Origin of the sequence: Marisediminicola senii, assembly GCF_011057645.1 — a bacterium.
In the GTDB taxonomy this organism is placed as follows: domain Bacteria; phylum Actinomycetota; class Actinomycetes; order Actinomycetales; family Microbacteriaceae; genus Marisediminicola; species Marisediminicola senii.
Window position 1 is genome coordinate 1 of sequence record NZ_JAALGE010000002.1, and the last position, 55,557, is coordinate 55,557.

At 70.1% G+C, this 55,557-nt stretch carries 55 protein-coding genes and 1 pseudogene (1 of these 56 only partly in view); 35 read left to right on the forward strand and 21 right to left on the reverse strand.

The window, feature by feature from the left end; genetic code table 11:
- A pseudogene (locus G5S38_RS01625) lies at positions 1-112 on the forward strand (IS982 family transposase); the annotation flags it as partial.
- Positions 113-123: 11 nt separating this feature from the next.
- Here G5S38_RS01625 and G5S38_RS01630 read toward each other — a convergent pair.
- Positions 124-1,782: an alpha-amylase family glycosyl hydrolase gene (locus tag G5S38_RS01630; protein ID WP_165063531.1), complete on the reverse strand. Its 1,659-nt coding sequence runs from the start codon at positions 1,780-1,782 to the stop codon at positions 124-126.
- A 238-nt stretch (positions 1,783-2,020) separates the two neighbouring features.
- On the opposite strand from G5S38_RS01630, the gene G5S38_RS01635 reads away from it, so the two are divergent.
- The 6 genes from G5S38_RS01635 to G5S38_RS01660 all read left to right on the forward strand — a co-directional run bounded on the left by G5S38_RS01635 (position 2,021) and on the right by G5S38_RS01660 (position 7,316).
- A complete protein-coding gene (locus tag G5S38_RS01635) occupies positions 2,021-2,695 on the forward strand; it encodes a histone (RefSeq protein ID WP_165063533.1) in 675 nt (224 codons plus the stop codon).
- Positions 2,692-3,453, forward strand: coding sequence for a ParA family protein (locus G5S38_RS01640; RefSeq protein WP_165063535.1), 762 nt, complete (start codon positions 2,692-2,694; stop codon positions 3,451-3,453). The genes G5S38_RS01635 and G5S38_RS01640 overlap by 4 nt, the downstream gene beginning before the upstream one ends.
- A 22-nt stretch (positions 3,454-3,475) precedes the next feature.
- Positions 3,476-4,597, forward strand: coding sequence for an epoxide hydrolase family protein (locus tag G5S38_RS01645; protein WP_201276551.1), 1,122 nt, complete (start codon positions 3,476-3,478; stop codon positions 4,595-4,597).
- A gap of 78 nt (positions 4,598-4,675) precedes the next feature.
- Positions 4,676-5,674 carry an LLM class flavin-dependent oxidoreductase gene (locus tag G5S38_RS01650; RefSeq protein WP_165063537.1) on the forward strand — a complete coding sequence of 333 codons (999 nt, stop codon included), beginning with the start codon at positions 4,676-4,678 and terminating at the stop codon, positions 5,672-5,674.
- A gap of 46 nt (positions 5,675-5,720) precedes the next feature.
- Positions 5,721-6,248 carry a GNAT family N-acetyltransferase gene (locus G5S38_RS01655; RefSeq protein WP_165063539.1) on the forward strand — a complete coding sequence of 176 codons (528 nt, stop codon included), beginning with the start codon at positions 5,721-5,723 and terminating at the stop codon, positions 6,246-6,248.
- Positions 6,249-6,410: 162 nt separating this feature from the next.
- Complete coding sequence (locus G5S38_RS01660; protein ID WP_165063541.1) at positions 6,411-7,316, forward strand: metalloregulator ArsR/SmtB family transcription factor; 906 nt, start codon at positions 6,411-6,413, stop codon at positions 7,314-7,316.
- A 5-nt stretch (positions 7,317-7,321) separates the two neighbouring features.
- Here the strand turns inward: G5S38_RS01660 and G5S38_RS01665 are convergent, their stop codons facing one another.
- Both G5S38_RS01665 and G5S38_RS01670 read right to left on the reverse strand, forming a co-directional pair.
- Entirely contained in the window at positions 7,322-8,338 is a 1,017-nt protein-coding gene (locus G5S38_RS01665; RefSeq protein WP_165063543.1) for an NAD-dependent epimerase/dehydratase family protein, read from the reverse strand.
- Between the two features lie 94 nt (positions 8,339-8,432).
- Positions 8,433-9,332, reverse strand: coding sequence for an EamA family transporter (locus tag G5S38_RS01670; protein WP_165063546.1), 900 nt, complete (start codon positions 9,330-9,332; stop codon positions 8,433-8,435).
- A gap of 317 nt (positions 9,333-9,649) precedes the next feature.
- Here G5S38_RS01670 and G5S38_RS01675 point away from each other — a divergent pair, with 317 nt between their 5' ends.
- The 10 genes from G5S38_RS01675 to G5S38_RS01720 all read left to right on the forward strand — a co-directional run bounded on the left by G5S38_RS01675 (position 9,650) and on the right by G5S38_RS01720 (position 20,361).
- Positions 9,650-10,060: a hypothetical protein gene (locus tag G5S38_RS01675; protein ID WP_165063548.1), complete on the forward strand. Its 411-nt coding sequence runs from the start codon at positions 9,650-9,652 to the stop codon at positions 10,058-10,060.
- Complete coding sequence (locus G5S38_RS01680) at positions 10,057-11,199, forward strand: glycerate kinase (protein WP_165063550.1); 1,143 nt, start codon at positions 10,057-10,059, stop codon at positions 11,197-11,199. Before G5S38_RS01675 ends, G5S38_RS01680 begins: the two co-directional genes overlap by 4 nt.
- Positions 11,200-11,292: 93 nt before the next feature.
- A complete protein-coding gene (locus G5S38_RS01685) occupies positions 11,293-11,916 on the forward strand; it encodes an RNA polymerase sigma factor (protein ID WP_165063552.1) in 624 nt (207 codons plus the stop codon).
- On the forward strand, positions 11,900-12,739 hold the full coding sequence (locus G5S38_RS01690) for a hypothetical protein (protein ID WP_165063562.1): 840 nt from the start codon (positions 11,900-11,902) through the stop codon (positions 12,737-12,739). Before G5S38_RS01685 ends, G5S38_RS01690 begins: the two co-directional genes overlap by 17 nt.
- 218 nt (positions 12,740-12,957) lie before the next feature.
- Complete coding sequence (locus tag G5S38_RS01695) at positions 12,958-15,039, forward strand: TPM domain-containing protein (protein ID WP_165063564.1); 2,082 nt, start codon at positions 12,958-12,960, stop codon at positions 15,037-15,039.
- A gap of 103 nt (positions 15,040-15,142) precedes the next feature.
- Positions 15,143-15,886 (forward strand): PspA/IM30 family protein, encoded by a 744-nt coding sequence (locus tag G5S38_RS01700; protein WP_165063567.1) that lies wholly within the window; start codon positions 15,143-15,145, stop codon positions 15,884-15,886.
- 5 nt (positions 15,887-15,891) lie between these two features.
- Entirely contained in the window at positions 15,892-16,926 is a 1,035-nt protein-coding gene (locus tag G5S38_RS01705; RefSeq protein ID WP_165063569.1) for a DUF418 domain-containing protein, read from the forward strand.
- Between the two features lie 116 nt (positions 16,927-17,042).
- Complete coding sequence (locus G5S38_RS01710; protein ID WP_235928847.1) at positions 17,043-17,879, forward strand: arginase family protein; 837 nt, start codon at positions 17,043-17,045, stop codon at positions 17,877-17,879.
- 90 nt (positions 17,880-17,969) lie between these two features.
- Entirely contained in the window at positions 17,970-18,794 is an 825-nt protein-coding gene (locus tag G5S38_RS01715) for a crotonase/enoyl-CoA hydratase family protein (RefSeq protein WP_165063571.1), read from the forward strand.
- Positions 18,795-18,918: 124 nt separating this feature from the next.
- On the forward strand, positions 18,919-20,361 hold the full coding sequence (locus G5S38_RS01720) for a dihydrolipoyl dehydrogenase family protein (RefSeq protein ID WP_165063573.1): 1,443 nt from the start codon (positions 18,919-18,921) through the stop codon (positions 20,359-20,361).
- A 49-nt stretch (positions 20,362-20,410) separates the two neighbouring features.
- On the opposite strand, the gene G5S38_RS01725 is transcribed toward G5S38_RS01720, so the two are convergent.
- Positions 20,411-21,655, reverse strand: a complete 1,245-nt coding sequence (locus G5S38_RS01725; RefSeq protein ID WP_165063575.1) for a glycosyltransferase — start codon at positions 21,653-21,655, stop codon at positions 20,411-20,413.
- A gap of 117 nt (positions 21,656-21,772) precedes the next feature.
- On the opposite strand from G5S38_RS01725, the gene G5S38_RS01730 reads away from it, so the two are divergent.
- Entirely contained in the window at positions 21,773-22,183 is a 411-nt protein-coding gene (locus G5S38_RS01730; RefSeq protein WP_235928848.1) for a Fe-S oxidoreductase, read from the forward strand.
- Between the two features lie 98 nt (positions 22,184-22,281).
- Here G5S38_RS01730 and G5S38_RS01735 read toward each other — a convergent pair whose 3' ends face one another.
- Positions 22,282-23,250 (reverse strand): siderophore-interacting protein, encoded by a 969-nt coding sequence (locus G5S38_RS01735; RefSeq protein ID WP_165063577.1) that lies wholly within the window; start codon positions 23,248-23,250, stop codon positions 22,282-22,284.
- Positions 23,251-23,423: 173 nt separating this feature from the next.
- Here G5S38_RS01735 and G5S38_RS01740 point away from each other — a divergent pair, with 173 nt between their 5' ends.
- Positions 23,424-24,095, forward strand: coding sequence for a hypothetical protein (locus tag G5S38_RS01740; protein WP_165063579.1), 672 nt, complete (start codon positions 23,424-23,426; stop codon positions 24,093-24,095).
- A gap of 13 nt (positions 24,096-24,108) precedes the next feature.
- On the opposite strand, the gene G5S38_RS01745 is transcribed toward G5S38_RS01740, so the two are convergent.
- On the reverse strand, positions 24,109-25,524 hold the full coding sequence (locus tag G5S38_RS01745) for an amidase (RefSeq protein ID WP_165063581.1): 1,416 nt from the start codon (positions 25,522-25,524) through the stop codon (positions 24,109-24,111).
- A gap of 125 nt (positions 25,525-25,649) precedes the next feature.
- Here G5S38_RS01745 and G5S38_RS01750 point away from each other — a divergent pair, with 125 nt between their 5' ends.
- The 3 genes from G5S38_RS01750 to G5S38_RS01760 are packed head-to-tail and all read left to right on the forward strand — an operon-like array spanning position 25,650 to position 27,648.
- Positions 25,650-26,006 carry a GntR family transcriptional regulator gene (locus tag G5S38_RS01750; protein ID WP_165063583.1) on the forward strand — a complete coding sequence of 119 codons (357 nt, stop codon included), beginning with the start codon at positions 25,650-25,652 and terminating at the stop codon, positions 26,004-26,006.
- Positions 26,003-26,893, forward strand: a complete 891-nt coding sequence (locus G5S38_RS01755) for an ABC transporter ATP-binding protein (RefSeq protein WP_165063585.1) — start codon at positions 26,003-26,005, stop codon at positions 26,891-26,893. Before G5S38_RS01750 ends, G5S38_RS01755 begins: the two co-directional genes overlap by 4 nt.
- Positions 26,890-27,648, forward strand: coding sequence for a hypothetical protein (locus tag G5S38_RS01760; protein WP_165063587.1), 759 nt, complete (start codon positions 26,890-26,892; stop codon positions 27,646-27,648). Before G5S38_RS01755 ends, G5S38_RS01760 begins: the two co-directional genes overlap by 4 nt.
- Positions 27,649-27,724: 76 nt before the next feature.
- On the opposite strand, the gene G5S38_RS01765 is transcribed toward G5S38_RS01760, so the two are convergent.
- Together G5S38_RS01765 and G5S38_RS01770 are read right to left on the reverse strand one after the other, a co-directional pair.
- Positions 27,725-27,973: a hypothetical protein gene (locus G5S38_RS01765; protein ID WP_165063589.1), complete on the reverse strand. Its 249-nt coding sequence runs from the start codon at positions 27,971-27,973 to the stop codon at positions 27,725-27,727.
- A 101-nt stretch (positions 27,974-28,074) separates the two neighbouring features.
- On the reverse strand, positions 28,075-28,452 hold the full coding sequence (locus tag G5S38_RS01770; protein ID WP_165063591.1) for a hypothetical protein: 378 nt from the start codon (positions 28,450-28,452) through the stop codon (positions 28,075-28,077).
- 38 nt (positions 28,453-28,490) lie between these two features.
- On the opposite strand from G5S38_RS01770, the gene G5S38_RS01775 reads away from it, so the two are divergent.
- The 3 genes from G5S38_RS01775 (at position 28,491) to G5S38_RS01785 (ending at position 30,344) form a co-directional block, all read left to right on the forward strand.
- Positions 28,491-29,285 (forward strand): SDR family NAD(P)-dependent oxidoreductase, encoded by a 795-nt coding sequence (locus G5S38_RS01775; protein ID WP_165063593.1) that lies wholly within the window; start codon positions 28,491-28,493, stop codon positions 29,283-29,285.
- Positions 29,286-29,347: 62 nt separating this feature from the next.
- Positions 29,348-29,698 (forward strand): DMT family transporter, encoded by a 351-nt coding sequence (locus G5S38_RS01780; RefSeq protein ID WP_235928849.1) that lies wholly within the window; start codon positions 29,348-29,350, stop codon positions 29,696-29,698.
- 58 nt (positions 29,699-29,756) lie between these two features.
- On the forward strand, positions 29,757-30,344 hold the full coding sequence (locus tag G5S38_RS01785; RefSeq protein WP_165063595.1) for a TetR/AcrR family transcriptional regulator: 588 nt from the start codon (positions 29,757-29,759) through the stop codon (positions 30,342-30,344).
- Between the two features lie 37 nt (positions 30,345-30,381).
- Here G5S38_RS01785 and G5S38_RS01790 read toward each other — a convergent pair whose 3' ends face one another.
- The 4 genes from G5S38_RS01790 to G5S38_RS01805 form a co-directional block, all read right to left on the reverse strand.
- Positions 30,382-30,960, reverse strand: coding sequence for a GNAT family N-acetyltransferase (locus G5S38_RS01790; protein WP_165063597.1), 579 nt, complete (start codon positions 30,958-30,960; stop codon positions 30,382-30,384).
- A 70-nt stretch (positions 30,961-31,030) separates the two neighbouring features.
- The gene (locus G5S38_RS01795; RefSeq protein ID WP_165063599.1) at positions 31,031-31,708 is read right to left on the reverse strand and encodes a uracil-DNA glycosylase; all 678 of its coding nucleotides are present in this window, start codon (positions 31,706-31,708) and stop codon (positions 31,031-31,033) included.
- A 12-nt stretch (positions 31,709-31,720) separates the two neighbouring features.
- A complete protein-coding gene (locus tag G5S38_RS01800; protein WP_165063602.1) occupies positions 31,721-32,242 on the reverse strand; it encodes a phosphoribosyltransferase in 522 nt (173 codons plus the stop codon).
- Between the two features lie 50 nt (positions 32,243-32,292).
- Positions 32,293-33,078, reverse strand: a complete 786-nt coding sequence (locus G5S38_RS01805) for an SDR family NAD(P)-dependent oxidoreductase (RefSeq protein WP_165063604.1) — start codon at positions 33,076-33,078, stop codon at positions 32,293-32,295.
- 80 nt (positions 33,079-33,158) lie between these two features.
- On the opposite strand from G5S38_RS01805, the gene G5S38_RS01810 reads away from it, so the two are divergent.
- On the forward strand, positions 33,159-34,256 hold the full coding sequence (locus G5S38_RS01810) for an acyltransferase family protein (protein ID WP_165063606.1): 1,098 nt from the start codon (positions 33,159-33,161) through the stop codon (positions 34,254-34,256).
- 2 nt (positions 34,257-34,258) lie between these two features.
- On the opposite strand, the gene G5S38_RS01815 is transcribed toward G5S38_RS01810, so the two are convergent.
- Entirely contained in the window at positions 34,259-35,719 is a 1,461-nt protein-coding gene (locus G5S38_RS01815) for an MFS transporter (protein WP_165063608.1), read from the reverse strand.
- A gap of 206 nt (positions 35,720-35,925) precedes the next feature.
- On the opposite strand from G5S38_RS01815, the gene G5S38_RS01820 reads away from it, so the two are divergent.
- The 6 genes from G5S38_RS01820 to G5S38_RS01845 all read left to right on the forward strand — a co-directional run bounded on the left by G5S38_RS01820 (position 35,926) and on the right by G5S38_RS01845 (position 42,666).
- A complete protein-coding gene (locus G5S38_RS01820; RefSeq protein WP_165063610.1) occupies positions 35,926-37,254 on the forward strand; it encodes a bifunctional o-acetylhomoserine/o-acetylserine sulfhydrylase in 1,329 nt (442 codons plus the stop codon).
- Between the two features lie 80 nt (positions 37,255-37,334).
- Positions 37,335-38,540 (forward strand): homoserine O-acetyltransferase MetX, encoded by a 1,206-nt coding sequence (gene metX / locus G5S38_RS01825; protein ID WP_165063612.1) that lies wholly within the window; start codon positions 37,335-37,337, stop codon positions 38,538-38,540.
- Between the two features lie 122 nt (positions 38,541-38,662).
- Complete coding sequence (locus G5S38_RS01830) at positions 38,663-39,319, forward strand: sigma factor-like helix-turn-helix DNA-binding protein (protein WP_165063614.1); 657 nt, start codon at positions 38,663-38,665, stop codon at positions 39,317-39,319.
- A gap of 224 nt (positions 39,320-39,543) precedes the next feature.
- Positions 39,544-40,707, forward strand: a complete 1,164-nt coding sequence (locus G5S38_RS01835; RefSeq protein WP_165063616.1) for a sensor histidine kinase — start codon at positions 39,544-39,546, stop codon at positions 40,705-40,707.
- On the forward strand, positions 40,704-41,966 hold the full coding sequence (locus tag G5S38_RS01840) for a hypothetical protein (RefSeq protein WP_165063618.1): 1,263 nt from the start codon (positions 40,704-40,706) through the stop codon (positions 41,964-41,966). The genes G5S38_RS01835 and G5S38_RS01840 overlap by 4 nt, the downstream gene beginning before the upstream one ends.
- Positions 41,967-41,994: 28 nt before the next feature.
- Positions 41,995-42,666 carry a response regulator transcription factor gene (locus G5S38_RS01845; protein ID WP_165063620.1) on the forward strand — a complete coding sequence of 224 codons (672 nt, stop codon included), beginning with the start codon at positions 41,995-41,997 and terminating at the stop codon, positions 42,664-42,666.
- 13 nt (positions 42,667-42,679) lie between these two features.
- Here the strand turns inward: G5S38_RS01845 and G5S38_RS01850 are convergent, their stop codons facing one another.
- Genes G5S38_RS01850 through G5S38_RS01860 form a run of 3 tightly spaced genes read right to left on the reverse strand, consistent with a single transcriptional unit; the run spans position 42,680 to position 45,225 of the window.
- On the reverse strand, positions 42,680-43,009 hold the full coding sequence (locus tag G5S38_RS01850) for a thiamine-binding protein (RefSeq protein WP_165063622.1): 330 nt from the start codon (positions 43,007-43,009) through the stop codon (positions 42,680-42,682).
- The gene (locus G5S38_RS01855) at positions 43,000-44,385 is read right to left on the reverse strand and encodes a glycosyltransferase 87 family protein (protein WP_165063624.1); all 1,386 of its coding nucleotides are present in this window, start codon (positions 44,383-44,385) and stop codon (positions 43,000-43,002) included. The genes G5S38_RS01850 and G5S38_RS01855 overlap by 10 nt, the downstream gene beginning before the upstream one ends.
- A 21-nt stretch (positions 44,386-44,406) precedes the next feature.
- The gene (locus tag G5S38_RS01860; RefSeq protein WP_235928850.1) at positions 44,407-45,225 is read right to left on the reverse strand and encodes an ADP-dependent NAD(P)H-hydrate dehydratase; all 819 of its coding nucleotides are present in this window, start codon (positions 45,223-45,225) and stop codon (positions 44,407-44,409) included.
- 112 nt (positions 45,226-45,337) lie between these two features.
- Here G5S38_RS01860 and G5S38_RS01865 point away from each other — a divergent pair, with 112 nt between their 5' ends.
- Positions 45,338-46,423 (forward strand): NADH:flavin oxidoreductase/NADH oxidase, encoded by a 1,086-nt coding sequence (locus tag G5S38_RS01865; RefSeq protein WP_165063629.1) that lies wholly within the window; start codon positions 45,338-45,340, stop codon positions 46,421-46,423.
- Between the two features lie 27 nt (positions 46,424-46,450).
- Here G5S38_RS01865 and G5S38_RS01870 read toward each other — a convergent pair whose 3' ends face one another.
- The 3 genes from G5S38_RS01870 to guaB1 all read right to left on the reverse strand — a co-directional run bounded on the left by G5S38_RS01870 (position 46,451) and on the right by guaB1 (position 50,390).
- Entirely contained in the window at positions 46,451-47,479 is a 1,029-nt protein-coding gene (locus G5S38_RS01870) for a hemolysin family protein (RefSeq protein ID WP_165063922.1), read from the reverse strand.
- Between the two features lie 8 nt (positions 47,480-47,487).
- Positions 47,488-48,816, reverse strand: a complete 1,329-nt coding sequence (locus G5S38_RS01875; RefSeq protein ID WP_165063631.1) for a hemolysin family protein — start codon at positions 48,814-48,816, stop codon at positions 47,488-47,490.
- A 134-nt stretch (positions 48,817-48,950) separates the two neighbouring features.
- Positions 48,951-50,390 (reverse strand): GMP reductase, encoded by a 1,440-nt coding sequence (gene guaB1, locus G5S38_RS01880; RefSeq protein WP_165063633.1) that lies wholly within the window; start codon positions 50,388-50,390, stop codon positions 48,951-48,953.
- Positions 50,391-50,519: 129 nt separating this feature from the next.
- Between guaB1 and G5S38_RS01885 the strand changes: the two genes are divergently transcribed.
- Positions 50,520-54,404 carry a multifunctional oxoglutarate decarboxylase/oxoglutarate dehydrogenase thiamine pyrophosphate-binding subunit/dihydrolipoyllysine-residue succinyltransferase subunit gene (locus G5S38_RS01885; RefSeq protein ID WP_165063635.1) on the forward strand — a complete coding sequence of 1,295 codons (3,885 nt, stop codon included), beginning with the start codon at positions 50,520-50,522 and terminating at the stop codon, positions 54,402-54,404.
- Positions 54,405-54,510: 106 nt separating this feature from the next.
- Here G5S38_RS01885 and G5S38_RS01890 read toward each other — a convergent pair whose 3' ends face one another.
- Both G5S38_RS01890 and G5S38_RS01895 read right to left on the reverse strand, forming a co-directional pair.
- A complete protein-coding gene (locus tag G5S38_RS01890; protein ID WP_165063637.1) occupies positions 54,511-54,750 on the reverse strand; it encodes a zf-HC2 domain-containing protein in 240 nt (79 codons plus the stop codon).
- Complete coding sequence (locus tag G5S38_RS01895) at positions 54,747-55,415, reverse strand: sigma-70 family RNA polymerase sigma factor (protein ID WP_165063639.1); 669 nt, start codon at positions 55,413-55,415, stop codon at positions 54,747-54,749. Before G5S38_RS01895 ends, G5S38_RS01890 begins: the two co-directional genes overlap by 4 nt.
- A gap of 115 nt (positions 55,416-55,530) precedes the next feature.
- Between G5S38_RS01895 and aroA the strand changes: the two genes are divergently transcribed.
- On the forward strand, positions 55,531-55,557 hold the beginning of the coding sequence (aroA, locus tag G5S38_RS01900) for a 3-phosphoshikimate 1-carboxyvinyltransferase (protein WP_165063641.1). Its footprint extends 1,380 nt past the window's final position; the window shows 27 of its 1,407 coding nt (coding positions 1-27); its start codon is at positions 55,531-55,533; its stop codon lies beyond the right edge, outside the window.

Here is a 55,557-nt window from a genome sequence, read left to right on the forward strand (position 1 = left end):
CGGCGTCTACTCCCGAATCGCAGGCCGACTACTCGCCCTCGCCGCAGGAATCTGGCACAACTGGCTCATCGGAGCACCCAACAAACGCTCCCTCATCGCCTACGACCATTAGGACTCACTCATCTAGGAGCGCTGCACCCACGCCGCCGCATTCGGGGGCAGCAGCCCGGCGACCAGGGGTGCCGAAGTGAGCAGCGGACGTCCGGGCGGCAGGGGCACCGCGGCATCCCCCATCGCGACCACCACCGTGACGCCGCCCTGCCGCTCGCACATCACCCGCCCGTCGGGGGTGCCGCTCCACCGCGCGGCGGCCCCGGCGCGGAACACGCCAGACGCCACCAGTTCGGCGCGCGAACGCATCGCCCCTGTGAAGACCGAGAGGGTGGATGCCGCGTCGCCGAGTTGCTTCGAGACCGCCCAGTCACCCCACCCCTCCGGTTGCGGAAGCCACGGCCGCGCAGGCCCCACCCCAGACCCGACCTCGTATCCCACCCCAGATCCCACCGTTGGCCCCACGGGCGAGAACCCGAACGCCCCGGCAGGGTCGGGGTCCCACGGCAGCGGCACGCGGGCACCGTCGCGGCTCACGCCGCCGCGGGTCCACATCGGGTCTGCGCGGTCGGCGAGCGGCACGTCGATCTCGGGCAGGCCGAGTTCCTGCCCCTGGAACACGTACGCCGACCCGGGCAAGCCGAGCAGCGCGACGATGGCGGCGCGGGCCCGTGCGGCACCGAGCTCTCCCCCGCCGAAGCGCGTCACCGTGCGCACGAGGTCGTGGTTCTCGAGCGCCCAGCTCGGGTCGGCACCGGTCTCGACGCGCACCCGCTCGAGCTCGCTGCCGACCGAGACCCACGCCTCCTGGTCCCACCCGAGCCGCGCGAAGGCGAACGCGAACGTCTGGTGCAGCTCATCGGGGCGCGTGTAGCGGCCCGCGCGCTGCGGCTCGAGATTGACCTCGCCGACCAGCAACCGCTCGCGGTCGTACGACTGGGCGAGGCGCCGCCAGCGGCGGTAGATGGCGTGCACCGGTTCCTGGTCCATCGCGAGCGGGTTCGAGCGCAGCCCGTCGATCACCACGGGAACGCTGTCGGCGTCGGGCAGGCCTGGCGCCTTGAACAGCCCGTGAGCGACGTCGATGCGAATGCCGTCCACCCCGCGGTCGAACCAGAACCGCAGCACCCGGTCGAAGTAGTCGACGACGGCCGGGTTGTTCCAGTTCCAGTCCGGCTGCGCCGATGAGAACAGGTGCAGGTACCACTGCAGGTCGGTGGTCGATGCGGGGTGCGCTCGGTGCCAGGCCGATCCGCCGAAGACACTGATCCAGTTGTTGGGTGGCACCAGCCCCGCGGCATCCATCGAATCGACGAAGTGGAACATCGCCCGCTCCGGCGACCCCGGCTGCGCCGCCAGCGCTTTCTGGAACAGCTCGTTCTCGGTCGACGTGTGGTTCGGCACGATGTCGACGAGCACGTGGATGCCTCGGGCATGCGCATCGGCCAGCAGCGCGTCGAACTCCGCGAGGGTGCCGAACAGCGGGTCGACCGCGCAGTAGTCGCTGATGTCGTAGCCCTGGTCGACCTGCGGGGAGCGCTGGAACGGCGTGAGCCAGATGCCATGCACGCCGAGCGACTCGAGGTACGGCAGGCGCTGGCGAATGCCGGCGAGGTCGCCGACACCATCGCCATCGGAATCGGCGAACGATCTCGGGTAGACCTCGTAGATGACCGCGGTGCTCCACCAGGGTGCGGGTGCGTCGAGTGGGCGCGTTCTGTTCTCGGTCATCTCCACCGGCTCAAGGGTAGGCAGCAGAGATGGAGCGCGCGAACCAGTCGCGGGGCCGGTCGCGTTCGCGTTCGTGTTCGTGTTCGTGTTCGTGTTCGTGTTCGTGTTCGTGTTCGTGTTCGTGTTCGTGCACGGACTTCGGCTGACGACCAGTGCAGCGAGAGTTCACCTCCCCCGGCGCCGCAGTCACTACGGTTAACTCACAACCCGTCACGGCTACCCCCAGGAGGTGCGCACCATGGCGCAGAAGAAGAATTCGACCAAGTCCGACAGCACGGCGAGCGCGAAGAAGAGCTCGAGCAAGGCTGCCGACAAGAAGGCGACCGAGAAGAAGGCCGCAGACAAGAAGACTGCAGACAAGAAGGCAGTCGAGAAGAAGGCCGAGAAGGCACTGTCGGCGGCGCAGAGCGCGGTGCAGACCGCGCAGAAGGCGGTCGTCGACTCGAACAAGAAGCTGCGCAAGCGCGCGCTGGCGCTCTCGGAGCAGACCGAGAAGCTGGCCGCCAAGCACGCGAAGGCCGCCGAGAAGCTCGCCGCCGCGACGAAGGAGTCGGAGGCTCAGGCAGCCGCGGCGAAGAAGGCCGATGCCACAGCCGCGTCCGACGCGAAGAAGGCCGCGAAGGCTGCGGCACCCAAGAAAGCCGTCACGACAGCGGCACCCAGGAAGGCTGCAGCAGCCACCGAGGCACCGGTCGACTCCGCGGCAGCCGACACTGCACCGAACGAGACTGAAGCAGCCGCCACCGCAGCAGCCGTGACCCCCACCCGCGCGGCACGCCCCGGGCGCCCCCGCTCGACCGGGCCCACGCTGGTCGAACTGCGCCAGCAGGCGAAGGCGAAGAAGATCGTCGGCTACTCGCGCATGAGCAAGGCCACCCTCGTCTCGGCACTCGAGTCGTCGCCTTCGGCATGAAGGTCGTCGCGGTCTACAGCACCAAGGGCGGGGTAGGAAAGACCACCACGGCCGTCAACCTGGCCTGGGAGGCCGCGCGCGAGTTCCGGGTGCTGTTGTGGGATCTCGACCCCCAGGGCGCCGCCACCTTTCTGCTGCAGGTCAAGCCGAAGGTGAAGGGCGGGGTGGGCGCCCTCGTGTCGGGTGACACGAAGGTGGGCGACGTGATCCGATCGACGTCAAACGACGCCCTCGACGTGATTCCGGGTGACGCGAGCTACCGCGACCTCGACCTCGTGTTCGACAGCGCGAAGAAATCGGAACGCAGGGTCGCCCGCATCCTGGAGAAAGTCGCCGACGACTACGACCTGGTCATCCTCGACTGCCCGCCCGGTGCGTCGCTCGTCGCGGAGAACGCGCTGTTCTCCGCCGATGCCGTCGTGGTGCCCCTGGTGCCGTCCCCGCTGTCGATGCGCTCGCTCGAGCAGGTGACCGAGTTCGTCGCGGCATCCATCTCGACAGCGCCCATCGTGGCCTTCCTGTCGATGGTCGACCGGCGCAAGACCATGCATCGCGACGCCATCGAGAACCTGCCCCGCGACAACAAGGCGGTCACCGACGTGGTCATTCCGGCGACCGTGCAGGTCGAGAGGATGGGAACCATGCGCGCCCCGATCGCGAGCTACGCCCCGGGAGCCGAAGCTGCCGTCGCCTTCGCCGACCTGTGGTCGCGCGTGCGGGCGACCGTCAAGCCGAAGGCGCGTAAGCGCAAGCGCTGACAGGCGCCGCGCGGAGCATCCGATGCCAGAACCCCTGATAGAGGTCAGCGACGCCGACCTGGCCGACCTGCGTTCGCGCCTCGAGAACACCCGGTGGACGCCCGACTGGCCGGTCGACTCCTGGCAGGCGGGAATGGATGCCGCGACGCTGCGTCGCCTCGTCGACCACTGGTCGACGGCCTACGACTGGCGTGCACAGGAACGACGCATCAACGCGCTCCCCGCGTTCGACGCCGACCTCGATGGAGTCGCGGTGCGGTACCTGCGCTTCGACGCGCACGGCGAGCCCGGCATCCCCCTCATCCTCACCAACGGGTGGCCGAGCACCATGCTCGAACTGGTCGAGCTCGCCAAGCGGCTGTCGAACCCACAGAGATACGGTGTGGATGCCGCGGCCACCCACACCGTGATCGTGCCGGCGATTCCCGGCCTGCCGTTCTCACCCCAGCGCCCCACGCTCGGCGAGCCCACCCACGAGCTGTGGCACCGCCTCATGGCAGGGGAGCTCGGGTTCGCCCGCTACGGCGCCCACGGCGGCGACCTCGGGTCAGGCATCACCTCGCGCCTCGGGCAGCAACATCCGGAGGCCGTCGCGGGCATCCACCTGCTCGCAGTCGCGAACTCCACCGAGGTCGATCGCGCCACCGCGACCGACGCGGAACGGGAGTTTCTCGAGGCGGAGGACCGCTGGCATGCCGAAGAAGGCGCCTACCAGCACCAGCAGGCCACCCGCCCGCTGTCGCTCGCCCCAGGGCTCGCCGACTCCCCCGTCGGGCTGCTCGCGTGGATCGTCGAGAAGTACCGCGCGTGGAGCGACTGCGGCGGTGACGTGAGCTCCCGGTTCACTGACGACTTCCTGGTGACGCAGGCTTCGCTCTACTGGTTCACCAACTCGATCGGCACCTCCTTCCGGGCCTACTACGAAGCCGGCAACGGGTACACGATGCCGGTGACCGAGGTGTCGGTACCTACCGCCATCGCCGTCTTTCCGCATGACCTCGCCCGGCCCCCGCGCGAATGGGTCGAGCGCTGCTACGCGGTGGAGCGCTACACCGCGATGCCCCGCGGCGGGCACTTCGCACCCCACGAAGAACCCCAGCTGCTCGCCGCAGACATCGCCGCGTTCTTCGCCGGGTGTTCCTAGGCACTCACCTTTCGGGAACGTTTCGGCGCCCGCGTCGGTTACCCCTCACGACGCCAAGTTACGAAAGAGGCACGCCGCATGACTATCCCGCTCTCCATCCTGGACCTCGCCCCCATCACCCCGGGGCAGACCGCTCGCGAGAGCTTCGCGAGCAGCGTGCTGCTCGCCCAGACGGCAGAACGCAGCGGCTACACCCGCGTCTGGTACGCGGAGCACCACAACATGGCATCGATCGCCTCGTCGGCCACCAGCGTGCTGATCGGGCACGTCGCCGAGCACACCTCGACCATCCGCCTCGGCTCCGGCGGCGTCATGCTGCCCAACCACTCCCCGCTCGTGATCGCCGAGCAGTTCGGCACGCTCGCGACGCTGTTTCCAGACCGCATCGACCTCGGCCTCGGCCGCGCCCCCGGCAGCGACCAGCAGGCCGCGCGCGCAATGCGCCGCGACCCGATGGCCTCCGAGCAGTTTCCACAGGACGTTCTCGAACTGCAGGCCTACCTGCGCGGCGAATCGATCGTGCCGGGAGTGCAGGCCGTTCCCGGCGGCGGTACCGACGTTCCGCTCTACATCCTCGGATCGTCGACCTTCGGCGCGCAGCTCGCCGCGGCACTCGGACTGCCGTTCGCATTCGCCTCGCACTTCGCCCCGGACTCGCTGTTCGACGCCATCGAGATCTACCGCCGCGACTTCAGGCCCTCCGCGCAGCTCTCTGCACCGCACATGATCGTCGGGGTCAACGTGATCGCCGCCGAAGATGAGGACGACGCCCAGCAGCAGTTCATCACCACCCGCCGCGACCGCGTGCGTGCGATGATCTCGCGTGGACCGGCAGCGCGTGCGTTCACCGACGACGAGATCGACGCGTTCCTCACCACGCGCGACGGCATGTACATCGCCAACATGATGAAGTACACCGCCGTCGGCACCCCGTCGCAGGTGCGCACGTACCTCGAGGACTTCGCCGCGACGACCAAGGCCGACGAGCTGATCACGGCGCACCAGTCAATCGACATCGCGTCGAGGCTGCGCTCGGTCGAGCTCACCGCCGACGCCATGAGCACGGTCGCAGCCTGAGCCCTGTGAGACGCCAGCACCCCGGCTTCCCAACCCCGGTGGCCCCGTGAGCACCTCCGGGGTTGCCGTGCCCAGCGTCGTAGTGCGCGATCGACGGGACGCTGATGCGGATGCGCTCGGCCGCGCCCTCGCGGACGCGCAGCCCACCGACAACTACCCGATGCGCGCGGGCAACGCGCACGCCGGCTGGCTGTTCGGCGGCGACGTCGCCGGTGCCTGGGTCGCGGTGGTGGCCGACGAGGTCGTGGCGCACGTATCCGTGGTTCGGGGATTCGACGTGCCAGGGCTGGCCGAGGCCGTCGGAGTGCGGTCGGGTTCGGCACTGGGCCTCACGCGGTTGTTCGTGATCCCGGCGTGGAGAGGGCGCGGCGCGGCATCCATTCTGCTCGACCGGGCGGAGCGATTCGCGGCCGCCGCCGGTGTGCCGCTGGTGCTCGAAGTCGCGGGCGACGCACTCGGTGCCATCGCCCTGTACGAGGGACGCGGCTGGCAGCGCATCTCGACGTACCGCGCCACCTGGTTCGCGCCCGACGGGCCGCGCCCCATCGCGCACGGCTACCTCGCGCCCGGTTAGTCGCTGTCATCATTCAGGAGCCCTCGGGTGTCTGATGGAGGGATGCGGCGGCACGGCGTGTGTTGTGCCGCAAACGCGCCGCAAATCACGCGATCTGCCACTGCAGCCCCTCACCCCTCCTGAATAATGAAAGCTCAACCGCGGCTGCATAGACTCGCATCTATGAGTGGAACGACCCTCCCCGACGACCTGCGACTGCTCGCCGACCCGACCCGCGCCCGCATCGTGAACCTCATCCTGCAGAGCACGGGGGGACGGATGCTGGTGGGCGCCCTCACCGCAGAACTCGGGCTCCGTCAGCCCACGGTCAGCCACCACCTCAAGGTGCTGCACGAGGGTGGTTTTCTCGACCGCCACCCGGTCGGTCGCACCGTCGGATACTCCGTCTCCCCCGCGCGCATCTCGCGGGTGCAGGACCTGCTGCAGGATTCGCCCGGCGGGGAGATGACCCCCGGGGTGCTCGAACGCATCTCGGCCGACCTCGCCGACCGCTTCGCCGGCACCTTCTCGCCGGAGACCGTCGACCGCTACGTGCGCGAGAGCCACGCTCTGCTCGCCGACCGCGCGCGGGTCACCCGCTACCTGCCGTCGCTCACGTCGCGGTTCGCGGCCGACCGGCTCGAGGCGCTCGCGTCGAGCGAGACCGCGGCATCGAGCGAGACCGAGGCGTCGGCGCATGTTCCCGAGGTGCTGTTCGTCTGCGTGCAGAACGCGGGACGCTCGCAGCTCGCCGCCGGCATCCTGCGCCACCTCGGCGGTGACCGGGTGCGCGTGCGCTCGGCGGGATCGGCTCCCGCAGACACCGTGCGCGGGGTGATCGTGGGGGCGCTCGACGAGATCGGCGTCGCCGTCGGCGGTGAGTTCCCGAAGCCGCTCACCGACGAGGTCGTGCGGGCCGCCGACGTTGTCGTGACGATGGGATGCGGCGACGCGTGCCCGGTGTACCCGGGCAAGCGCTACCTCGACTGGGAGCTCGACGACCCGGTGGGGCTGCCGCTCGACCGGGTTCGCGAGATCCGCGACCAGATCGACGCGAGGGTGCGCGAGCTGCTGGCATCCATCACCTGATCGACCTACCGCAGCTGGGGCGACCCCGGCGTCGACGCGACATCGGCCATGCCGTCGATGAGCTCGGCCATGGCGTCGGTCGAGCGGATGGCGGGGATCCAGCCGAGCTCGGTCCTGGCGCGCTCGGTCGACATCAGCGGCGTCGCTACCGCGATGTCGATCCACCCGGGGTCGGTCTGCTGCAGGCGCAGCTTCCAGGTGACACCGGCCAGCCACCGCATGGCCGCGGCGCTGACCGGGATGTGACGCCGCGCCCCGATCGCGCGGGCGATGCGCGCCGGTGTCAGCACGGGCTCCGCCGCGATGTTGAACGCGCCGGCGGCCTTGCGGTCGATGGCGCGCCAGACGGCATCGGCGAGGTCGCTCGCGTGCACCGCCTGCGTGATCATTCGCAGCGGCAACGGCAGCACCGGGGGGCGCACGGCCCGGAGGATGCTGGTCGGCACGAACCGCCCCAGGAACAGGCCGGCGATCTCCTTGGCCGCCCCACGCTGGAAGACCAGGCCGGGTCGCATGCGGGTCAGCACGACCGACGGGTGCTGCGCCTCGAAGGCGTCGAGCGCCCGCTCGTTCAGCGCCTTGTGCCGCGAGTAGTGGGAGGTGTGGAGTCCGCCGGTGGGCCAGGACTCGTCGACCCGGCGGTTCTTCGGTCCCGCGCTGTACGCGCCGACGGAGGATGCCACGACGACCTGCGGTACGCCCGCGGCAGCGACGGCCGCGAGCACGTGCGCGGTGCCCGTCACGTTGGTGCGGAACATCGCGCGCTCGTCGCGGTTCGGCTGCAGCGCCCAGGCGAGGTGCACCACGGCGTCGGCGCCCCGGAACGCGGCGGTCAACGATGCCACCGACCCTGGCGCGCCGATGTCGACCTGTCGCCACGACGCGCCCGCGTATGGGCTCGTCGTGAGGTCGGGGGCACGGCGGGAGACACCGACCAGGTCGATGCGGGGCTCGACCGACCCGAGCCTGCCCAGGATCGCCGTGCCCAGGTTGCCGCTTGCCCCGACGATGACTACGCGCATTCGATGCTCCTCGTGTTGTGAAGGACATCGTAGGCATGGTCGTGTGGCCCATCCGCTGGGAGCGGGAGCGGCACGGCCCGGCCTGCCGCTCGGACTACGGCGCGGCCTGCGCCAGCTGTTCGCGCTGCGCGTGCACGGCGGCGGAACGCACCGCACCGGCACTCGCGATCACCACGAGCACGATGGCGACGATGCCGATCGGGGTGAGTGGCTGCCCGAGGATGACGGTCCCCGCTGCCGCCGCGATGGCGGGCGACAGGCTCATCAGGATCGCGAACGTCGACGCGGGCAGTCGGCGCAGGGCCAGCAGCTCGAGCGCGTAGGGAATGGCCGACGAGAGCGCAGCGACGGCGACTCCGAGCAGCAGCACTGAGGGCACCAGCAGAGCGCTGCCCGCGCTGGCGATGCCGAGCGGAAGGGTGACGACCGCGCCGATGCACATCGCGATCGCGAGCCCGTCCAGCCTGGGGAACCTGGCTCCCGTACGGGCGGACATCAGGATGTACCCCGCCCAGAGGGCACCCGCGCCCGCCGCGAAGAGCACGCCGACGGGATCGAGCTCGCCGAGGCCGCCGCGACCCAGCACCGCGACCCCGATGAACGCCAGCACCGCCCACAGCCAGCTCGCCGCCCGCCGGCTCACGACGACCGAGAGGATGAGCGGCCCGAGCACCTCGATGGTCACGGCCGCACCGAGCGACAGGCGGTCGAGCGCCTCGTAGAACATCACGTTCATGCCGGCCAGCACGACGCCGAACACGGTGACGGTGAGCCAGTCGCCGCGCGTGTAGCCGCGCAGGGAGGGCCGGCAGATGGCCAGCAGGATCAGGGCGGAGAACGCCAGCCGGAGCGCGACCATGCCGAACGGGCCGACCGCCGGGAACAGCAGAACGGCGAACGATGCCCCGACGTCCTGGCAGAGCAGTCCGACGATCACGAGCGACGCCGCACCGAACGATCTGCCCGGTGCGGTGACGGGCGAGCGGGGAGGCATTACTCGACCGTATGGTGCCGCCGCGGCATCCGCGAATCGCACGATCTGTCGCCGAGCTATATCAATTCGTACTGTCGGAATCAAGGGCCCCCGAAAGGTGGACACCGGCGTACCTCGTCCCTAGTGTTGACCTCGGTTCACGGTCGAACCCACCAGAGTTCCCCGCCATCCCCCGATCGGGCGAGTGCTCATGCCGGCCACACGACATCCCCCCTGTCGCGTGGCCGGCACAATTTAACCCGTCGTTTCGATCCGCGTCCCGCCCGCCGGCACGGGGCCCGGACACATCCCCTGCCGCGCTCTCCTACTATCGGAGCGTGACCACCATTCCCGACGCCCTCGCACTCGTGCTGGAGGTGTTCACCTGGTTCGGGCTCGTTCCCGGCATCCTGCTCCTTGGCCTCGGCTACCTGCGCCGCATCCTCGCGACGCGGTTCGAAGAGACCTGGGGCATCATCGTCGAGTCCCCGGCCGGTACGTCGCACCTCTGGTTTCGCTGGATGGACCTCGAGCGCGAGCTGCAGTCTGCCCCGATTCCGCCCGACGCGGACGAGGAGCTCGCGCTGGGCGACGAGGTGAAGGTCTACTTCGACCGGCGCAACCCGCACAACGGGCGCCTCGACCACCCGTCTGCCGACGGCCGGGTGCTCAGGGTCTGCGGCTGGGTGCTCGTCTCGGTCGGGCTCGCCGCCGCCGTGATCCAGCTCGTGATGGTGTTCGCGGAATGACCGGCGAGCCCACCACCACGGCGCCGCTCTCGGTCGTCATCGCCCCCGACTCGTTCAAGAACTCGGCGAGTGCCACCGACGTCGCCGCCGCGATCGCTACCGGCTGGCGCGAGAGGCGCCCCGCCGACACGATCGCCATGCTCCCGCAGGCCGATGGTGGCGAGGGCACCCTCGACGCCATCCAGGCCGCCACCCCCGGCTCGCGGCGCCACGCCGTTCCGGGCATCACCGGACCGGATGGCGCCCAGGTCGACGGGCAATGGCTCGAACTGTCAGGGGGCATCGCGGTCGTCGAACTCGCCGACTCCAGCGGACTGCCGCTGATGCGCGAACTCGACGCGCTCGGGGCCACCACGACCGGGCTCGGCGAGACCATCCGCGCCGCACTCGACGCGGGCGCCCGCTCGCTCGTGGTCTGCCTGGGCGGCTCCGCATCCACCGACGGCGGCGCTGGAGCCCTCGCCGCACTCGGCCTCAGGCTGGCGCGGGCCGACGGCAGCGCCGTGCTGCCGGGCGGCGCGGCCCTTGCCACCCTCGACCTCGTCGACACGAGCGACCTGCTGCCCGCCCCGGTCGACGGCGTGACCCTCATCACCGACGTGACCGCTCCCCTGCTCGGGCCCACCGGGGCCGCCGCCGTATTCGGGCCGCAGAAGGGGGCGGATGCCTCTGCCGTCGCGACACTCGACGATGCCCTCGCCCGCTTCGCCGACATCCTCGGGGGCGACCCTGGCCAGCCGGGAGCGGGTGCGGCCGGTGGCACGGCCTTCGGGTTCGCCGCCGTGTGGCCCGCCCGCATCGTCGCGGGCTCGGCGTACCTCGCCGAACTGACCGGCCTGCCGCAGCGCCTCGCCACCGCCGACGTGCTCATCTGCGGCGAGGGCCGGTTCGACGACACCTCCCTCGGTGGCAAGGTCGTCGGGCACCTGATCACCCTGGCCGACGACAGCGGCGCCCGGGTCGGCGTGATCGCGGGCCAGGTCGCCGCGCACCCGAACACCCCGTCTGGCGACCCGATCTGGACCGCGTCGCTCGTCGACATCGCTGGTTCCGTTCCGGCCGCGATGGCCGACCCGCTGGCTGCGCTGGTCGAGGCGGGCCGGCGGGCTGCCGAGCACTTCGGTCCGCAGCCGGCCTGACTCACGAGGCGCCCCCAACGAAACGGTCACGGTCTGCGTCTTAGTCGGTGAGAGTACCAGACTGTAGCCACGCAATCGCACCGAGGGGGTGTCATGACACGACCGGCATGGGAGGGCGTCGTCGCCGAGCTCATCGAGCACCGGGGGCGCGCCCTCACCGCGTACGCGACGATGCTGTGCGGCAATGTGGATGACGCGGCAGACCTCGTGCAGGAGGCGCTGGTCAAGACCTTCGGGCGCCTCAGCAACGGTTACACCGTGACGAGCGCCGAGGCGTACGTGCGCCGTGCCATCCTCAACACCCACCTGGACGGCACCCGCCGGGCCATTCGCTGGCGCCGTATCGCGCACCTGCAGGCGGCCCCCACCGAGGCGGCGTCTCCCGCGACGGCGACCGACGCGCGCCTCGACATGCACCACATGCTCGGCACCCTCGCCCCGCGCGAGCGCGCGTGCATCGTGCTGCGCTACTACGACGACCTCAAGGTCGACGACATCGCGACCGAGCTGGGCCTCAGCGCCGGCGCCGTGAAGCGCTACCTCAGCGACGGCCTCGCGAAAATGGCGATCGAGACCCACCGCGACGACCCTTCCGAGGGCGACCACGCCCGACCGCCGGCTGCCAGCGAGACCGCCGCCACCCGCGCCGCCCGCGGAACCAACACCGCACCGAACCGGCCAACCACCCACGGAGGTTCCCATGCCCACCGAAGCTGAACTCCGCGCGATGCTGCGTGACGCGGCGACACCCCGCGACGACGACGACAGCACCCCTGATGCGACCAGGGTGATCCGCCGCAGCCGCGCCCGGCGACGCCCGAAGCAGCTGCTCGTCGGCGCCACCGCCGTCGTCGCCGTCGCGGGAATCGGCTTCGCCGGTATCGCCGGCATCTCTGCCCTCACCCCAGCCCAGACAGGAGCGAGCTCGATGGTCGAAGAAGCAGCGGGAGACAGCGCTGGGGGAACCGCAGGCGAGAGCGCTCCGATGGACCCCGAGGGTGCGGCATCCGGAGCCGGCATCGGCCGCGCGCCCGCGAACAAGCTCAACCTCTGCGGCGGCACCCTGGCCGAGGTCGCCCCGAGTGCCACCGGGCTCGTCCTCACGACGAACTTCGCCGCCACCGCCCCGGCGGGCACGAACACGGTCGAAGGAACGGTCACCATGACCAACACGAGCACCGAGCACATCACCGGCACCACCGCCGCGACCCCCGCGATCACCGTCTCGCAGAACGGGCGGGTGCTCTGGCACAGCAACGGGATGATGATCATGATGGCCGCCCTGGTCGACCTCGCGCCCGGAGCGTCGATGGAGTACCCGGCATCGTTCACCCCGGTCGAGTGCTCGGTCGAGGATGACTCCGCCGAGTCGTTCCGCACCGACCTGCCCGCCCTCGAGCCCGGCTCGTATGACGTCTCCGCCGCGATCGACATCACCCTGGACAGCGCCGCCGCGGGATCCGCCGGGGGCACCGCCGGGAACACCGCCGCCCCCGTCGACCTCGTCACCGGGCCCACCGCCCCGGTGACCCTGCAGTAGCCGGGGCGACGGGTAGCACCGGGCAGCACGCACAGCGCCGGGGCAGCACCGCCCGGGAGCACCGCCCGGCAGCACGCGCGACATCCGCGCACGGCAGCCCCGGGTCAACACCGCAGGACCGCACGTCAACCCCGGGGACGCATAGCAACGACTGGGTAGGATCGCAGAAAGCCGCGCTCCCGATTGATCGCCGATTCGCCCTGGAGAATGTCATCCGCATGCACCGCACCGATCGACATGACTCCGTTCGACGGGGGCCTGCCCACACCGGCCTCGCCCGGAATGCGACCGGGTGGATGCCGCAGGGGCTCCGCCGGGCCGCGGCAGCGCTGCTCGTCGCTGCGACCGTCGCCCTCGGGGTGCCGGCCACCGCGTTCGCCGCCGACCCGGTCGACCTCAACGGCGCCGACATCGTCGACGAGGTGGGTGCGCTCGACGGCCGCGAGAGCGAGGTGCAGGGCGCCCTCGACTCGTTGTACGCCGAGACCGGCACGCAGCTGTTCGTGGTGTTCGTCGACACCTTCGACGGCGTTCCGACCAGCGAGAGCTGGGCCGCCGCCACCGCGGAGCAGAACCGCCTCGGCACCGACGACATCCTGCTCGCCGTCGCCATCGACGACCAGAACTACGACGTGCGCTACTCCGAAGACTTTCAGCTCGACGAGGGCGAGACCGACGGCGTCGAGGCCGACTTCCTCCCCCTGCTCAGCGACGGTGACTGGGCAGGCGCGGTCATCGCCGCCGCTGACGGCTACGAATACGCGATCAATGGCAGCGGCATCCCCTGGACCCTGATCCTGGTCGGCGTGCTCGTGCTCGCCGGTGCCATCACCCTCGTCGTGATCGCCGTGCGCAGGCGCGGGCGCGCCGACCAGAAGCGCCGCGCGCTCGAGGAGGAGCGCAAGCAGCTCGACCTCCGCGTCGGCGCGGTGCTCGTGCAGCTCGATGACGAGGTCACCCAGAGCCAGCAGGAGCTCGGGTTCGCCGCAGCGCAGTTCGGCGACGAGGCATCGCGCCCGTTCGCTGCAGCCCTCGCATCGGCGACCGCCAACCTCACCGAGGCATTCACGATCAAGCAGCGACTGGATGACGCGCAGCCCGAGACCGCAGAGGAGCGCGCGTCGCTCAGCCGCCGGATCATCGAGCTGTGCGAACAGGCCGACGCCGAACTCGACGCGCAGGCCGACGCGTTCGACGAGCTGCGCGACCTCGAGCAGAACGTTCCGGCCGCCCTCGCCGAGGTGCGTACCGCCATCGACACCGTGACCGACCGGCGCGACGCCGCGGTGTCGACCCTGCGAAACCTGCAGTCGACGTATTCACCCGCCGCGATCGCCACGGTCGATGAGAACCCCGCCGACGCGTCGGCGCTGCTCGACGTGGCGGTGGAATCCGCGGCCACGGCCGACGCGGCCATCGCCGCGGGCACCGCCGGGGAGGCCGCCGTCGCCGTGCGCACCGCCCAGGGCAGCGTCGCGCAGGCCAGCCGGCTGCTCGCCTCCATCGACGAACTCGCGGAGGCGCTGGCCGAGGCGAACCTGCGCATCGACGCGGTGGTCGCGGATACCCGGCACGACATCGACGCGGCGAGGGCGATGACGGATGCCGCGGCATCCGTACCCCTCCAGCCCGCCATCGCAGCCGCCGAGGCCGCACTCGCCTCATCGTCGGACACGACGGGCGGCGTGGACCCGGTCGCCCGGCTGACCAGGCTCACCGAGGCGAACGCGCAGCTCGACGCCGTGTACGGGCAGGCGAGGGACGCCCAGATCGCGGTCGAGCGTGCCCGCACAAACCTGCGGGGAACCCTCGCCACCGCGCACAGCCAGATCACTGCCGCGCAGGGCTTCGTCGGAACCCGGCGCGGGGCGATGGGCGATGCGCCGAGGACCCGCCTCGCCGAGGCGAGCCGGCACTACGACCTGGCCGTCGGGCTCGCCGACGCCGACCCCGTGCGCGCCCTCGCCGAGGCCCAGCAGGCGAACCAGCTCGCGGGCAGTGCGATCAGCCAGGCGAAGGCAGACCTGAACCAGTACCAGCAGTACGGCCAGGGCCAGGGCCAGCAGCGCGGCGGCATGGACCCGATGCTCGCCGGAGTGCTCGGCTACATGCTCGGTGGCGGCGGCAGCAGAGGTGGCGGCGGCTTCGGGGGCAGCTTCGGCGGCTTCGGCGGCGGTTCCCGCTCTGGCGGCAGCGGCTTCGGCGGCATGGGCGGCGGCTTCGGCGGAGGCGGTGGCCGCTCGAGCGGCGGTGGCTTCGGCGGGGGCAGTGGCTCCCGCAGCAGCGGCGGCCGGTTCTGACGGCAGGACCACCGCAGGCCACCGCACCAATCGGCACCCACTACGACCACCCGAATCACGATCTCGACCACGACTCACCCGAATCACGACGAAAGGAAGCACCATGACGAAGCAATCGATCATCGGACGCATCACCCAGCTCGCGAAGGCGAACATCAACGCACTGCTCGACCAGGCGGAAGACCCCGCCATGATGCTCGACCAGATGGTGCGCGACTACACCAGCAGCATCTCCGAGGCCGAGAGCGCGATCGCCCAGACGATCGGCAACCTCCGCCTCATCGAGCAGGACCACGCAGAAGACATGGCGAACGCCGCCGACTGGGGCAACAAAGCCGTCGCCGCCAGCCGCAAGGCCGACGAACTGCGTGCCGCCGGCAGCACCGTCGACGCCGACAAGTTCGACAACCTCGCGAAGCTCGCCATCGGGCGCCAGATCTCGGCGGAGAAGGAAGCCCGCTCGGCCGAGCCGATGATCCAGTCGCAGACGGCCGTGGTCGAGCAGCTCAAGACCGGGCTGAACGCGATGCGCACCAAGCTCACCCAGCTCAGCTCGAAGCGCGACGAGCTCATCGCCCGCTCGCGCACCGCCGACGCCCAGCGCCAGGTGCAGGACGCCGTCAAGTCCATCGACCTGATGGACCCCACGAGCGAGATCGGTCGCTTCGAGGAGAAGATCCGGCGCGAAGAGGCCCGCGTGCTCGGACAGCAGGAGCTCGCGGCATCCAGCCTCGACTCGCAGTTCGAAGCCCTCGAAGCGTCGGACGAGCAGGTCGAACTCGACGCCCGCCTCGCCGCGCTCAAGGCCGGTTCGCCGTCGCCGCGCTCCATCGGCACGGGAGAGTAGACACCATGCCCGGTGAGTCCTCGCGCGTTGTCGGCATCGATGTCGCGCGAGGACTCGCCATCGTCGGCATGTTCGTCGCCCACACGATCCCCCGCTTCGGCGAGGGGGAACTACTGGTCGACGGGCGCTCGTCCATCCTGTTCGCCACCCTGGCCGGGGTGTCGCTCGGCATCATGACCGGGTCGACCCGCCCGCTGGCCAAGGGGTCGCGCAACGACCGCCTGATCGGCATCACGCTGCGCGCGATGGTGCTGTTCGTGCTCGGCGTGACCCTGAGCACCCTCGGCAGCGGCATCGCGATCATCCTCGACTACTACGCGATCATTTTCATGCTGGTGCTGCCGCTGCTCTTCATGCCGCGCCGCATCCTCGCCATCGTCGCGGTCGTGCTGCTGTTCGCCGCACCGTTCGCTGCATCGATCGTGGACGCGCCCGGCCCGCCGCCATCGGCCATCGTCGAGATCCTCGAGGTGTACTTCCTCACCGGGTACTACCCGGCGCTCGTCTGGGTGCCGTTCCTGCTGGTCGGCATCATCGCCGCCCGCTCCGACCTCCGCAGTGCCCGCACGCAGGGACTGATGATGCTCAGCGGCGGCATCGCGGCCGCGCTCGGCTACGGCGCAGCGCTCGTGCTGCCCGGCGTCAGCGCGGCCGAGCACTCCGGGTCGACCGCCGAAGTACTCGGGTCGGGCGGCGTGGCCATCGCCGTGATCGGCGCCGTGCTGTGGATCACCTCCGACCAGCGCGGGTCGCTCGGGTCGGTGTCGCGCGGGGTGCTGTGGCCACTGGGGGCGATCGGGTCGATGGCGCTCACCGTCTACACCCTGCAGATCCTCGCGCTCGCCCTCATCAACGGCATCCGCGACAGCGGAGGCGAGACCATCGACAATCCGGGCTGGCCCCTGCTCATCGGCATGACCATCGCGTCGCTCGTGTTCGCCAGCCTGTGGAAGCGCTTCCTCGGGCGCGGACCGTTGGAACGCGCCATCCGTCTCATCAGCCAGTCGGGCTCGGCGAAGCCGGTGCCGGTCGAGCGCTAGCGCCGCACGACGCTGGGGCCTCTCACCCGTGCCAGACTTGGCGGTGGTGGGCAGCGCTGTCAGCCTCCTCGCCACGCTGAGCGGTCTCGTACCCCCACCCGTGCCAGACTTGGCCCGTGCCAGCCTCCTTCATCGTCGTTCCGCAGTGGCAGGGTTCCGGTTCGTCCCGGGCAATGAGACTCATCGACGGGTGTGACGCCATCGGCGGCGACCTGCCAGGTGCCGCGACCGTCACCGTCACCGTGCCGTCGGGCGCGGGCTCGAGCCTCGGCACCGGGGTGCAGCGGCTCAGCGCCGTTCACCAGGTGCGCGATGCCCTCACCATCGCCCTCGAGGCGGCCGACGACCTGCCGATCGTCATCGGCGGCGACTGCGGAGTAGAACTGGCGTCGATCGCCCACGCGGCGTCGACGGCAGACGTCGCCGTGGTGTGGCTCGACGCGCACCCCGACCTCAACACCCCCGAGTCGTCGCCCTCCGGCGCGTTCCACGGCATGGTGCTGCGCACGCTGCTCGGCGACGGTGCGCCCGAGCTCGTACCGCCCACCGCGCTGAAGGCCGATCGCGTCATCCTCGCCGGCACGCGCGCCCTCGACGACGCCGAGAGCGACTTCGCCGAGTCCGCGGGCATCACCACCCTCGCTCCCGGCGATCTGACGCCCGAGGCTCTCACCGCGGCCCTGCGGGCGACCGGCGCGACCTCGGTGTACCTGCACGTCGACCTCGACGTGCTCGACCCCGCGGAGTTCGACTGCGTCACCTACCCCGAGCCGTTCGGCATCACCACGCAGGCGCTGCTCGAGTTGATCGCCGCCGCGCGCGCGACACTGCCCCTCGCCGGGGCCGCGATCACCGAGTTCGCCCCCGCGTCGCCCGATTCCGCGTCCGAGTCGATGTCGACGATTCTGCGGGTCGTCGGTGCCCTGACCAAGGCCGCACCGCCCATCGCCTGACCGACGCCCGCCCTCGGGCTCGGTGCATGGACGAAGGGCGGGGTGGATGCCACGGCTGACGCCCAGCAACCGCCGCCGTAGGCTGACCACATGGACTCGCCCGCAGCGTCGCCCGCAGCCTCCCCCGAACAGCCCACTCCCCGCGTCACCGTGCAGCGTGACGGCCACGTGCTGCTGCTCGGCCTGAACCGCCCGGAAAAGCGCAACGCCGCCGACTACCGCATGCTGATGGAACTCGCCGCCGCGTACGGCGAGTTCGAGCGCGACGCCGAGCTGCGTGTCGCCGTGGTCTTCGCGCACGGCGAGCACTTCACCGCCGGCCTCGATCTCGCCGACATCGGCCCGCGCATCGGAGCCGACGGCATCAGCCTGGTGCCCACCGGCGGCATCAACCCGTGGCAGGTCGACGGCGCGCAGCTGTCGAAGCCCGTGGTCATCGCGGTGCACGGTACCTGCCTCACCCTCGGCATCGAGCTGATGCTGGCCAGCGATATCGCGGTCGCCGCGACGTCGACCGTGTTCGGGCAGATCGAGGTGAGCCGCGGCATCCTGCCATTCGGCGGAGCCACCATCCGGCTACCCCGCACGGCGGGCTGGGGCAATGCGATGCGGTGGATCCTCACCGGCGACTCGTTCGATGCCGCAGAGGCGCATCGCATGGGTCTGGTGCAGGAGCTGGTGGCCGACGGCGAGCAGTTCGACCGCGCGCTCGAAATCGCCCGCCGCATCGCCGCGCAGGCGCCGCTCGCCGTGCAGGCGGCGCTGGCCAATGCCCGCATCGCCGTGCGGCAGGGGGATGCCGCGGCGGAGGCAGCCCTGCAGCCCGAGCTGGTTCGGCTCGCGGCCAGCGAAGACGCCCGCATCGGCATGGAGTCGTTCCTCACCCGCACCCCGGCGACCTTCGTCGGCCGCTGAGCCGCGCGCACCGCCACCCGCAGCCCCGACCGGAACGACACGGCCGCACCACACGCACCACCGCAGGCACGCACGCACGCACGCACGACCCAGAACGCACACACCGACCAGGGAGAGCACCGAAATGATCGAAACCGAGTGGGATGTCATCGTCATCGGAGCCGGCGTGGCCGGGGAGAACGTCGCCGACCGCGCCGTGCAGGGCGGGCTCACGGCGATCATCGTCGAGGCGGAGCTGGTCGGCGGCGAGTGTTCCTACTGGGCGTGCATGCCGTCGAAGGTGATGCTGCGCAGCGCCAGCGCCCTGCGCGCGGCCCGCGCCCTCGGCGGCGCCCGGGAGGCCGTGACAGGCGACCTCGACGTCGCCGCGGTGCTCGCCCGCCGCGACGAGTTCACCCACGGCTACAGCGACGACAGCCAGGTCGAATGGCTCGACAGCGCCGGCATCGGCCTCATCCGCGGGCGCGGGCGGCTCACCGGAACCCGCGCGGTCAGTGTCACCTCCCCGGACGGAACCGTCACGCAGCTCACGGCGCGGCACGCCGTCGCGATCTGCACCGGCTCAGGGGCCCTCGTTCCCGGCATCGACGGGATCGACACCGTCGACGTGTGGACAAGCAGGGAGGCCACCAGCGCCGCGACCCCGCCCGCCACCCTCGCGATCATCGGCGGCGGCGTGGTCGCCGTCGAGATGGCCACCGCATACGCCGGATTCGGCACCGAGGTCACCGTCATCGCCCGCAGCGGCCTGCTCGGCGGGCAGGAACCATTCGCCGGAGAACTCGTGCAGGAGGGCCTCGAGGCGCTCGGCGTGACCATCCGCACCGGCGTCTCCCCCAGCTCGGTGCGCACCGACGGCGACGCCGTCTCGGTCATGCTCGACGACGGCACCGAGGTGCGCGCCGAGAAGCTGCTCGTCGCGACCGGCCGCACCCCGAACACCGGCGACCTCGGGCTCGACACCGTGGGCCTCGAGTCGGGCGGCTGGCTGACGACCGACGACACCCTGCGCGTCATCGGTGCAGGGGACGGCGACCCCATCGACTGGCTGTACGCGGTGGGCGACGTGAACCACCGTGCGCTGCTGACCCACCAGGACAAGTACCAGGCCAGGGCGGCGGGCGACGTGATCGTCGCTCGAGCGACCGGCGGCACCGTCTCGGATTCCCCGTGGGGAACCCATGTCGCGACGGCCGACCACCAGGCCGTCCCCCAGGTCACCTTCACTGATCCCGAGGTCGCCTCGGTCGGCCTGACCGCGACGGCCGCGGAGGAGGCGGGCTACGACATCCGCGTCGTCGACTTCGACCTCGGGTCGATCGCGGGCGCCAGCCTGCTCGCCGACGGGTACACCGGCAAGGCCCGCATGGTCGTCGACGAGTCACGGTCGGTGATCATCGGCATGACCTTTGTCGGACAGGATGTCGCCGAACTGCTGCAGTCGGCCACCATCGCCGTCGTCGGCGAGGTGCCGCTCGCGCGACTCTGGCACGCCGTTCCCGCCTACCCGACGATGAGCGAGATCTGGCTGCGCCTGCTCGAGACGTATGGGCGCCCGACGGCCTGAGCCGCACCGGCCGCGGCCGGGTCCGCGCCTGCGACAGCTACAGCTACAGCTACAGGCGCACCTGGCCGAGGCTCGCGTACAGCCCGAGCAGGGCGGTGCCGGTCGAGCCCCAGGTGAATCCCTCGGCGTACAGCCGCGACCGGGCCGACCAGCCGAGGCCGGTCGCCTCGTCGTCGAGCACCCTCGAGACGGCGGCCGCCCAGTCCCGCGGCTCCCTCGACGCGACGAGCACCCCGGAGAGCCCGTCGGCCACCGAGTCGGTGAGCCCCGAGCCGCGCTGCGCGATCACCGGGGTGCCGCTCGCCGCGGATTCGAGGGCGACCAGCCCGAAGGTCTCACTGTGCGACGGAACGAGGGTGATGGATGACGCGGCGAGCAGGTCGGCGAGGTCCTCACGACCGAGCGCGCCGACGAATCGCACTCGCGCACCGATTCCGAGGCGGGCCGCGCGCTGCCGCAGTGACTGCAGGTACGGGTCTTCGCCCGGCGTCGATTCCCCGGCCACGATGAGCACAGGTGACCAACGGCCGGCGGCACCGAGCTCGGCGATCGTGTCGACGGCCAGCTCGAGTCCCTTGAGCGGCTGGATGCGCCCGGCGACCGTCACGATCGGCGATGCGGCGTCGATGCCGTACCGCGCGCGCATGCGGCTGTCGGCGACCGCGGCGCGGCCGGGCCTGAAGTGCGCGATGTCGACCCCGGGTGGGATGACCCAGGCCCGCTCCGGCGGCATCCGCAGGCTGTCGATCAGGGTGGTGACCTCGGCCGCAGACCCGGCGACCACAGCGCCGGCCTGGTTGGCGAGGTACGCCTCGGTGCGCAGCCGCATCTCGGGCTCCGGCTGCTGGCCGGGGGCGAGGGAGGCGTTCTTCATGGCCGCGACGGTGTGGAAGCTCTGCACGAAGGGCAGGCCGAGCTCGAAGGCCACCGGCAGGGTGGCGAGGCCGCTGAGCCAGTAGTGGGCGTGGATGACGTCGTAGCCGGGTCCGCCACGGCCGGCGAGCTCGGCGACGGCCTCCCCGAACTCGTCGGTCACGGCCACCAGGTCGTCTTTCGCGAGCGGCCCCGGTGGGCCCGCGCGCAGCTCGCACAGGGTCACCCCGTCGGAGACCGCGTGCACCGCGGGGGCGCCAGTGGCGCGCGTGAGGAGGTCGACCTCGACCCCGCGCGCGGCGAGCTCTGTGGCGATGGCGAGGATGTAGGTGTTCATGCCGCCGGCGTCGACGGTGCCAGCCCGCGCGGCCGGCGAGGTGTGCATCGACACCAGCGCGACGCGCGTTCCCCTGTTGACCATGCGTTCACTGTATGCGGGTGTTGCTTGGTCACGGCTGACCGCCGCGCTACACGTGATGCGTTCGCATGCTTTCGGTCTGCTACTAATGGAGATATGACTCGCGTACAGCGTCGACCGGTGGTCCAGACAGTCGCCAGCGTGCTCGTGACCGTGGGCAGGGTGACGCCCGGCGCGCGCATGCTGGTGCTGAACCCGGTGGTGGTGCGACTGGGCTACCTGCTGGTCACGGCGGTCGGCCTGGCATGGGGTGCGTTGCTCAGCGTCGGGCGGATCGAGGAGAGTGGAGGCGTGATCGTGGCGCGCGGGTGCCCGTCGTGGGCCTTCGGCCGCGGGGGCACTACGGTCGGCGCCGTGTACATCACCCGGTTCAACGTGTCGCACGACGTTCTCGAGCACGAGGCAGTGCACCGCGCGCAGTGGCAGAAGTACGGCCTCGCACTGCTCCCGCTGTACCTGGCCGCGGGTCCCGATGCCAGGGGCAACAGGTTCGAGGTCGAGGCGGGCCTCACCAAGGGCGGATACCGCTAGGGCAGGTCGTCGTCCACGGTGCGATCGCCGTACCCGGGCATCAAGCTGCGGGCGGCGAGGCCCGTCGCTGTAGTGGGTGCCCGCGGGGCGGGCGGTGGCTAGCTCTCGGGTCGCCCGGCGCGCCAGTAGCCCATGAAGGCGACGTCGTTGCGGTGCAGCCCGGTGTCGCGCACCAGGAAGCGACGGAGTTCGCGGATGCAGCTCGCCTCGCCGGCGATCCAGGCGTACAAGCCGTGGTGCTCGCCGGTGGCCGGCGGAACGTCCCACAGGGGTTCAGCGTCGGCATCGGCGTCACCGAGCGGGGCGTTGCCCGTCGTTTCGACCGGTTCGTCGGCGGCGGCAGGGGCGACCATCTCGCTGACCCAGGCCCGCACGGCCCGGTTGAGGGCCTCGCCGTGGCTGGCGTCGCGGGTGTCGCGGGCGAGCCAGGTGACGGTCATGCGCCCCGGGGCGGTGACCGGCAGGATGTCGTCGTCGGTGGCGACCTCGATGAACACCTGGCCGCGCGTGTCGGCCGGCAGCTGCTCGATGATGCTGCAGATGGCGGGTGCCGCCGTCTCGTCTCCCGCGAGAAGCACGCGGTCGGCGTCTCCGGCGCGGAACTCGACGCCGCCGATCGGACCCGCGCCGACGACCAGCGTCCTGGCGTCGGGGCCGACGACGAGCAGCTCGTCTCCGACGCTGGCGCGGTTGACCCAGCGGGTGGCCGGACCGGTGTCGCCGTGCACGGCGAAGTCGACGTCGATCTCGCCGGCGGCGGTGCGGGCGGCGCGAACGGTGTAGGTGCGCATGGGGCAGCGTTCGTGCTCCGGCAGGTCGCGCCATCCGGCGTACCAGTCGCTGCCGCCACGCGGAAAGGTGGTGAGCCCGGTCGTGGCGAGGGGGAAGATGAGCTTGACGCGCTGGTCGAGGCCGGCCGCGTGGAAGTGCTCGAGGTCGTCGCCACCGAGGGTCACGCGCACGAAGTGGGCGCCCATTTTCTCGATGCGGCGCACGGTCACGGCGAAGGCGACGAAGTCAGCGGTGGTCGCCCTGGTCGCTGCGGTGCCTGCTCGGGTCGTCGTCATAGCCCAAGTATGGCATGCCTTACCTAAGTAAGTGCGCCCTTCGCTGTGACGTGCTCCTCGTGGCGCACCGCCTCGCCGTGCGACGCGCGTAACAGCATGGCAACGACCGCGCGCCGGATGCCTGCCCCCCGGGGCGTCTGGGTAATGTGAGCGTCATATCGGGGGGATATTCCATGACGGTTCGACGATCGATTCCAGCACGCGTCTCGTGGGCCGCCGCGGCACTGCTCGGCGGCATGCTACTCAGCGGGTGCTCCCCAGTGTCGAGCACGCTCATCGGCGCCTCCCCGAGCCCGACCCCGTCATCCCCGGCGGCGAGCGCCAGCCCGCGCCCCACCCCCTCACCGACGTCGACGTCGTCGGCCAGCCCCGCGCCATCCGCATCGGCGAGCCCGTCGCCGACAGCATCGCCATCACCCACCACACCCCCGGTCGCCACCGTCGACGAGGAGGCACCGTGCCGCGCCCTCGTCGATGCCGACGTGCTCGCCCGCATCGACGCCACCGCCGACTGGTCGTTCCGCCCGTCGTCCGAACGCCCGGGCGCCACCACAGTGCTGCCGTTCGATGCCTACGGAGGACTGGAATGCCTGTGGGGCCCACCCGCAGGCGACCTGAGCTACTACTTCGGCTACGTCGCGCTGCCCGCCGCCGAGAGCGACACCCGGCTGCAGGCCCTGGTCGACACCCAGTGGACGACGACCGAGACCGCCGAGGGCACCCAGTACTGCAATCCCGCCCTCGAAGCCGGCCTGGTCGAGTGTTACCTCGTCGCCGGCACGAACTGGTACTTCTCCAACGCCGACGGCGTCTTCCCGACCCTCACCGCACGCGCACCGATCTGAGCCGAGAGCACCGTCACCACATCGCGGGGTGGCGCCGCTGCCAGTAGAGGCGCCGCTCGAGCTGCGCACCGATCGACAGCAGCACGTGCTCCCCGCCCGGGCGCCCGATGAGCTGCACCCCCATGGGCACGCCGTTCTCCGTGGCGTGCACGGGCAGCGTGATCGCCGGCAGTCCGGTGACGTTCGCGAAGCTCGTGAACGGGGTGTACAGCACCTGCTGCGCGAAGTTGCGCTCTGCATCCCGCTGGTCATACCAGCCGACCGGGCGCGGGGTGAGCGCGGTCGCGGGGGTCAGCACGGCGTCGTACCCGGAGAACTGGCGGATGATCGACCGCTCAAACAGCGAGAGGGCGGCGAGGGCCTCGGCGAGCTGCCGGGCACTCAACGACCTTCCGCGTTCGACGAGCCAGCGGGTGAGGGGCTCCAGCAGGTCGAGCTGCTCGCCCTCCGCGGGGATGCCGGCTGCCCCGGCCTGCCAGATGGTGCGGAACGCCGGGGCATAGGTCGGGTCGGGCTCGAGCGCCATCGCCTCGAGGCCGTGCCCCATCGCGTCGAGTTCACGCACCGCGACGTCGACGGCGGTGGATGCCTCGGGCGCGACCACTACGTCGTAGGCGTCGTCCCACGGCGACGTCGACATCACGCCGATCTGAAACCGGCCCTCCCCGCGTGCCGCCGCGTTGAGGAGCGCGCCGCCGTCCCAGCGTGGTGCGCGCAGGGTGAACGGATTCGGAATGCCCTCGACGAGCGCGTCGAGCACCATCGCGGCATCGGCGACGGTGCGCGCGAGCGGCCCTGGCACCACGAGGCCGGCGAGCTTGTCGATGCCGGTGCCGCTCGGCACCAGCCCGCGTGACGGCTTGAGGCCGACGAGTCCGGTGGCAGCCGCAGGAATGCGCACCGAGCCGCCGCCGTCCGTTCCGGGAGCGAACGGCAGCAGGCCGGCCGCGACGGCGACGGCGGCGCCGCCGCTCGACCCGCCGGCCCCGAGCGACAGGTCGTATGGGTTCCGCGCTGGCGGCCCCACCGCGCTCTCGGTGTAGGAGCTGAGCCCGAATTCCGGGGTGCTGGTCTTGCCGAGGCTGACCGCGCCGGCGGCATCGAATGCACGCGCCAGCTCGTCGGATTCTCTCGGCACGTAGCCTGCCATCAACCGGGAGCCGCTGCCCATGGTCACGCCGGCGCGGGCGGTGAGGTCCTTGTCGGCGAATGGCAGGCCCCACAGCGGCGCCGTGCGCGACGCCGTCGCCTCGAGGTGGCCGGCCCGCCGCAGTGCCGCATCGGTGGTCACGGTCACGAACGCGCCGAGCTCGCCGTCGAGCCGCGCGATGCGCTCCAGGTAGTGCCTGGCCAGGTCGAGCGGGGTGATGTCGCCCCGGCGAAGCCAGGCCCACTGCTCCTGCGCACTGAGGTGGTGGAGTTCGAACATTCCCAGAGCCTACGTCGCTCTTGACTTCGCTCCCGCTGGATGGTTGGTTAGTTACTAAACTAACCAACCAACGAACCAACGCCCGGCAGCGATGGCGGGTCTGGTACCAGCGAATCCGGAGCACCGTGGACGACAGCCGGCCCATATTCCTGCAGATCGCCGAGCAGATCGAGAACGACATCCTCTCGGGCGCCCTGCAGGAGGAGTCGCAAGCCCCGTCGACCAACGAGATCGCGGCGTTCTACCGCATCAATCCGGCGACCGCGGCCAAGGGCGTCGGCCTCCTGGTCGAGGGCGGGATCCTCTACAAGAAACGGGGTATCGGAATGTTCGTGGCAGAGGGATCGAGGTTGGCCATCGCGCGCGAGCGGCGCGAACAGTTCCACGCGGAGTACCTCCGCCCGCTGCTCGTCGAGGCGACGAAGCTCGGCATCACGCGGGACCAGATAGCAGAGATGATCGGAAAGGAAGGGATCGCATGACTGCAGCGATCGAGGTCACCGGCCTCACCAAGAGATTCGGCAAGATGCTCGCCGTCGACGACGTCAGCATCCGCGTCGAGGAGAACCAGATCACCGGTCTCCTCGGCCGCAACGGCGCGGGCAAGACCACCCTGATGCAGCTCATCACCGGCCAGCAGTTCGCCACCTCCGGCTTGATCTCGGTGTTCGGCGAGTCGCCGGTCGAGAACGCGCGGGTGCTGCGCGACGTCTGCTTCATCAAGGAGAGCCAGAAGTATCCGGAGGACTTCGCGCCGAAGCACGTCTTCGCCACCGCTCCCCTGTTCTTTCCCCGGTGGGACGCGGAGCTCGCCGAACAGCTGATCGACGACTTCAGGCTGCCGCTGCACCGGCGCATCAAGAAGCTGTCGCGGGGCCAGCTGTCATCGATCGGCGTGATCGTCGGGCTCGCGTCGCGCGCCCCTCTCACCCTGTTCGACGAGCCGTACCTCGGCCTCGACGCGGTCGCCCGGCAGGTGTTCTACGACCGGTTGCTGCGCGACTACGCCGAGCACCCCCGCACGGTGATCCTGTCGACCCACCTCATCGACGAGGTGAGCGACCTCCTGGAGCACGTGCTGCTCATCGACGACGGGCGCATCGTGATGGACGAGACGGCAGAGAACGTCCGAGGGTCGGCGAGCGCCGTCGCCGGACCCCGCTCCTCCGTCGACGCCTTCGTGGCCGGTCGGCGGGTGCTGCACCGCGACGACATCGGAGGGCTCAGCTCGGTCACGATCCCCGGCCTTGGCTACGACGACCGACTCGCTGCCACTGCAGCGGGACTGGAGATCGTGCCGGTGTCGCTGCAGCAACTCGTCATCAGGACCACGTCGATTCGCGCGGAAGAACTGGAGACCAGCGCATGACAACCACCGCCATCGATCGCCCCGCCGACACGGGCGGCCGGGTCATCGCCGTCACCAGGCTGCACTTCGCCAATGCCGTCAACACCTTCGTGGTGCCCTGGGCCATCCTCGGCGCCATCTTCCTGATGAACCTCGGCATCTGGGCCATCATCATCGGGGTCGCCGCCACCGAGAGCGACCGGGCGGATGCCAGGGCCGGCCTGAGCTGGAGCGGCTCGACGGGGTTCATCTTCATCTGGATGATGGTCCTCGCCATCCAGGCGGTCACCCTCACGTTCCCATTCGCCCTCGGGTACAGCGTCACGCGCAGGCACTTCGCACTCGGCACCGGACTCGCGCTCGGCATCCTCGCCCTGCTGTACGGCGCCGGCCTGACCCTGCTGTCCTACATCGAGGACTGGACGGGCGGCTGGGGACTGGGTGGCCGCATGTTCACCGCGGTCTACTTCGACGACGGCGGCCTCGGCTCCCGCCTGCTGTCGTTCACCGGGATCATCCTGTTCTTCATGGCCACCGGCGCCGCCTTCTCGGCAATCTACATGCGCTGGCGCGCCTGGGGACTCGGGGCGGCATTCGTGCTGCTGACGCTCGCCACCGGATTAATGATCACCGGTTTCACCGTCACGTCGAGCTGGCCCGCCGTCGGCGAGTGGCTGGTCGACGCCGGCCAGACGGGGGTGGTGGCGTGGTCGCTCATCCCCACCGCGCTGTGCGCCGTGCTGGGCTACCTGGTGCTGAGCCGGGCGACACCCTGACGCGAGGCGACAGACGCAGGGGCCGGAGAGCGTGCACCGCTCGCCGGCCCCTGCGGCTGTCGGTCAGCTGCGCAGGTCAGCTGGCGCTGGACGACTCGATCTCGCCCGCGACGATCGCGTCGGCGTACTTGCGCAGGTCGGGGCCGGGCTCGAAGTCGATGAAGCGGTCCTTGAGGCGGGCGTTGAGTTCGGCGAATGCGGCGTCGGACGGCTCGCCGACCATCGTCTTGGCGAGGTCGAGAACGGCCTCCTGCAGCACGCGGTCCGAGTCGTCGAGGATCTTTGCGCGGGCTTCGTCGTTCCAGCGGATGTCTGTGGTTTCCATTCCGTCGACGCTACCCGCGGGCTGCGAACTCACCGTCGCCCGCAGCCCCCGCCGCGACGGATTCCCAGCTTGGCGTGACCGCGCCGTGCACCGCGTCCGGGTCAGGGAGCGGGGCGCTCGAGTTCGGCCCGCAACGCCTTGATCACGTCGTGGAACGCCAGCGGGGCATCCGCGACGACCCGGCGTCCCGCCACGAGAGCCGCCCGCTCACCGCGCTGCGCGACGTTGACGATGACGTGCTCGACCTGCACCGCGGATCCGTGCGGGACGACGCGGTATTCCGCCCGGTACCACCACGACCCCTGGGTGACGATCAGCAGGTCGGCCGGATCGGCGAGGTACGCGGTGTACGAGCCCTCCGGTGGCTGCAACCGGGCGTCCAGCGAACGGAACACCACGTCGGGGGCGGCCACGATCCGCGCCGAGTAGGTGTGCAGCACGGTGTGCTTGTCCGGCCGGGAACGCGGAGCCTCTGGCATGGAACGACCATAACCCTCCCCCAACGTACGCTCGAACCATGAGATTCGACCCACGGGGAACCACGGCCGTCGTCACCGGAGCCAGTAGCGGAATCGGCCGGGAGTTCGCCCGGCGGCTCGCCGAACGCGGCGCCGACCTGGTGCTCGTCGCACGCAGGGAGGACCGCCTCACCGAACTGGCCTCGGAACTCGCGACCGCGCACGGGGCCGTGTGCACCGTGATCGCGCTCGACCTCGCATCGCCGGATGGCGCGGCCAGCCTCGTGCGGCAACTCGCCGACCGCGGCATCCACCCGGCGACCCTCGTCAACAACGCCGGATTCGGCAACCACGGCGAGTTCGCGACCCTCGACCCCTCCGCCATCGAGCGCGAGGTGCAGCTCAACGTCGCGACCCTCGTCACCCTCACCAGGGCGCTGCTGCCCGACCTGCAGGCCGACGGGCGCGGTGCGCTCGTCAACGTCGCCAGCACGGCGGCATTCCAGCCGCTGCCCCGCATGGCCGTCTACGGGGCAACGAAGGCGTTCGTGCTGAGCTTCACCGAGGCGATCGCGTGGGAGAGCCGCGCGTCGCGCCTGCGCGTGCTCGCCCTGAACCCCGGCCCCACGTCGACCGAGTTCTTCGACGCCGCGGGCTCCGACGACGCGGTCTTCGGACGGATGCAGCAGCCGGCGCGCGTGGTGGAGACGGCGTTCCGCGCGCTCGACAACCGGCGCCGACCGGCCAGCGTGGTGAGCGGCCGGCAGAACCTGCTGCAGACGATCGGCGTGCGACTCTCGCCGCGCGCACTGGTGCTCGCGATCGTCGGGCGCGGCGGCGAACCGCGGCGGTAGCGGGGGCGCCCGCACTGCGCATTCGCTGTGCACTCGGCCCCGGAGTTTCTATTCTGGTACAGATGTACCAGAATAGAACCATCATGGGTTATCTATTCCTCGCACTGGCCATCGTGGGCGAAGTCATCGCTACCACGTTCCTCAAGTTCACGTCCGGCGATCGCTCCGCCTGGTGGGCGTATGCCGCCGTCGTCATCGGCTACGTCTTCGCGTTCTCGATGCTCTCGCAGTCGCTCTCGCGCGGCGTTCCTCTCGGTATCGCCTACGGCATCTGGGCGGGCGTCGGCGTCGTGCTCGTCGCCCTGGTCAGCTGGCTGCTCTTCCAGGAGTCGCTGACCTGGGTGCAGCTGGTCGGCATGGGACTGGTCGTCGGGGGCGTCGTGCTCCTCGAACTCGGCGGGAGCCACGAGTGAGCACGGGACAGTACATCCGCGGCGTCGTCGTGCTCCTCGAACTCGGCGGGAGCCACGAGTGAGCACCCCCCGCATCACGCCCAAGGGCGAGGCCCGCCGCGACGCGCTGCAGGACGCGGTCGTGCGGGTGCTCGAACGCGGCGGCCCCGGTGCCGTCACGCACCGGGCCGTGGCGGCGGAGGCCGGCGTGCCCGTCGCCGCGGCGACCTACTACTTCGCGACCCTCGACGACCTGCTGGTGAGCGCGCTGCTGCGCACCGCCGAGTCGCAGGCCGCCCTGTTCGCGTCGGTCAGCACCGGCGCGCACGACGGCGCACCAGGGCGGGCCGCGTCACTGCGCGAGCTCGCGACGCTGCTGTACGAGTGGACGCACACCGAGCGCTCCTCCGCCATCGCGCAGTACGAGCTGTTCTTCCTCGCGATGCGCCGCGACGCCCTGCGCGCAGCCGCCGAGCAGTGGTACAGCGCCCTCGAGGGTGCGGTCGCCGCGGCCGGGTACGCGGAGCGCGCGTCCACCATCGCGCTGGCGATCGACGGGCTGCTGCTGCGCATGCTCTGGCGGGGCGAATCGGAGTCGATCGACGGCATCGAGGCCACGCTCACCGAGATCGTGGGTGCGCCGCAGCATCCACGGTCCCCGGCCTAGTGAGAATGGGCCGTTTCGCCCCCGAGCCGAACTCGCGCTACTTGAGGCTCTTCTGCATGAGCACCGTGCCGAGCCAGCGGCCGAACTTGAACCCGACCTTGCCCATGTGCCCGATGGTGCGAAACCCGAAGCTCTCGTGCAGGCGAATGGATGCGTCGGCTCCCCGGTCGGCGATGACGGCGACGATCTCCTTGAGGCCCGCAGCCTTCGACCTCTCGATGAGCGCGGCCATCAGCGCCTTGCCGAGGCCCTTGCCGGTCGCCGCCGGGCCCAGGTAGATCGAGTTCTCGACGGTGAAGCGGTACGCCGCCTTCGACTTCCACGGGTAAACGTAGGCGTAGCCGAGCACGTGGCCGTTGGGGCTCACCGCGACGATGAACGGCAGCTTGGACTTCTGCAGCTGGCTGAACTTCGCGCGCAGCGATCGCAGCGTCATCGGCGTCTCGTCGAAGGTGACTGTCGAGTTCGCGACGTAGTGGTTGTAGATGGCCCGCACGTCTGGCAGGTCTTCGAGCGTCGCATCGCGGATCTCGTACTCGAACGGCACCTGCAGCGGCGGCAGGTTGCGCTGGGCGCCGAACGGGCGGTGGCCCGACTGGTATTCCTCTTCGAGCATCAGCGACCGTGTGCCAGGAGCAGGGCGGCGACGTGAGCGTGCATGCGCTCGACTGTAGTCGAGGGCCCCGTCACTGGATGGCCCAGTCGATGGGCGGCGCGCCGAGCTCCTCGAGCATGGCGTTGGCACGGCTGAACGGCTTCGATCCGAAGAAGCCGCGCGATGCGGAGAGGGGGCTTGGATGCGGCGACTCGATGATCGGCGCAGACCCGAGCAGCGGACGCAGCGACGCGGCATCCTTGCCCCACAGGATGGCGACGAACGGACGCTCCCGCTCGACCAGCGCGCGGATCGCCAGCTCGGTGACCTGCTCCCAGCCCTTGCCGCGGTGCGAGCCGGACGCGCCCGGCTGCACGGTCAGCACCCGGTTGAGCAACATGACGCCGGCGCGCGACCACGCGGTCAGGTCGCCGTGCGTCGGCGGGGTGATGCCGAGGTCGTCCTTCAGCTCGCGGTAGATGTTCTGCAGGCTGCGCGGCACCGGCCGCACGGCGGGATCGACGGCGAACGAGAGCCCGATCGGGTGCCCCGGGGTCGGGTAGGGGTCCTGCCCGACGATCAGCACCCGCACGTCGTCCATCGGGTAGCCGAACGCGCGCAGCACGTTCGGCCCCGCCGGCAGGTAGCCGCGGCCCTCCGCGGTCTCGGCGCGCAGGAAGTCGCCGATCGCGGCGATTCGCTCGGCCTCCGGGGCGAGGGCCGACGCCCAGCCGGGGTCGACGAGCTCGGTGAGGGGTTTCGGAGTCATGATGCTGTCGGGTCAGGCGGTGACGGGCGAGGCGGTGACGGGCGGGAGCGAGCTCCACGGAAAGTCGATCCACCGCGAGGTGGACTTCCACACGAAGTCGGGCTCGAGCACGGTTCCCGGCTTGCTGTAGAGGCAGACCGAGCGGGCGTCGGCACCGGCCCTCGCGACGAGGTCGACCACCATGGCGAGGGTGCGCCCCGAGTCGGACACGTCGTCGACGATGAGCACGCGCTTGTCGTCGAGCGACTCGCTGTCGAGCAGCGGGGCGAGCACGACCGGCTCAGGCAGGCGCGCGTCGACCCCGGTGTAGAACTCCACGTTGAGGGCACCGCAGCTCTTGACGTCGAGCGCGTAGGCGACGGCACCGGCCAGCAGGAGGCCACCGCGCGCGATGGCGACGACGACATCGGGCCTGAACCCGGAGCGCAGGATGTCGGCGGCCAGCAATCGCGCGGCCTCGCCGAATTCGTCCCAGCCGAGCGTCTCGCGCTCGTCCACTACCTGCCCGGTGTCTGCCCGCTCGTCGTCACTCATGGTGCAACGCTACCCGCGTCGCGGCACCGCGGAGACCCGTGCGCTGGGCGTCAGTCGCGCGGGCGGAGTTCGCCGCGGATCACCTTGTGCGGCGCGGCCTGCGCGACGGGCTTGATGGTGATGAGGTCGAGGTTCACGTGCGCCGGAAGCTCGACCGCGTGCACGATCGCCTCGGCGATGTCCTCGGCCACCAAGGGGTCGGGAACGTTGTCGTAGACCGCGTCGGCCTTCGACTGGTCGCCGGCGAAGCGCACGAGGCTGAACTCCTCGGTCTTGACCATGCCGGGGGCGACCTCGATCACGCGGATGGGCTCGCCCGCGAGCTCGAGCCGCAGCACGTTCACCAGGGCGCGCGCCGCGAACTTGGCCGCGTTGTACCCGCCACCTCCCTCGTAGGCCACGTGCCCGGCGATCGAGGTGACGGTGACGATGTCGGCGCTCTGCCCTCCAGCACCCTGCCCTCCCGCAATGGCCGCGCGCAACAGCGGCAGCAGTGCGCTGGTCACGCGCTTGGTGGCCACGACGTTGACGTCGTACATGCGGGTCCAGTCATCCGGGTCGCCGTCTTCGACCGACGCCATGCCGAACGCGCCCCCGGCGTTGTTGACGAGCGCGTGCACAGGCCCGCCGTCGCGCACGAAATCGCGTAGCGCGTCGACGTCGGCCTGCTTCGTGAGGTCGGCGGTGAACACCTCCGCTCCGGTGTCTGCGGCGAGCGCCTCGAGGCGGTCGGTGCGCCTGGCGACGCCGACCACGTTCCAGCCCCGCTCGCGGAACAGGCGAACGGTGGCCTCCCCGATTCCGGAACTGGCACCGGTGACGACAACACGCTTCATTTTCACTCCTCGACTGGCGGGCGGGGGCGACCCCCGCTCAACGCTAGCGGTCGCGCGGGGTCATCTAGGCTGTGAGCGTTATGGCGACCACCGGCACCATCCCGACGCAGGGCGAGAGCCCTGGCACGGGTCGCCGCCTTGCCCCGCGGGTTCCGGTCTGGGACAACGCGCGCTTCGCCTGCGTGACCCTGGTGGTGATCGGGCACGGCGTCCAGCGGCTCACCGCCGAGTCGAACAACGCGCTGATCGTGTACCTGTTCATCTACGCGTTCCACATGCCGGCGTTCGCGTTGATCAGCGGCTACTTCTCGAAATCCGGCCCTCCCGGCGTGCACCAGCTGAAGAAGGTCATCACCGACATCCTGCTGCCGTATTTCATCATGGAGACGATCTGGACGGTCGTGCAGTTCCTGGTGGAGGGCAAGCAGGAGCTCAACCCCACCTCGCCCAGCTGGACGCTGTGGTTCCTGCTCGCACTGGGCATCTTCCGGCTGATCCTGCCGTACCTCGCGCTCGTGCGCTTTCCGCTGTTCTGGGCGCTGCTGTTCTCCGTGGGAGTCGGCTACCTGCCGAACGTCGACAGCACGTTCTCACTGTCGCGCGCCATCGGCATCCTGCCGTTCTTCGTGCTCGGCTGGAAGCTGAAGGAGTGGGGCATCATCGAGAGGTGGCCGACGCTGAAGGCCGCCGCGTGGTGGATCCGCGCGCTCGCGGTCGGCATCTTCGGCGCCTGGCTGTACGTGGTGGTCGCGAACATCCAGGTCTGGCGCGACGTCGACCTGCGGTTCTGGTTCTTCTACGACGACTCGTACTCCGGACTCGGCGAGGATCAGTGGTGGGCCGGCGGCGTGCGGCTCGCGATCATCGTGCTCGCCGTGCTGCTCAGCGCCTCGTTCTTCGTGCTGCTGCCCCGCGGTGAGACCTGGTTCACCGACTTCGGCCAGGCGACGATGTACGTCTACCTGCTGCACAGCTTCATCCTCTATCCGATCCGCGAGACCGGCGTCATCTCGGGCGAGCGCACCTCGGCGGTGTGGCTGCTGTCGATGATCCTCGCCTGCATCGCGATCTCGATCGCGCTGTCGAGTCCGCTCGTGCGGCGCATCTTCCGGCCCCTGATCGAGCCGAAACCCGAGTGGCTGTTCCTCGACGCCGACGAGAAACAGCGGCGCAGCTGACCTCAGCCGCGCCTCGGGCTGTCGACGCGCTTCGGAAGCGCGAACACCAGGGCGAACGCGATGATGCCGAACCCGGCACTCACCGCGATCGCGACGGTCGCACTGTCGGCGAAGCCCTCCGCGACGGCATCGGGGCCGGAACCCGCGACGGTGAGGGTGCCGAAGAACACGCTTCCGATCACCGCGATACCGATCGCGCTGCCGATGCGCTGCGCGGTTCCCAGCACGCCACCGGCCGCGCCCGCCTGAGCCTTGTCGACGGTCGCGACGATGAACTCGGTGTTCGGGGCGATGAAGAACCCGCTGCCCAGTCCCGCGACGAGAAGGGCTGGCAGCAGCATCCAGTTCGTCACCCCTGCGCCGGCCACCAGCAGGATCGCCCAGATCGCGATGAGACCGAGGGTCACCATGCCCACCCCGAGGGCGAGCACCGACCGGCCGAGGCGCTGCGCGAGGCGGTCGCTGTTCGCGGCACCCACGATCGTGCCGAGGGCGAATGGCAGGCTGACCAGCCCCGCCTCGAGCGCGCCCGCGCCGAGCCCCGCCTGCCAGAAGATCGTGATGACGAAGAAGATGCTGGTGAACGCCGCGAAGTAGACGGTGGCGAGGATGACGCCGCCGGAGAATGCGGCGTGGGTGAAGAGCGACGGCGGCACGATGGGGTTGCGGTCGAGCCGCGCCTGGTGCAGTTCCCAGAACGCGAACGCGACCAGCAGCAGCACGCCCCCGACGAGGGTGAGGTAGGTCCACAGCGGCCAGCCGAGGGTCTGCCCCTCGATGAGCGGGACCAGGATGGCGACGAGCCCTCCCGACAGCAGGATGAGCCCGACCACGTCGACGCCCGCGGCGGAGCGGCGCGGTCTCTCGCGGGGCAGCAGTGCGATCGCCGCGATGATCGCGACCAGGCCGATCGGCAGGTTGACCCCGAACACGAGCCTCCAGCCGAGCTCCTCGCCCGCGAACTCGATGATGAGCCCGCCGACGATAGGGCCGAGGGCGGCGGAGAGGCCGAGCACGGCGCCGAGCACGCCGAACGCCTTGCCCATCGACCGGCCGGAGAACATGATGCGGATCAGCGCGGTCACCGCGGGGAAGAAGATGCCACCCGCGGCACCCTGCACGACCCGCGCGACGATGAGCTGCGTGCTGTCCTGCGCGAGGCCGCAGGCGACGCTCGCGACGGTGAACAGCGACAGCCCGGCGACGAACACCCATTTATGGCCGAACCGGTCGCCGACCCGCCCCGACGGGATGAGGGTGAGGCCGAACGCGAGGGCGTAGCCGGAGATGATCCACTCGAGCGTCGAGGTGGAGGCATCCAGGCTCTCCCGGATGCTCTGCAGCGCCACGTTGACGATTGTGGTGTCGAGCAGCGACATGAACGCGCCCGCCATCAGCACGACGAGGGCGAGCCAGGTGCGACGGGGAGTCGTGGCGGTGGGAGACAAGGGAGAGTCAGTCATCGGGTGTCCTTCGGCGGCAGCGAACCGGCCGCGATCACGCTGCCGACCCGCTCGGCAGAAGGTCACTCTTACACGGATTCGCGGGCCCGCATTACGGCGTATGTCACCGCCGTTGACCGGTCGCTGGCGCATTTCTAGGCTCGACGCGTGCGATGCTCCCGGATCCCGGCCGATAGAGGAGTCTCGCGAACCCTAAGGAGAACCTCATGAGCGACAACACCAGCGACTGGAAGTTCGAAACCAAGCAGATTCACAGCGGGGCGGCACCCGACCCCGTCACCGGCGCCCGCGCCACCCCGATCTACCAGACGACGTCATACGTCTTCCGCGACGCCGACCACGCGAAGAACCTGTTCGCGCTCGCCGAGTTCGGCAACATCTACACGCGCATCCAGAACCCCACCCAGGCCGTGGTCGAGGAACGCCTCGCCGCACTCGAGGGGGGCACCGCCGCCCTGCTCGTGGCATCCGGCCAGGCCGCCGAGACCTTCGCCGTGCTCAACATCGCACAGGCCGGCGACCACATCGTCTCGAGCTCGTCGATCTACGGCGGCACCTACAACCTGTTCAAGTACTCGCTCGCGAAACTCGGCATCGAGACCACCTTCGTCGAGGACCAGGACGACGCGGCCGAGTGGGCCCGCGCCGTGCGCCCCAACACCAAGCTGTTCTTCGCCGAGACCATCGGCAACCCGCGCACCAACATCCTCGACATCGAGAAGGTCGCGGGCATCGCGCACGAGGCGGGCGTTCCGCTCATCGTCGACAACACCATCGCGACGCCCTACCTCATCCGCCCGTTCGAGCACGGCGCCGACATCGTCGTGCACTCCGCCACCAAGTTCCTCGGCGGGCACGGCACCGTGATCGCCGGCGTCATCGTCGACGGCGGCAAGTTCGAGTGGTCGAAGAACGTCGACAAGTTCCCCGGCCTGACCGAACCCGACCCGTCGTACCACGGCGCCAGCTACACCGGCGCAGTCGGCGACGCGATCGCGTTCGTCATCAAGGCACGCGTTCAGCTGCTGCGTGACTTCGGGTCGTCGGTCGCCCCGGCGAGCGCCTGGCAGCTCATCCAGGGCATCGAGACGCTCAGCCTGCGCATCGAACGCCACGTGCAGAACGCCCAGGCCGTCGCCGAGTGGCTCGACAACCACCCCGACGTCGCCGACGTGTACTACTCGGGCCTGCCCGGCAGCCCCTGGTACGCCGCAGCCAACAAGTACGCCCCCAGGGGCGTCGGCGCCGTGCTGTCGTTCGAGCTCAAGGGCGGAGTGGATGCCGGCCGCGCCCTGGTCAACAACGCTGGCCTGTTCAGCCACCTCGCGAACATCGGCGACGTTCGCAGCCTCATCATTCACCCGGCGTCGACCACGCATTCGCAGCTCACCCCGGAGCAGCAGTTGACCTCCGGCGTGACCCCGGGCCTCGTTCGACTCTCCGTCGGTCTCGAGAGCATCGACGACATCCTGGCCGACCTCGCAGCCGGACTGGATGCCGCTCGCGCCGTCTCCGCGCAGGGAGCCGTGCGCTGACCACCCGATGATGCGCTGCCGCGCGGGGCACGACGTCACACGACGCCGCCGTGCCCCGATAGCGGCGATACTTGAGACACATGGACTGGCAGACCCCCGAAGACACGATCCCCTCGTCCTTCGTCACCGAGGCAGACACGAGGGCGATGGCGGGAGGACCTCCCGCATCCGGGGCGTGGCGCGAGGGTGACCACCCCGGCGACCGCCGCTTCGTGTCGATCGGCTCGCTCGACCTCCAGCTCGGCGACACCCTCCCCGCGGTGCGCATCGCCTACGAGAGCTGGGGCACCCTCAACGCCGACGCATCGAACGCCGTGCTGGTGCTGCACGCCCTGACCGGCGACAGCCACGTCATCGGCGACCCCGGCCGCGGCCACGCGACGGCCGGCTGGTGGGGCGACCTCGTCGGCCCCGGCAAGGCCATCGACACCGACCGCTGGTTCGTGGTCGCCCCCAACATGCTGGGCGGCTGCCAGGGCACCACCGGCCCCGCATCGCTCGCGCCAGACGGCCGCGAGTGGGGCGCACGCTTTCCGTTCGTCACGATCGGCGACCAGGTCGTCGCCCAGCGCGCCTTCGCCGAGCGCATCGGCATCACGTCGTGGGCCGCCGTCGTCGGCGGGTCGATGGGAGGGATGCAGGCACTCGAGTGGGCCGTCGCCTTCCCGTCGATGGTGCAGCGCGTCGCGGTGCTCGCCGCACCCGCGATCAGCAGCGCCGACCAGATCGCGCTCAACTCCGTGCAGATCGAGGCGATCAGGGTCGACCCCGGCTACGCGGGCGGCGACTACTACGAGGCACCCGACGGCGAGGGACCATCGCGCGGCCTCGCGCTCGCGCGGCGCATGGCACTGCTCAACTACCGTTCACCCACCGAGCTCAACGACCGGTTCGAGCGCAGCTGGCAGAGCCCGATCGACCCGCTCGGCGGCGGTGGCAAGTTCGCGGTCGAGAGCTACCTCGACTTCCACGGCAACAAGTTCACCCGCCGGTTCGACGCGAACAGCTACATCACCCTCGTCGGCGCGATGAACTCGCACGACATCGGCCGCGGCAGGGGCGGCATCGCCGCGGCGCTCGCCATGGTCACCGCGCGCACCCTCGTGATCGGCATCGACAGCGACCGGTTGTTCCCGGTGCCCGACCAGCACGTCGTGGCGAGCGGAGTGGCATCCAGCATCACCGGCACCGCCCCCGTAGTGATCGAGTCGCAGTTCGGGCACGACGGGTTCCTCATCGAGCACGCCGCGGTCGGTGGCTGGCTCCAGCGCCTTCTCGACACCTGATGCACGCCCTCCGATAAATCCGAGTTAGTGTCACTGTACCGGCGCCGACGGGCGTCACCGCAGGCTCGGGTGGGCCCCATCGGGATCGACCCCGGCGACTCGACGCGGAGGTGAACGGCACCATGGCCACGAGGAGAAACCGTGCTGCCGGGCCCCGCGTCGCCATCGTCGAAGACCACCGCCTGCTGCTCGACGGACTGCAGGCCCTGATCGGACCGCGGCGGTCGGGCCTCGACGTCGTGATCAGCGAGACGTCGTGGCACGGCATGCTCGAGCACTCGCAGTTTCCCGTCGACGTCGCGGTCGTCGGGCTCAACCTCGGCGACGGCATCGCCATCGGAACCAAGATCCGCGCACTGGCCGCGGTCGGCACGCGAACCGTCGTGCTGAGCCGCCTCACCGACCTCGAGGCGACCGCCGGCGTGCTCGCCGCCGGCGCCTCCGCGTGTATCGCCCGCACCGACTCGGCCGCCGAGCTGATGGCCGCCGTGACCGCGGCGGCCAGGGGTACAGCATTGCCCAGCCCCGAGGTTGATGCCGCCGAGCATCGTCACCCCGCAGACCCCGGGCTGGGGCGGCAGGAGCAGCGGGCGATGATGCTCTACGCGTCCGGGCACTCGATCAAGGCCGTCGCCGATGAGATGCAGACCACCGAGGAGACGGTGAAGTCCTACATCAAGCGGGCCAGGCGCAAGTACCGCCACATGGGCGTCGACGTCGGCACGAAGATCCTGCTCCGCAGGCGCGGAATCCATGAGGGGTGGCTCACCCCGGAGTGACCCCGGCGTGACATTCCGCTGGGATCGGACGATCGCTGAGCGGGGCTCGGCGAGGCCGCTCGGCGGCTCCGAATCGACTTCGGGGGACACGCCGGAGCACATTCGGCGTGTCGCAGTTGCCCGCGAGCCCCCGAAATAGGCACGCGTGGTACTAGTGTCGAGCAGGGGGGAGGGTATGGGCTGTCCCTGTATTTCTCACAGACACTCAGCACCACGGGGCCGGCATGGAACAGTTTGCTAAAGAGCGGGATCGACTGCTGCAGTCGGCCGCGCGGGCAATCGGTCTGGGTGCCCTCGCCGTCTCGCTCGTCAGCCTCGCCGTTCCGGGGGTCATCGAGCCGTCGTCCCTGCTGCCGCTGCTGCCCCTCTATGCGGTGCTCGCGGTCGCGCTCGTGCGCATCGGCGTCAGCCAGTCCCTCATCTGGGTGGGCCTCGGGCTCATCTCCGGCACCGGCATCCTGATTCTCGCGCAGCAGCCCCTCGGCACGGCTACCACCCCCGAGATCGCGACCGCCCTGGTTCCGCTCGCCGGCGGGGGGATGGCGGCGTTCGGCATCGTGCTCGTCGGTGCGGTGCACCGCGTGCTGGTGATGGCGGCCGGGCTCGTCGTGAGCACCGTGCTGATCGGGCTGGCCGTGCCCGGCCCCGGCGTCGTCTCGACACAGGCCGCGACCGTGCTGCTCGGCTGGGTGCTCGCCACCACCCTGGGCTCCTGGGTGAGCGCGGCACTCCCCCGTGCCGCCCGCCGCATCTTCTCGATCGGCAGGGCGCACCGCGCGGAACGGCAGGCCAGCGAGACCGAGGCGCAGCGCAGGCAGGGCGCGCGGCTGCTGCACGACACCGTTCTGGCGACTCTCACCCTGCTCGCGCACTCCGGCGTCGGGGTCTCCCCCGCCGCGCTGCAGCAACAGGCCGCCGACGACGCCCGCCTGCTCCGCCAGCTGCGTCTCGGTGGTGGCCCGGTGCCCCAGCCCACCGGAGCCGCCGCGGTCGAGCCGGTCGAGGAGTCGGCCCTCGGCCGCACCCTCGAATCGGTCAAGCAGCGGTTCGGGCGCATCGGGCTCGAGGTCAGCTGGCACGGCACCGGGCAGGTGCTGCTGCCGAGCGAGGTGCTCGACGCCTTTCTGCTCGCCCTCGCCGAGTGCCTCGAGAACGTCCGCAGGCACTCCGGGGTCACCGATGCGCACGTCACCATCACCGACGACGACACCACCGTGCGCGCGATGGTCACCGACGCCGGCGTCGGATTCAGCCTCGACGACATCGACTCCGCACGGCTCGGGTTCAAGGACTCCGTGGTGGGCCGCCTCCGCGAGGTGGGCGGCAACGCCCGCCTGTTCTCCTCCCCCGGGGCCGGCACCACCGTCGTGCTGGAGGTTCCGCGGTGAGCGGCTGGGCGCGGCCTGAGGAGAACACCCTCGGCGTCATCCTCGGTCGCGGGCGCGGCAAGACCCGCCTGCCCGCCGGCTCCACCGCGGCCAAGGCCGTGCGGCAGGCCACCGCACAGGGAGCGAGCCTGGGAACCGCCCACCTCGGCATCGGCGCCGGCGTGCTGTGCTCCATCGAGGCCGTCTACGGGCTCGGCGTCTTCTCGTCCCAGCTCGGGAGCTACGCCGACCTGCTGCCCATCATCGCGGCGTGGCTGCTGTTCATCGTCGCCTTCGCGGCCGTGAGCCTCAAGATCGCCACGCGCGGCGAGAGCTTTCCCACCTGGATGTTCGTCGCCTACCTGGCCGCCCTCGCCGGGGTGGTCGCCCTCGACTTCATCGCGATCTGGCCGCTCGGCGACATCGGGCGTCACGCCACGGCGTCGGTGACGGCCGGGTTCGGGCTGCTCGCCGCCGTCACCCTGCGACCGGCCCGCGAGCTCATCGCCGTCTCGATCGCCCTGCTCGCCGCATTCGCGGTGGCGATCGCGATGACCACGCCACTGGACTCCACCACCATCCCGACCCAGCTGGTCACCGTCTCGCTCGCGGTGTTCCCCGCGCTGTTCGCGATCTTCGTGGTTCGCCGGTTCCGTCGTATGGTGCAGCTCGAACTCGACAGGGTGCTCGTGCAGAGCACGGTGTCTGCGCCGCGCTTCGCGGTCGGCATGCTCGCGTCGGAAGAGCTCGCCCGGCTCGACCTCGCGGCAGAGGAACTGCTCGACTCGGTGGCGAGCGGCGCTACCGCGCTGCCACTCGAGCCGAGGACCGCGTCGATCGCCGCATCGCTGGCCACCGAACTCCGGCTGCACCTGATCGAGGGACGCCGCGAGACGTGGCTGTACCACGCCATCACCGAATCGGAGCACCTCGGAAAGTCGGCGACGCTGCACGACCCGGGGAGCCTCGCTGGCCTGCTCGACGCCCAGCAGCGCGACGGGCTGCTCTCGGCGGTCTGGCTGATGGTGGCCGACAACAACAAGAAGTCGGCGACTACGGCGAAGCTCATGCTCGGCCCGGTCATCCCACCGAGCGACCGGGCGGCGAAGCGCACCATCACGATCCCCATCGTCATCACCACCTCGGGAATCGCCCGCAACCGCATCGACCCGACCACCTGGGCGGCCATAGCCAAGGTCGGCCACTACGCCGACTCCACCGAGAACTCGAGCGTGCGCATCGAGATCGACTGCGTCGTCGCGAACCCCGCTGACCAGTAATCACCCACCGAGTAGAGCGAGAGACACCATGCCAACAGACGCCCCCATCCGCCTGGCCATCGTGGATGACCACAAGATGCTCCTCGGTGCCCTCACCGAGTGGATCCGCAACGCCACGGCGGACATCACCATGGTCGCCGCCGTCGCCTCCTGGCCCGAGCTGCTCACGCACGCGGAATTCCCCGTCGACGTGGTGCTGCTCGACGTCGACCTCAAGGACAACCTGCCGATCTCGCTCAAGATCGCGACGCTCAAGACCGCGGGCGTCAAGACCGTGCTGATGAGCACCTACTCCGACCCCAACCTGGTGCGCGAGGCACTCGGCGCCGGTGCCCTCGGCTACCTGGTCAAGAGCGAGGACGCCGTGATGATCGTCGAGGCGATCCGGTCGGCCAGCAAGGGCGAGTCCTACATCTCGGCCGAGCTCGACCTCGCCCTCAGCGCCGGCGACGTCGGCGGATCGCCCAAGCTCAGCGCGCAGGAGCGCCGCGTGATGGCGCTCTACGGCGGCGGCGAGCCGGTCAAGTCGGTCGCGTACCAGCTCGACATCTCCGAGGAGACCGCCAAGTCCTACCTGAAGCGCATCCGGGAGAAGTACCGGGTCGCCGGCATCGACGTCGGCACCAAGGTCGCGCTGCGCAAGCGCGCCATCCAGGACGGCATCCTGCTGCAGACCGACATGCCGAGCGGCACCTACTGAGCGGAAGGTTCGGCTAGCCTGCCTGCGCGGGGGTGTCCCCGGCCTCCTCGATGGCGGTCTCCAGCCGCTCCACCTTGCCGGTCAGCTCTCCGGTATGCCCCGGCCGGATGTCGGCCTTGAGTACGAGCGAAACCCGGCTGCCGAACTGGCCGACGGCCTCGGTGGCGCGCCGGATGACGTCGAACACCTCATCCCACTCCCCCTCGATCGTCGTGAACATCGAGTCGGTGTGGTTGGGCAGGCCGGAGTCGCGAACGATGCGCACCGCGGCGGCGACAGCGTCGTGCACCGAGTCCGTTCCGCCTGCGCCGCCGCTGGGGGCGACCGAGAATGCTACGAGCATGATGGTGTCCTTTCTTCCACGTGCTGGTGGTGGTGCTGCGGGGTTCGTCGGGCCGCCGTGGCGCTGAGCATGGCCAGTACCGCCCAGCCCAGCAGCACGAACAGCAGTGCGTTGCGCACGGTGAGCACGACCAGCATCGGGGTCGCGAGCCCGAGCAGCCGGCCGTAGAGGTAGGGGTACATCACGTGAGTCAGCGCGGCGATGACCAGCGAGAGTGCGGCGGGCACCCTGAACGACCGGCACCGCCCTGCACCGTGCGAGACCAGCCCGAGGATCACGGGAACCGCCAGCCACGACATGAACTGCGGTGATCCGACCTTCTGCATGGCGATCATGCCGACGACGAGCGCGAGCACGAACGGAGGGAGGATCGCCGAGGCATCCACGCCCCGGCGCATCGCCAGCACTGCCGCTGCGCACACCAGCGCGACCACGAGCAGCAGGGCCGGCGTCACGAGCGAACCGGTGAGGCTCACCCCCGCTCCCGTCACCTGCCAGGTCAGCATCTCCTGGTCGTAGTAGACGCTGGTTCCCGGCACATCGGCCCAGGCGAGCCACATCCAGGCGGTGGTCACGGGCGCCTCGACCTGCAGCCCGCGGCCGGTCTGCTGCGCGACGAAGCTGACGGCATTCCAGCCGGCGCCATACGAGAGGGTGAGGCCGAGGATGCCGGCGCTCGCCGCCACCGCGGTGAGCAGCACCTGCCAGCGCTGCCGCATGGTCACCACCATCGCGACCACGATGGCCCCTGGCCACACCTTGATCCAGGCGGCGACGGTGAGCAGCAGCGCGGCGACCCGCGGCCTGGTCGAGATCACCAACACGGCGGCGACCGCGAGCGGCACCGTGACCGCGTCGATGCGGCCGACCGCGATCGGGCCGAGCGCGAGCAGGAAGGCGATCCACCACCACGCGGCAGCGGTGGCGCCGGCGTTGGGGCCAGTCGTCGAACCGGTGCCGCGCTTGCGCATCAGTACGGCGAATGCGGCCAGGTCGAGCAGGGTGACCATCGCCAGCCAGCTGATCGCGTACAGTTCGACGCCCGCGGTGGCCGGCGCGATGGCGGGGATGGCCGAGGCGATCGGGTAGGCGAGGTGCGCGGCGAAGATGGGGACGATCGCGACGATCGGGTACACCGACGGCCCGTCGATCCCGACCCAGAAGTCGGCGGTGAACGCCTGGTCGATCCAGAACTTGTAGAGGATCGTCACGTCGCCGAGCGGGTAGCCGCGGCCGTACAGGGCGAGCAGCCCGATGACGACGTGCACCGCGACGAAGGCCGCCCACAGGGCGATCGGGCTGCGCGCCAGCTCGCCGGCCCAGCCGGGCAAGACCGGCTCCCCGTTCGCGGGGGTGCGACGGTGGCCGGCGGTCATGAGCGCCAAGCGTAGCCCGCGTCAGTGACCGAGCAGTTCGGCGACCGTGGCGGAGACCGCGACGGCGAGGTCGAGCACGACGAGGGGTCCGCCGGCGCTGGCCCTGGCCGCAGCCACACGGTGCACGACGGCCGCGGTCGCGGCCAGGCGCGCGAGCGCCGCCGGATCGTCGGCGATCGACGCCGCGTTCGTCGCGACGACGGCACCGAGGATCCCGCCGAGGGCATCCCCCGCTCCGGCCGTGGCCGTCCAGGCGACCGGCGACGACACGACGAAGCGCGAGCCGTGCGGGTCGGCGACGTGGGTCGCCGACCCCTTGAGCAGCACGGTGACCCCGAGCTGGTCCGCGGCGCGCGCCGCCCAGCCGGCCGGGTCGGCGGTGATGCGCTCGCGGTCGACGCCGAGCAGCCTGGACAGCTCCCCACCGTGCGGGGTGATCACCGCGGGACCGGTGACGGCGGAGACGAGGTCGAGCGCACCCGCGTCGAGTACGACGGGGTGTGCCTCGTCGAGAGCGTCGTGCAACGCGGTCTCGGTCTCGGTGTCGCGAGCCGCGGCATCCATGCCCGACCCGAGCAACCACGCCTGGACGCGGCCCGGCGAGGTCACCACCTCGGGGCGACGCTGCAGCACAAGCTGCGACGGAACGGCGGGGCCGAGGTAGCGCAGCATGCCGACGCCGCAGCGCATGGCGGCCTCGACGCCCAGCACCGCGGCGCCAGGGTACTGCGTCGACCCGGTGCGCACCCCGAGCACGCCCCTGGAGTACTTGTCGTCGTCGGCGGTCGGCACCGCGATGTGGTCGCGGGTGTCGGCGGTGGTCCATTCGCGGTAGGTCACCGCTCCACGATAGTTCGGGCGATGGTTCGCGGCCGCTCCGGCGGCGCGACCAGCCGGACTCCCCGGGCGCCGGCCCGGGCATAATCCGCGGCCGCGCGGAGTTGAGCCGAGAGTGCCTGATATCGCGCTGTTCACTCCCCATTCCGTTCGCTCCGTCACCTTTCGCAACCGCATCTGGGTCGCACCGATGTGCCAGTACTCCGTCGACCGCGAAGACGGGGTGCCCACCGACTGGCACCTCGTGCACCTCGGCTCGTACGCCCGCGGCGGCGCGGGACTCGTGATGACCGAGGCGACGGGCGTCAGCGCCGTCGGCCGCATCTCGGCGGAGGACACCGGCATCTACACCGATGAGCAGCGTGACGCGTGGGCCCGCATCGTCGGGTTCCTGCACGAGCAGGGCACCGTCGCGGGCATCCAGCTCGCGCACGCCGGCCGCAAGGCGTCGGTGTTCCGCGAGTGGGGGCCTGAGAAGGGCACCCGCCCCATCGGCCAGGGCGGCTGGCAGTCCGTCGCTCCGTCGGCGATCGCGTTCGACGGCTACGACGCCCCGGCCGAGCTCACGACCGCCGAGGTCGTCGACGTGGTCACGCAGTTCCGCGATGCCGCAAGGCGCTCGATCGACGCCGGGTTCGACGTGCTCGAGATCCACGCCGCGCACGGGTACCTGCTGCACCAGTTCCTGTCGCCGCTCTCCAATTCACGCGAGGACCAGTACGGGGGCAGCCTGGAGAACCGTGCCAGGCTGCTGCTCGAGATCGTGGCATCCATTCGCGCCGAGGTCGGCGACGACGTGCCCGTGTTCGTGAGGTTCTCTGCCACCGACTACGCCGACGACGGCTGGGACGTCGAGCAGACCGCCACGGTGGCAGCCTGGGCGAGGGATGCCGGAGCCGACCTGTTCGACGTGTCGTCGGGTGGCCTCGTCGGCGGGGTCACCATTCCGCTCGGCCCCGGATACCAGGTGCCATTCGCCGAACACGTCAAGCAGCAGGCTGGAGTCGAGGTCAACGCCGTCGGCCTGATCACCGAGGCCGAGCAGGCCAACGAGATCGTCGCATCGGGCGCGGCCGACGCCGTGATGATGGGGCGCGAGATCATGCGCGACCCGCACTTTCCGCTGCGCGCCGCTCACCAGCTCGGTGTCACGCTCGACTACTGGCCGCGCCAGTACCACCGGGCACAGTGGCGGTCATAGCCCGCTGAACGCCGGGGCGGTCTCCGCTCAGTGGCGCCGGGTGGCGTCCTGCACTTCGCCGACGAGCTCCTCGACGATGTCCTCGAGGAACAGCACGCCGGTCGTGGTTCCGGTGGCGCTCAGTACCCGTGCGAGGTGTGCCCCCGAGCGTCGCATCGCGGCGAGCGCGTTCTCGAGGTCGGTCTCCTCGGCGACCGAGATGAGGCGGCGGATGCGGCGGGGCGGAACGGGGTCGCCGTATTCGCCGACCTCCTCGAGGTCGAGCACGTCCTTGAGGTGCAGGTAACCGGTCGGCTCGTGGTCGTCGTCGACGAGCACGTACCGGGAGTACCCGTGCAGGCCGACCGCGCGCTCGACGTCCTCTGGCGTCGCCGCCTCCGACAGGCACTCGAGGTCGGCCATGGGCACGGCGACGTCGCGCACCTTCTTCTCGGTGAACTCGAATGCCGCGTTGAGCTGCCCGTTCTCGTCGGAGAGCACGCCCTCCTTCTTGGAGGTCGCGATGATGGTGGCGACCTCGTCGACAGTGAACGCGCTCGTCGCCTCGTTCTTCGGCTCGACGCCGAACAGGCGCAGCACCCCGTTGGCGATCGCGTTGAGGCTGACGATGATCGGGCGGAACACGGTCGACACCATCACGAGCGGCGGCGCGAGCAGCAGGGCCGCCCGGTCGGGTACCGAGAACGACAGGTTCTTGGGTACCATCTCGCCGAACACCACGTGCAGGAACGACACGAGCACCAGGGCGATGATGAACGCCACCGTTCCGACGATCTCGGGTGAGAGGCCGGTCAGCTCGAGCGGAATCTCGAGCAGGTGATGGATGGCGGGTTCCGAGACGTTCAGGATGAGCAGCGAGCACACCGTGATGCCGAGCTGGCTGGTCGCGAGCATGAGGGTGGCGTGCTCCATGGCGTAGAGCGCTCTCTTGGCCGCGCGGCTGCCCGCAAGCGCCCGCGGCTCGATCTGCGAGCGCTTCGCCGAGATCACGGCGAACTCCGCGCCGACGAAGAACGCGTTGACGGCCAGCAGCACGACGAGCCAGACGATTCCCATCACGTCGTTCACGTCATCACCGTCTTCTCCACCGTGGCGTCGTCATCGCGGCGCGGGGTGAACCGCGCCCGGTCGATGCGTCGGCCGTCGAGCCGCTCGACGCGGAAGGTGCCGGCATCGACCGTGACCGAGTCGCCGACGACGGGCAGGCGGCCGAGAACGCTCATGATGAAGCCGCCGACCGTCTCGTACGGGCCGTCCTCCGGCACCACGACGTCTGCCCGTTCGAGCAGCTCGTCGGGGCGGAGGCTGCCGGGAAAGGTGAGCCAGTCCCGCGAGCGCACGACGCCGGCCCCGGTGAGGTCGTGCTCGTCTGCCACCTCGCCGACGAGTTCTTCGACCAGGTCCTCGAGGGTCACCACGCCCGCGGTTCCGCCGTACTCGTCGACCACGATGGCCATCTGGTAGCCACTCTGCCGCAGCTCGCCGAGCAGGGTGTCGAGCTTCATGGTCTCGGGTACGCGCAGCGCCTCCGACTGGAGATCGGATACCGGTACAGCGCGGCGGTGCTCACGTGCGACAGCGAGGGCCTGCTTGACGTGCACGAGGCCGACCACGTCGTCGACGGTGTCGTCGATCACCGGGAACCGGGAAAGCCCGGTCTTTCGCGCGAGGTCGACGACGTCGTGGGCAGTCGAGGTGCGGTCGATGCTCGAGACGCGGGGCCTCGGCGTCATCACGTCGCCCGCGATGTGCTCGCTGAATGCGAGGGTGCGCTGCAGCAGGGTCGCGGTGTTCTCGGCGAGGCTGCCCTCGATTGCCGACCGGCGCAGCAGCGAGGTGAGCTCGTCTGCGGTGCGCGCCGACGACAGCTCCTCCTTGGGCTCGATGCCCAGCGAGCGGATGATGACGTTCGCCGAGTTGTTCAGCAGCGCCACCGCCGGCCGGAAGACCATGGTGAACCCGACCTGGAACGGCATGACGAGCTTGGCGGTCTGCCGGGGAAGGGCCAGCGCGAAGTTCTTGGGTACGAGTTCGCCGATGATCATCGACAGCAGGGTCGCGATGGTCACGGCGACGATGGTGGCCACCACGCTCGTCGCCGTCTCGGGAATCCCCAGGTTCGACAGCGGCGGCTCGAGGAATGCGCTGAACGCCGGCTCGAGGGTGTACCCGGTGAGCAGCGTGGTGAGGGTGATGCCGAGCTGCGCGCTGGAGAGGTGGGTCGAGGTGATCCGCAGCGCCGCGATGGTGATGGTGAGGCGCTTCTCGCCCCTGGCCTGCCTGGCCTCCAGGTCTGAGCGATCGAGGTTGACGAGGGCGAATTCGGATGCGACGAACAGGCCGGTGCCGACGGTGAGGATGATCCCGATCCCCAGGAGCACGAAGTCGTTCACCGGAGGCGCCGGGCGGGAACTGTCAGGAGCACGCGTGCGGAGGGAGGGTCGTCCATTATCGGGCTAGCTTAGCTTCGCTCCCGCGCCGCGACGGGTGGGATTCGCTGCAGGCGCATCCCCATTGCCCACCCCCGTCACACCCGCACCGGAACCGGCTTGCCCTCCTCGTAGCCCGCAGCCGACTGGATGCCGACGAGCGCCCGCTCGTGGAACTGCCCGAGCGTCGCCGCACCCGCGTAGCTGAACGACGAGCGCAGGCCAGCGGTGATCATGTCGAGCAGGTCTTCTACCGACGGCCGAAGCGGGTCGAGGTAGACCTTCGACGCCGAGATTCCCTCGGCGAACAGGGTCTTGCGGGCGAGGTCGAACGCGTCGAGGCGGTCGAACCGGCCGTGCACCGCCTTGGTGGATGCCATCCCCCAGCTCTGCTTGAACAGCTGACCGTTCTCGTCGGTCTCGAGCTCGCCCGGCGACTCGATGGTGCCGGCGAACCACGACCCCACCATCACCGCGGATGCCCCGGCGGCGAGGGCGAGGGCGACGTCGCGTGGGTAGCGCACTCCCCCGTCTGCCCACACGTGGGCGCCGCGCTCCCTGGCGGCGTCGGCGGTCTCGAGCACCGCGGAGAACTGCGGCCGGCCGACCGCGGTCATCATGCGGGTCGTGCACATGGCGCCTGGCCCGACGCCGACCTTGATGATGGAGGCCCCCGCCGAGACCAGGTCGTCGACCCCGCTCCTCGAGACGACGTTGCCCGCGACGATCGGAATGCCCAGGCCGAGGTTCGCGACGGTCTCGATCGCGCGCAGCATGGCGTGCTGGTGCCCGTGCGCCGTGTCGATCACGAGCACGTCGACGCCCGCCTCGACGAGGGCGCGTGCCTTGCCCGCGATGTCTCCGTTGACGCCCACCGCCGCGCCGACCGTCAAACGGCCGGATCCGTCGACCGCCGGGGCGTACAGCGTGGATCGCAGCGCGCTGGTGCGGCTCAGCGTTCCGACGAGCGCACCCCGGTGCAGCACCGGCACGAAGTCCACGTCGCGGGCGACCATCAGGTCGAACGCGGCCCGCCCCGACGCGACGCTGTCGGATTCGATCGCGGTGTCAGCGCCCCGCAGCAGGTCGCCGAGGCGCGCGTCCGGCAGCGCGTGCGCCAGGCGGTCGGACGCGACACCCCCAACGTAGTCGCCACCCCCGTCGACGAGCACGATCCCGAGCCCCGGCCCGTTCGGCAGCCGGCGCCGCGCATCGGCGACGAGCTGGTCTGGGTGCAGCACGACGGCGGAGTCGAACGCCACCGGCTGCGCCTTGACCCAGCGGATCGCATCGGCGAGCTCGTCCCGTTGCATGTCCTGCGGCAGCACGCCCAGTCCACCCCGCCTGGCGAGGGTGGCGGCGAGGCGCGGGCCCGTGACGGAGTTCATGTTGGCGGAGACGATCGGCGTGGTGAGGGGCGTGCCGTCGCCCGGCGCGAGCGAGACATCCAATCGACTGCGCACGTCAGACCGGCTGGGAACCAGGAACACATCGGAATAGGTGAGGTCGTGAGAGGGCGCGGCGCCGTAGAACTCCATGGCTTTCACGCTAGCCCCTGCCTCCCCGGGTCTCCCCGCCGCCGGGAAAGTGATTAAGCTTGAAGGGAGTGTTGCCAGCGGAGACAACACAGCTTCTGCACAGAACACAATGAGAGTGGGCGATAGGCCGTGTCTAGCCAAGTGACCGGAATCGATTCGGACGACAATTCCGCCAACTCTTTCGGGGCCAACGAGTGGCTCGTCGACGAGATGTACGAGCGGTACGTGGCCGACAAGAACTCGGTTGACAGCTCGTGGTGGCCCATCCTCGAGAGCTACCACCCCGGCGGCGACGAGACGCCTGCGTCGCAGGAGCCCGCGACCGGAACGCCTGCGCCGTCCGCAGCCTCCGCGACGCCGAAGACCGCGGAGCCCGAATCGCACACTCCAGCCGAGCCGTCGGCCGAGAAGGTCGCCGACGCCAAGGACACCGCAGACCAGGAGCCGCAGATTCCCGTCGAGGTCGAGTCGGAGGCCGGACAGGTGGATGTCGCGGCCGTCGCTCCCTCGACCAAGACCGGTTCGCAGCCGGTCGCCCGCACCACCTCGATCCAGGCCAAGGCGCAGCCGATCCCCGCCGAGATCCCCAAGTCCGACGCGAAGCCGAAGGCCCAGGCCACCGAGCCGCCCGCCGAGGACGCCAGCGTCGTCTCGCCGCTCCGCGGCATGGCGAAGAGCCTCGCGACCAACATGGATGCCAGCCTCACGGTTCCGACCGCGACGAGCGTTCGCACCATCCCCGCCAAGCTGATGATCGACAACCGCATCGTCATCAACAACCACCTCAAACGCGCACGCGGCGGCAAGGTGTCGTTCACCCACATCATCGGCTGGGCGATCGTGCAGGCGATCAAGGACTTCCCGAGCCAGAACGTCTTCTACGACGAGGTCGACGGCAAGCCATCGGTGGTCGCCCCCGCCCACATCAACCTCGGCCTCGCGATCGACATGCCGAAGCCCGACGGAACCCGTGCACTGCTGGTGCCCGGCATCAAGAAGACCGAGACCATGGGCTTCGGCGACTTCGTAGCCGAGTACGAGGCACTCGTCAAGAAGGCCAGGGCCAACAAGCTCGCCGCGGGCGACTTCGCCGGCACCACCATCTCGCTCACCAACCCCGGTGGCATCGGAACCGAGCACTCCGTGCCTCGCCTCATGAAGGGGCAGGGCTGCATCGTCGGCGCCGGAGCCCTCGAGTACCCGGCCGAGTTCCAGGGCATGTCGCAGACCACCCTCGCCGACCTCGGCATCGGCAAGACGATCACCCTCACCTCGACCTACGACCACCGGGTCATCCAGGGCGCGGGGTCCGGTGAATTCCTCAAGAAGGTTCACGAACTGCTCATCGGGCAGCGCGGCTTCTACGAGGGCATCTTCTCCGCCCTCCGCATCCCCTACGACCCCATCCACTGGGCGTCCGACATCCACGTCGACCTCGCCGACCAGGTCAGCAAGACCGCCAGGGTGCAGGAGCTGATCAACTCGTTCCGGGTTCGCGGCCACCTGATGGCTGATATCGACCCGCTCGAGTACCGCCAGCGGTCGCACCCCGACCTCGAGATCACGAGCCACGGCCTGACCTTCTGGGATCTCGACCGCGAATTCGTGACCGGCGGCTTCGGCGGACGACGCTCCGCCCTGCTGCGCGACATCCTCGGCGTGCTGCGCGACTCCTACTGCCGCACCATCGGTATCGAGTACATGCACATCCAGGATCCGGAACAGCGTCGCTGGATCCAGAACCACGTCGAGAAGCCCTACTCCAAGCCGTCGCACGATGCGCAGATGCGCGTGCTCGGCAAGCTCAACGAGGCGGAGGCCTTCGAGACGTTCCTGCAGACCAAGTACGTCGGGCAGAAGCGCTTCAGCCTCGAGGGCGGCGAATCCACCATCGCGATGCTCGATGCACTGCTGCAGGGCGCAGCCGAGGCGGGACTCGAAGAAGTCGCGATCGGCATGGCCCACCGCGGCCGCCTCAACGTGCTGACCAACATCGCGGGCAAGACCTACGGCCAGATCTTCCGCGAGTTCGAGGGCACGCAGGATCCTCGCACGGTTCAGGGCTCCGGCGACGTCAAGTACCACCTCGGTACCGAGGGCACCTTCACCGGCTCGACCGGCGACCAGATCCCGGTCTACCTCGCCGCGAACCCCTCGCACCTCGAGGCCGTAGACGGCGTGCTCGAGGGAATCGTGCGCGCCAAGCAGGACCGCAAGGCCATCGGCACGTTCCAGGTCCTCCCGGTGATGGTGCACGGCGACGCGGCGATGGCCGGCCAGGGCATCGTCGTCGAGATCCTGCAGATGTCCCAGCTGCGCGGATACCGCACCGGCGGAACCATCCACATGGTCGTCAACAACCAGGTCGGGTTCACCACTCCCCCCGGCGAGGGTCGCTCGTCGATCTACTCCACCGACGTGGCGAAGACCATCCAGGCCCCGATCTTCCACGTGAACGGCGACGACCCCGAGGCCGTCACGCGCGTCGCGGAGCTCGCGTTCGCCTACCGCCAGCAGTTCCACCGCGACGTCGTGGTCGACCTCGTCTGCTACCGCCGCCGCGGCCACAACGAGGGCGACGACCCGTCGATGACCCAGCCGCTGATGTACAACCTCATCGAGGCCAAGCGCTCGGTACGTTCGCTGTACGCCGACGCGCTCGTCGGTCGCGGCGACATCACCGAGGCCGAGTACGAAGCGGCGCACGCCGACTTCCAGGACCGCCTCGAGCGCGCGTTCGCCGAAACCCACGCGGCGCAGACCGCGTCGATGCCGATCGTGGTGCAGGACGACAACGCGGTGGCCGACCTCGAGCGTCCCGACTCGCAGCGCGACGACGCCACCGGAGAGCCCGAGACGACGGGGGTGGATGCGAGCGTGATCGAGATGATCGGTGACGCGCACGCCAACCCGCCAGAGGGCTTCTCGGTGCATCCCAAGCTGCAGGCCCTGCTCAAGAAGCGGGTCGATATGAGCCGCAACGGGGGCGTCGACTGGGGCTTCGCCGAACTGCTGGCACTCGGGTCGCTGCTCACCGAGGGCACCCCGGTGCGCATGGCCGGACAGGACACCCGCCGCGGAACGTTCGTGCAGCGCCATGCGGTGCTGCACGACCGCCAGAACGGCCAGGAATGGCTGCCGCTCGCGAACCTCAGCGACGGACAGGCCAAGTTCTGGATCTACGACTCCCTGCTGAGCGAGTACGCCACCATGGGCTTCGAGTACGGCTACTCGGTGGAACGCGCCGACGCCCTCGTGCTGTGGGAGGCCCAGTTCGGTGACTTCGCCAACGGTGCGCAGACCGTCATCGACGAGTTCATCTCCAGCGCCGAGCAGAAGTGGGGCCAGCGCTCCAGCGTCGTGCTCCTCCTCCCCCACGGCTACGAGGGCCAGGGACCCGACCACTCGTCGGCGAGGATCGAGCGGTTCCTGCAGATGTGCGCCGAAGACAACATGACGGTCGCCCGTCCGTCCACCCCGGCATCGTACTTCCACCTGCTGCGCCGCCAGGCATACGCCAGGCCCCGTCGTCCGCTCATCGTGTTCACGCCCAAGGCCATGCTGCGCCTGCGCGGGGCCACCAGCGAGCAGGCCGACTTCACGTCGGGCAAGTTCGAGCCCGTGCTCGACGACGCCACCGTGACCGACCCGTCGGCGGTGAAGAGGGTCGTGCTGCACGCGGGCAAGATCCACTACGACCTCGCCGCCGAGGTGCAGAAGCGCGACATCGACAGCATCGCGCTCGTGCGCCTCGAGCAGTACTACCCGCTTCCGATGGAGCAGCTGCAGGCGGTGCTGGCCAGGTACCCCGAGGCGCAGCTGGTCTGGGCACAGGAAGAGCCGGAGAACCAGGGCGCGTGGCCGTTCGTGTCACTCGAGCTCGCGCGTCATCTGAAGGGCCGCACGATCTCTGTGGTTTCACGCGCGTCAGCGGCATCCCCCGCCACCGGATCCACCAAGCGCAGCGCCCAGGAGCAGGCCGACATCATCGACCGCGCACTGACCGTCCGGTAACCGGCCGGAAAACTCGAAAGCCGGCCGCGGGATTGCTCACCGCGGCCGGCAGTTCGTGGGGGCTGGAAGCCCTGGGTGGTGCGTAGCGCCGGGGGCGCCAGTGCATCTAGTGCGACTGCATCTCGCGGATGCGGGCGAGTACCTGGTCGCGCAGCACCTCGGGTGCGGTCTCCTTGCACGCGCGCTGCACCGCCTGGGTCAGCACGACCCCGACGTGGTGCTCGCTGTCGCATGACGTGCAGTTCTTGATGTGCTCGGCTATGTCTTCGGCATCGGTGGCCTGCAGTTCGTCGTGCAGGTATTCCTCGAGCTCGGCCTTGGCCTTGTCGCAACCGCAGTCAGTCATTTCGTCTGTCCTTTCGCGGACGTGCTCAGTCCGCGGTCACCTGCATAGTCGGCGAGCATGCCGCGCAGCATCCGTCTGCCCCTGTGCAGCCGGCTCATCACGGTGCCCACCGGCGTCTTCATAATGTCGGCTATCTCCTGGTAGGAGAAGCCCTCCACGTCGGCGAAATAGACCGCCAACCGGAAGTCCTCTGGAATGGACTGCAGGGCGTCCTTGACCGCGCTGTCCGGCAGGTGATCGATCGCCTCGGCCTCGGCGGACCGAGTAGAGCGACCCTGGGTGACCGACTCGGCCCCGCCGATCTGCCAGTCCTCGAGATCGTCGATCGTGCCCTGGTAGGGGTCACGCTGCTTCTTGCGGTAAGTGTTGATGAACGTGTTGGTGAGGATGCGGTAGAGCCACGCCTTGAGGTTCGTGCCCTGCTGGTACTGCGCGAAGGCGGCGAACGCCTTGACGAACGTCTCCTGAACCAGGTCGGCCGCGTCTGCCGGGTTGCGCGTCATGCGCAGCGCCGCGCCGTAGAGCTGGTCCATGAACGGGATCGCCTGCGACTCGAACAGCGCGCGCTTCTCTGCGGCCGCTGCCTCCGGGTCGACCGGGTCGGCGCCGGCTGCCTCGGGGTCGGCCGCGCCGACGGTGTGCGGGTCTTCAGTGGGGGTGCTCATCGAGCGCAAGTCTACTTCGCCCTCCACCCGCGACCCGCGGTGTAGCGATGGTCGCTCCAGTACTGACTGCACTACGGCTCCCGCCCTTCCTTGATTCCTCGCTACCCTGTAACCAATGCAGATATTCAGGTATTCCGGACCC

Bases quoted from the DNA above. Each gene is read 5' to 3' on its own strand.
- G5S38_RS01650 (WP_165063537.1), top strand. From the start codon at position 4,676: ATGACTATCCCGCTCTCCATCCTGGACCTCGCCCCCATCACCCCGGGG.
- G5S38_RS01755 (WP_165063585.1), top strand. From the start codon at position 26,003: ATGACTGCAGCGATCGAGGTCACCGGCCTCACCAAGAGATTCGGCAAG.
- G5S38_RS01645 (WP_201276551.1), top strand. From the start codon at position 3,476: ATGCCAGAACCCCTGATAGAGGTCAGCGACGCCGACCTGGCCGACCTG.
- G5S38_RS01795 (WP_165063599.1), bottom strand. From the start codon at position 31,708: ATGACTCCGAAACCCCTCACCGAGCTCGTCGACCCCGGCTGGGCGTCG.
- G5S38_RS01775 (WP_165063593.1), top strand. From the start codon at position 28,491: ATGAGATTCGACCCACGGGGAACCACGGCCGTCGTCACCGGAGCCAGT.
- G5S38_RS01800 (WP_165063602.1), bottom strand. From the start codon at position 32,242: ATGAGTGACGACGAGCGGGCAGACACCGGGCAGGTAGTGGACGAGCGC.
- G5S38_RS01895 (WP_165063639.1), bottom strand. From the start codon at position 55,415: ATGAGCACCCCCACTGAAGACCCGCACACCGTCGGCGCGGCCGACCCC.
- metX (WP_165063612.1), top strand. From the start codon at position 37,335: ATGGACTGGCAGACCCCCGAAGACACGATCCCCTCGTCCTTCGTCACC.
- G5S38_RS01810 (WP_165063606.1), top strand. From the start codon at position 33,159: ATGGCGACCACCGGCACCATCCCGACGCAGGGCGAGAGCCCTGGCACG.
- G5S38_RS01630 (WP_165063531.1), bottom strand. From the start codon at position 1,782: ATGACCGAGAACAGAACGCGCCCACTCGACGCACCCGCACCCTGGTGG.
- G5S38_RS01635 (WP_165063533.1), top strand. From the start codon at position 2,021: ATGGCGCAGAAGAAGAATTCGACCAAGTCCGACAGCACGGCGAGCGCG.
- G5S38_RS01720 (WP_165063573.1), top strand. From the start codon at position 18,919: ATGATCGAAACCGAGTGGGATGTCATCGTCATCGGAGCCGGCGTGGCC.
- G5S38_RS01815 (WP_165063608.1), bottom strand. From the start codon at position 35,719: ATGACTGACTCTCCCTTGTCTCCCACCGCCACGACTCCCCGTCGCACC.
- G5S38_RS01780 (WP_235928849.1), top strand. From the start codon at position 29,348: ATGTACCAGAATAGAACCATCATGGGTTATCTATTCCTCGCACTGGCC.
- G5S38_RS01660 (WP_165063541.1), top strand. From the start codon at position 6,411: ATGAGTGGAACGACCCTCCCCGACGACCTGCGACTGCTCGCCGACCCG.
- G5S38_RS01700 (WP_165063567.1), top strand. From the start codon at position 15,143: ATGACGAAGCAATCGATCATCGGACGCATCACCCAGCTCGCGAAGGCG.
- G5S38_RS01855 (WP_165063624.1), bottom strand. From the start codon at position 44,385: ATGACCGCCGGCCACCGTCGCACCCCCGCGAACGGGGAGCCGGTCTTG.
- G5S38_RS01705 (WP_165063569.1), top strand. From the start codon at position 15,892: ATGCCCGGTGAGTCCTCGCGCGTTGTCGGCATCGATGTCGCGCGAGGA.
- G5S38_RS01690 (WP_165063562.1), top strand. From the start codon at position 11,900: ATGCCCACCGAAGCTGAACTCCGCGCGATGCTGCGTGACGCGGCGACA.
- G5S38_RS01725 (WP_165063575.1), bottom strand. From the start codon at position 21,655: ATGGTCAACAGGGGAACGCGCGTCGCGCTGGTGTCGATGCACACCTCG.
- G5S38_RS01740 (WP_165063579.1), top strand. From the start codon at position 23,424: ATGACGGTTCGACGATCGATTCCAGCACGCGTCTCGTGGGCCGCCGCG.
- G5S38_RS01845 (WP_165063620.1), top strand. From the start codon at position 41,995: ATGCCAACAGACGCCCCCATCCGCCTGGCCATCGTGGATGACCACAAG.
- G5S38_RS01835 (WP_165063616.1), top strand. From the start codon at position 39,544: ATGGAACAGTTTGCTAAAGAGCGGGATCGACTGCTGCAGTCGGCCGCG.
- G5S38_RS01890 (WP_165063637.1), bottom strand. From the start codon at position 54,750: ATGACTGACTGCGGTTGCGACAAGGCCAAGGCCGAGCTCGAGGAATAC.
- G5S38_RS01870 (WP_165063922.1), bottom strand. From the start codon at position 47,479: ATGGGAATCGTCTGGCTCGTCGTGCTGCTGGCCGTCAACGCGTTCTTC.
- G5S38_RS01820 (WP_165063610.1), top strand. From the start codon at position 35,926: ATGAGCGACAACACCAGCGACTGGAAGTTCGAAACCAAGCAGATTCAC.
- G5S38_RS01745 (WP_165063581.1), bottom strand. From the start codon at position 25,524: ATGTTCGAACTCCACCACCTCAGTGCGCAGGAGCAGTGGGCCTGGCTT.
- G5S38_RS01790 (WP_165063597.1), bottom strand. From the start codon at position 30,960: ATGCTCGAAGAGGAATACCAGTCGGGCCACCGCCCGTTCGGCGCCCAG.
- G5S38_RS01685 (WP_165063552.1), top strand. From the start codon at position 11,293: ATGACACGACCGGCATGGGAGGGCGTCGTCGCCGAGCTCATCGAGCAC.
- G5S38_RS01805 (WP_165063604.1), bottom strand. From the start codon at position 33,078: ATGAAGCGTGTTGTCGTCACCGGTGCCAGTTCCGGAATCGGGGAGGCC.
- G5S38_RS01670 (WP_165063546.1), bottom strand. From the start codon at position 9,332: ATGCCTCCCCGCTCGCCCGTCACCGCACCGGGCAGATCGTTCGGTGCG.
- G5S38_RS01665 (WP_165063543.1), bottom strand. From the start codon at position 8,338: ATGCGCGTAGTCATCGTCGGGGCAAGCGGCAACCTGGGCACGGCGATC.
- G5S38_RS01765 (WP_165063589.1), bottom strand. From the start codon at position 27,973: ATGGAAACCACAGACATCCGCTGGAACGACGAAGCCCGCGCAAAGATC.
- G5S38_RS01830 (WP_165063614.1), top strand. From the start codon at position 38,663: ATGGCCACGAGGAGAAACCGTGCTGCCGGGCCCCGCGTCGCCATCGTC.
- G5S38_RS01640 (WP_165063535.1), top strand. From the start codon at position 2,692: ATGAAGGTCGTCGCGGTCTACAGCACCAAGGGCGGGGTAGGAAAGACC.
- G5S38_RS01760 (WP_165063587.1), top strand. From the start codon at position 26,890: ATGACAACCACCGCCATCGATCGCCCCGCCGACACGGGCGGCCGGGTC.
- G5S38_RS01770 (WP_165063591.1), bottom strand. From the start codon at position 28,452: ATGCCAGAGGCTCCGCGTTCCCGGCCGGACAAGCACACCGTGCTGCAC.
- G5S38_RS01850 (WP_165063622.1), bottom strand. From the start codon at position 43,009: ATGCTCGTAGCATTCTCGGTCGCCCCCAGCGGCGGCGCAGGCGGAACG.
- G5S38_RS01695 (WP_165063564.1), top strand. From the start codon at position 12,958: ATGCACCGCACCGATCGACATGACTCCGTTCGACGGGGGCCTGCCCAC.
- guaB1 (WP_165063633.1), bottom strand. From the start codon at position 50,390: ATGGAGTTCTACGGCGCCGCGCCCTCTCACGACCTCACCTATTCCGAT.
- G5S38_RS01715 (WP_165063571.1), top strand. From the start codon at position 17,970: ATGGACTCGCCCGCAGCGTCGCCCGCAGCCTCCCCCGAACAGCCCACT.
- G5S38_RS01680 (WP_165063550.1), top strand. From the start codon at position 10,057: ATGACCGGCGAGCCCACCACCACGGCGCCGCTCTCGGTCGTCATCGCC.
- G5S38_RS01735 (WP_165063577.1), bottom strand. From the start codon at position 23,250: ATGACGACGACCCGAGCAGGCACCGCAGCGACCAGGGCGACCACCGCT.